This window comes from Pseudarthrobacter phenanthrenivorans (assembly GCF_000813845.1).
GTDB classification, from domain to species: domain Bacteria; phylum Actinomycetota; class Actinomycetes; order Actinomycetales; family Micrococcaceae; genus Arthrobacter; species Arthrobacter phenanthrenivorans_B.
The window spans coordinates 57,672-98,404 of sequence record NZ_JWTB01000033.1; the positions used below are offsets into that span (position 1 = coordinate 57,672).

A 40,733-nucleotide genomic window follows, 5' to 3' on the forward strand; every position below is an offset into this window, starting at 1 on the left:
CAGGACGTCTTCGACGGCGGCGAGGGTGTCGGTATCGAGGTCGTTGGTGGGCTCGTCGAGCATCAGCACGTTGGGCTCCCCCACCAGGAGCCGCAGGAGTTGGAGGCGGCGCCGCTCACCGCCGGAGAGGTCCCGGACCGGAGTCCACTGCTTCTCGTTGGTGAAACCGAGCTGCTCCACCAGCTGCCCGGCGCTGAATTCCTTGCCGCCGACGTTGAAGGAACGCTTTTCCCGCTCGATGACCTCAATCACGCGCAGGTCCGCAACGTCGTCGAGCTCCTTGACCTCCTGGGTGAGGACCGCCGTGACCACTGTCTTGCCCCGCTTCAGCTTGCCGGCGTCGGGGGTGATCTCGCCGTTGAGCAGCTTGAGGAGGGTGGTCTTGCCGGCGCCGTTGACGCCCACCAGGCCCAGGCGCTCCCCCGGGGCGAGGCGCAGGGTGATGTTGTCGAAGAGCTTCCTGCCGTCGTCGCCGCCCCGGAAGTTCAGCGAGACGTGTTCCAGGTCCAGGACGTCCTTGCCCTGGCGCGCCGTTGCCATCCTGCTCAGCGCCATGGAGTCACGCGGCGCCGGAACGTCGGCGATCAGGGCGTTGGCCGCCTCGATGCGGAACTTGGGCTTTGCTGTCCGGGCCGGAGCGCCGCGGCGAAGCCATGCCAGTTCCTTCTTGACAAGCTGCTGGCGTTTGCCTTCCACCACGGACGCCATCCGGTCGCGTTCCGCACGGGCCAGGACGTAGGCCGCGTAGCCGCCTTCGAACGGGTCCACGATCCCGTCGTGAACTTCCCAGGTCTTGGTGCAGACTTCGTCGAGGAACCAGCGGTCGTGGGTGACCACCAGGAACGCGCCCTGGTTTGCCCGCCAGCGCGTCTTCAGGTGCCGGGCAAGCCAGGCCACGCCTTCGACGTCGAGGTGGTTGGTGGGCTCGTCCAGCATGATGACGTCGTGGTCCTCGATGAGCAGCTTGGCGAGGGCCACCCGCCGCTTCTGGCCGCCGGAGAGGGCATGGACGTTGGCGTGCCAGTCGACGTCGGACACCAGGCCGCCCATGATTTCCCGGATCCGCGGGTTGCGTGCCCATTCGTAGTCCGCCTGGTCGCCGACAATCGCCGCACCTACCGTCAGGTCGCCGTCGAGCACGTCGCTTTGGTCCAGGTAGCCCACGTTCACGTCGCCGCGCTTGGTGACGCGGCCGGAGTCGGGGGTGGAGCGCAGCGCGAGGAGCCGCATCAGGGTGGACTTGCCGTCACCGTTGCGGCCCACCATGCCGATCCGGTCCCCTTCCTCCAGTCCCAGGGTGATGCCGTCCAGGACGGTGCGGGTTGCGTAGGAAACCGTGAGGTTCTCGCCGCCAAGAAGGTGTGCCAAGGGGAACTGCTTTCTGCTGCCGGATTGGAGGGTGCTTAGAGGAGGGTGTCGGAGATGATGCGCGCGCCGGGAACGGGCCCCTGGACGGGGAGGGCCGTCAGGCCAAAGCGCTGCAGGTCCTCCGCGAGGGCTTCCGCGGCAATGGAGTCCTCAGCCAGCAAGGCCACCGTGGGCCCGGAGCCGGACACGATTCCCGCCACGGCGCCGTGCGATTCACCGATCCCCAGCGTATCGCGGAGCGCGGGCGACAGTTCAATGGAAGCCCGTTGCAGGTCGTTGACCAGCACCCGGCCCAGGGCGTGGGCGTCACCGCCCCTCAGCGCCGCGAGGATCTGCGGGTCCACGCCGGTGGGTTCATCGGCTTCGGCGCCCGCGGCATCACGCAGCCGGTCCAGCGTCCGGTATACCTCGGGCGTTGAGAGGCCATAGTCGGCGACCACCAGGACCCAGTGCGTCTGTGCCTTGGCAAGGGCGGGCGACAGCTCGTCGCCCAAACCCAGGCCGACGGCGGTGCCGCCCAGGAGCGAGAAGGGGACGTCTGCACCCAGTTCCGCCGCGAGATGCGCCAGCTCCTCGCGCGACAGGCCGCTGTTCCAGAGGGCGTCACAGGCCAGGAGCGTGGCTGCCGCGTCGGCGGATCCGCCGCCCATCCCGCCGGCCACCGGGACACGCTTGGTGATTTCCAGGTGCACGCCGGTGGCATGTTCGGAAACGTCGGCCATGATGGCCGCCGCCTTGTAGGCCAGGTTGTTGCTGTCCAGCGGGATGTCGACCGAATCCAGGTCCAGGGTGCTCTCGGGGCTGAGGCTGATGGTGATGCCCGGGGTGGCGGTGCTGGTGGCTGCCACTTCCTCGTAGAGGGATACGGCGAGGTAGACGCTGGCCACTGAGTGGTAGCCGTCCGGCCGGAGCGGACCCACCGCCAGGGAGACGTTGACCTTGCCGGGGGCCTTGACCCGGACCGTCCTGGCGGCGAACCGGCCTGCTGCGCTCACTGGCGGTTTTCCTTGGCTTCGGCGATCCTGGCGAACGCGGCGATGTCGATGACTTCACCCCGGGCGGTGGGATCGACGCCGGCTGCGAGCAGGCAGCGCTCCGCTTCCGGAGCTCCACCTGCCCAGCCGGCCAGGGCTGCCCGCAGGGTCTTGCGGCGCTGCGCGAATGCGGCGTCCACCACGGCGAACACCTGCTCGCGGGTGGCGGTGGTGGCCGGTGGTTCGCGGCGGGTGAAGGCCACCAGGCCGGAATGGATCTTGGGAGCCGGCCAGAAAACGTTCATGCCGATGACGCCGGCTTTGCGCATCTGGCTGTACCAGGCGGCTTTGACCGACGGCACTCCATAGGTCTTCGACCCGGGGGGTGCGGCGAGCCGGTCGGCCACCTCGTCCTGCACCATCACCAGGCCGTGCTGCAGGCTGGGGAAATGCTGCAGGAGGTGCAGCACCACGGGAACGGCCACGTTGTAGGGGAGGTTGGCAACGAGTGCGGTGGGCTTCACCGGCAGTTCCGTCACCTTCATCGCGTCCGCCTGCACGAGGTGGAAGGCGTCGGCGGCGGCCGGGCGCCATTCCTTCACGGTTTCCGGAAGCTTTGCCGCCAGGATGGGATCGATTTCGACGGCGACGACCGCCGCGGCCGCGTCCAGCAGCCCCAGCGTGAGCGAGCCAAGCCCCGGACCGACCTCGAGCACCGTTTCATCCGGACCGACGCCGGCAGCGGCGACAATCCGGCGGATGGTGTTGCCGTCAATGACAAAATTCTGGCCCAGCGTCTTGGTGGGCCTGACCCCGATTTCCTCTGCCATCCGGCGTATATCGGAAGCACCAAACAAGGGTGCGGGCACGGCGGGGATCGGTTCAGTCACCTAGGTATCCTATCCCGCGCGGCCCCGGGGTCCCGGCCGGTTAACGCACTGTGGCCGGCCCGGGGAAACCCGGGACCGGCCACAGTATTACCGCTGCGTGGATCGTGGAGATTAGCTGCTTGCCGCCCAGCCACAGCCCCACGGGGACAGTCCGCGCTGTGCGTAGACCCGGTTGGCGATATCGATCTGCTGTGCCTTGGTGGCCAGGCTGGCGTTGGGCGCGTAAGCCCCGCCGCCTGCACCAATCCAGGTGCGGATATCGAACTGGAGGCCGCCGTAGTAGCCGTTGCCGCTGTTGATGCTCCAGTTGCCGCTGGACTCGCACTGGGCGATCTTGTCCCACATGGCTTCGTTCATCATGGCCGGAGCTGCCGCGCCGGTATTGGCGCCGGCAGGCGCTGCTGCCGCCTGGGGTGCGGGCTTGGCCTTGGTGCCCACGGTGACCTTCTCGGTGACCGGCTGGACAGCGACGTTCTCCGAGACCAGCGTGCGGGAGGCTTCCCGTCCGTCCACGAGCACCAGCTTGAAGGTGCGCTCGAGCTTTCCGGCAGCGCCTGCCTGGGTGACTTCCTTCTCGCCCTTGAGCATGTCGGCACTCTCGGCCGTGACCGTCTGGAAGGGAACCTCTTCGCTGGTGACGGCGGTCTGGCTGGTGTCCACCCGGGAAACCTTGATGACCATGTTGTTCACCACGTTGGCGTTGGCCGGCTGCGACGTGCGGTCGTTGGCACCGAGGGTCACGCCCGAGTCCTCAAGGACCTTGCCCACGGTGGGGGCGGTGGTGGTGGCCGTGTTCACCTTGCCGTCGGCAACGATGCTGACGGTCTTGGGGGTGGAAATCGAGACGTAGGAACCGGCGGGTGCGAGCGTGGCGTCCTTGGGCGCCGAAACCGACGACGCGCTGGCGACACCAAGTTCGGTGACCAGGTCTTCCACGTCCTGGGCCGTGGTGTTCACGGTCTTCTCGGCACCGTCCAGGCTGACCTTGACTTCCTTGGCCTGGTTGATGTTGATGACGGTGCCGTTCTGGACAGTTGCGTCGAGGGAGGGCGACACGCGGTCGCCGGGCTTCAGTTCCAGGTTGGCACTCTTGACCACCTGTTCAACTGTTCCACCAAAGGACTGCACGGACGACGCTTTGCCGTCCACGTTGAGCGTAATTGTTTTGTTATTGCCCACGAAGGCTACGAGGCCTGCGACCAGGCCGCAAAGCACCAGCAGCTGGGCGCCAACCTTGATAAAGCTGAACTTGCCGTCCGATGTGAAGAACTTGATCACGATTGCCCGTAACTCTCGGTCCATCCGGGCACGGGGAAACGCGCAGAAAAATGCCCGGTACAACCGCGGATACGGCAGTCCGGGCATCGATGCGCCGCCACGCTCCACGCAACGGCATGGCTGGCCGTTGGACAGGCCGGGCCGGCTGCAGTTGGAGCGAAATTACCCGTTGGCCTTCCCCGACCCCGGCTAATAGTTTTCCACTGTAACCGTAGCGTTATAAAGCGACCAACATTTTTGCATACCAAATATGCAATTTGCCTGTTACCGGGAAGCGGTTTTTAGTGCCAGGATCCGTATGCCCGCACCGTATTTTCGGAGATCGTGGTGCAGAGGCCGCCAAGGTCGGAGCCTGTCAATTCTGCCATGGCGCGCACCGTGTACGGGACCATGTAGCTCGCGTTCGGGCGTCCCCGGTGGGGGTGCGGGGTGAGGAACGGGGCGTCCGTTTCCACCATGATGAGCTCCGGGTCCGCCACGGCGAGCGCCGCCCGGAGGTTCGCGGCGTTCCGGAACGTCAGGGTGCCGGCGAAGGACATCCACCAACCCTTTTCGTTGCAGGTCCTTGCCAGTTCGGCGTCACCGGAGAAGCAATGGAACACCACCCTTTCCGGCGCCCCTTCTTCGCGCAGCACCCGCACCACGTCGCTGTGCGCGTCCCGGTCATGGATCTGCAGGGTGAGGTCCAGGCGCTTGGCGATGTCGATATGGCGCCGGAAGGAGTATTCCTGGTGGCGCAGTCCCTCGCCTTCGGTCCGGAAGAAGTCCAGGCCGGTCTCGCCGATGGCCCGGATCCGGGGATGCGTTGCCAGGCGTTCGATCTCGGCAAGCGCGTCCTCAAGTTCGCCCCGGGCCGCATAGTGCGGTGCATCATTGGGGTGGAGCGCCACGGCCCCGAGGAGCCGTCGATCGCGGTCCACCGCCTCCACGGTGAAGCGTGAGGATTCCAGGTCGCAGCCCACCTGCACTGCACCTTGGACGCCCACGGCGGCTGCCGCGTCCAGGGCAGCCGTGATTCCTACCGGTCCGTTGCCTTCCGGAAAGTCCAGGTGGGTGTGGTTGTCCATGACGGGCACGGGCAGGGGCTCCGGAGCGGGCGGGAAATCCTTGCGGCGGCCCGGCTCGGAGCCGGGAGTTCCGTCTTCGGCAGGGAGCCGGTAGGCAGCTGGGATCGACGAATCGCACATCCACCCAGCCTATCGGCCACAGGCAGCCACATATTTGCCGGAACTCTCTGTCAGGCATGGCAGTTGTGTTAGTAGTCTGGAACGAACACACGCGCACGCCCACCGAGGGGCGAAGGCAGGCCTGCTGTCCCGTCCAGGTGAAACCCGGGCTGAAAGGTTGCCGATGGAACCCCACCGACGCATTGCCAACACCGCAGGCGCACCGAACCTCAACCTGGCCGGTGGCGCAGATTCCGTCAGCCACCTGAACGGGCACCGGACGCCGGCCATGGACGCGGCATCCTTCCACGCGGCAGCCCAGCGCATCCTTACCACGGTCAACACCGTGATCGACGGCAAGTCCGATGCTGCCAAGCTTGCGCTGACGGTGCTCCTCGCGCAGGGGCACCTCCTGGTGGAGGACGTGCCCGGCGTCGGTAAAACGCTGTTGGCCAAGACCCTGGCCCGCACCATCGACTGCACCGTCAACCGCATCCAGTTCACCCCCGACCTGCTGCCGTCCGACGTCACCGGGGTATCGATCTACAACCAGGCCTCCAGGCTTTTCGAATTCCGGCCGGGGGCGGTGTTCGCCAACATCGTCATCGGCGACGAAATCAACCGGGCATCGGCCAAGACCCAGTCCGCCCTCCTCGAGTGCATGGAGGAGCACCAGGTCACGGTGGACGGCACGTCCTACAAGCTGGATGAACCATTCATGGTGGTGGCCACCCAGAATCCCATTGAAATGGAGGGAACGTATCCCCTGCCGGAGGCACAACGGGACCGTTTCATGGCCCGTATCTCGATGGGCTACCCGGACAAGGACGCCGAGATCGAGATGCTGGAGACCCATCAGGCCGTCTCGCCGCTGGCAAAGGTCTCGGCCGTGGTCACCGCAGCCGACGTGGCGGCCATGATCACCACCGTCCAGCAGGTCTTTGTCTCCGAAGCCGTCAAGGAGTACACCGTGTCGGTGGGCAGGGCCACCCGGGAAAGTCCGCTGCTGCGGCTGGGCGCGAGCCCCCGCTCCATGCTGCAGCTGCTGCGGGCCGCCAAGGCCACGGCGGCACTGGACGGCCGGGACTTTGTCCTGCCTGATGACGTGGGCGATGTGGCCGAATCCGTCCTGGCACACCGTGTCATCCTGGACCGCAAGGCAGCGGGGTCCGGCGAAACCCCGCACAGCGTCCTGCGGGGCATCCTGTCCCGGCTGCCCGTGCCGCAGGGCCAGCCCGGGCAAGCCGGGCGGGCTGCGGCCGCGGCCGGCAGCAGGAACCGCTAGGCCAACCATGGCCCTGCTGGACAAGCTTCCGCGGCACCTGTTCACCAGGCGCGGCTGGGGCATGCTTGCCGCCGGGGCCTTCGCCCTTGCCGCCGCACAGGTCATGGGGCGCCGGGACCTGCTGACGCTGGCGCTGCTGCTGCTGGTCCTGCCGGTGGTTTCCCTTGCCGGGGTCCGGCTGGTCAAGCCCCGGTTCCGGGTGTACCGGGAATTCGACCCCTCCCCCGTTGAAACGTCGGCTCCTGCCACGGTGCACCTTGCTGTGGCCAGGACGGACCCCGGCAGCGGGCGGGTTGCGATGAAGGAGCGTCTGCCCGCCCAGTTCGGCCAGGCACCGTCCTTCCGGTTCCCATCCCGCTCCGCCTCCGGCGGCACAAGCCGCTACGAGTACCACCTCACGTCCAGGCACCGCGGCCAGTTCCGGATCGGCCCGGTGACGGCCGAGTTCACGGACCCCTTCGGCCTTTCGCTGCACCGCCAGGCAATTGACGACGGCGACGTCCTCACCGTGACGCCTGCCGCCGTCGTCCTTCCTGCCACGGCCCTGGCCGGAGCCCGCGGCAGCGACGGCGTCACCGCCACCCGCGTCCGCGCCAACCCGAGCGATGACGACGTCATGACCCGGGAGTACCGCCACGGAGACCCGATGCGCAGGGTCCACTGGCCCGCCACGGCGAGGCACGGGGAGCTGATGGTCCGGCAGGAGGAATCCGTCACCACTCCGGAGGCAACCCTCATCCTGGACCACCGGTCGGGTGCGTTCGCCGGCGGCCCCGGTACCGCCATGCCGGGCCTGGCCGGCCAGGACGGGCATGCCCGGGCCACCAGCGACACCTTCGAATGGTCCGTTGTTGCCGCCATGTCCATCAGCGCGCACCTCGCCGAACGCAGTTACAGCCTTCGGCTGCTGGACACCGGCGGGGATCCCGCGTTCCTGCATTCGCCTTCTTCCCCCGAACCGTCAGCGGAGGAGTACAGCGGGACGGCGGGCCTGCAGTCCATCGCCGAGAGCCTGGCGGCCATCCACCTTTCCGGTGCGTCCCACCAACACCGCGGCGGCATGGCCCGGGAAGCGACGGCCAGGGATGCCGGGCGGCGCGGGGAGCCGGCAGGCCGCACGTCCGCAGACAGCGAACCGGGGCCCCCGGCTTTCGATGACCGCCTGATGGACAAACTGTCGGCGCACCGGATGCGGGGTCCCATCATCGCGGTCCTGGGCCGCATTACCGCCGAAGAGGCCCTGGCCCTGGCGCCGGCGGCGGCCTATGGCACCAACGCCTTCGCCATGGTGGTGGTGGAACGGCCGGCAGAGTCGCGGGACGTCCTGGCCGTCCTTCACCAGGGCGGCTGGCGGGCTGTGGCGGTGGCACCGCGGACGCCTCCTGCTGCCGCGTGGGTCCAGTTCGACCAGGAGCCCGCCCTGCCGGCGTCCCCCGCCTCCGAGGTCCGGCGCGGTGCGGGGGTGGCGACATGACGATGGCACCGGCCCGGCCTGCCGACGCCGGGCAACACACGCCCCTGCCGCCGGAGCCTGACTCGGGCCGCCTGCGGTGGGGAGCCTACCCGTGGGCCATGGCGGCAGCCATCGCCGTGGCCGTCTGCGGGGCGGCACTGTCCCTGAATGGCGTTCTGCGCGGCTGGAACTGGTACTGGCCGGCGTTGACCACAGTACTGGTGGTGGCGTTCACCCTGGCGGCCCTCCGGTCCGTCCGGGCCCATCCCCTGCTGGTCACGGCGGCCGGATTCCTTGCACTTGGCGGCGTGCTGACGCTCACCTTCTTCCGCAGTTCAAGTTTCCTTTGGGTCTTCCCCACCGGTTCCACTTTCGCAGACCTGGACCGCCTGATCAGGCGGGCAAGTGAAACCGTGCTCGGGGAAACTGCCCCGGTGGCACCCAATGCCGGCATCGTCATGGTGGTCTGCGCCGTGCTTGGCCTGGCCGTCATCCTGGTTGATGCACTGGCGGTTCCCCTTGCCATGCCGGCCGCCGCCGGTACGGGCCTGCTGGCGCTGCTGGTGGTCCCGGCCATGATCAAGCCGCAGAGCGCTGGCGTCCTGAGCTTCGTGGCCACCGCGGGCGGATACCTTCTGATCCTCGCCTGCAGCCAATGGTTTGCCCCCGATGGCAGGCTCCAGGGCGGCTCCGCCCGGAGCCCCGGGCTGCTCCGCCGTGCCGCACTGACCGGTGCGGTGGCCCTGGCTGCCACCCTGGTGCTGCCACTGGCCATCCCCGGCTTTGACCATGGCACCTTCCCGCAGGGATCACGGATCAATCCGTGGGGCACCACCACCGGCCTGAATCCCATGATCACCCTCGGCAACAGCCTCCGCACCCCTGACGGGAGCGGCCGGATCACCTACGCCACCACGTCCCCGGCGCCCCTCTACCTGCGCTCGGTGACGGTGGACAGTTTCGACGGCGACTCATGGGGACCGGATGACCGGGCAGCATCGCGCATGCCCCTGGACGGGCGGATCGATCCGGGCTACGCCGTCCTGACCGACGAGCAGGTGCGGCTGGTCACGGCCATCGACGCCGGATCCTTCACCAGCCCCTACCTGCCTGTCCCCTATGCACCCGAGACAGTGCGTGGACTCGGCGGACAATGGACCTTCGATCCCGCCACGCTGAGCATCAAAGGCACCGACACCACCACCCGGCGGCAGGAGTACACGGTGACCTCGGCGGTGCCCAAACTAACCGCGGCGCTGCTGGCCCAGTCCTCTGCACCCGTGCGGGGCATCCCGGACGTCTTCACCAGGGTCCCGGGCAACGTCCCGGACATCGTCAAAAATACCGCCCAGACCGTGGCCGGGACCGGCACGCCGTACCAAAAGGCCATGGCCATCCAGAAGTACCTGCGTTCTTCCGAGTTCACGTACTCCCTGCAGTCGCCGGTGCAGGGCGGCTACGACGGAAACGGGCTCTCTGTCCTGGCCGACTTCCTGCAGCAAAAGAGCGGCTACTGCATCCATTACGCCTCGGCCATGGCGGTGATGGCCAGGCTGGAGGGAATCCCGAGCAGGATCGCCGTAGGATATGCCCCAGGCAGGCTGACGGGGGCCACCGTCACGGTCTTCGGCCAAGGGGCCCTGCCGGAGTACGAGGCAGATGCCCGTGATGCCCACGCGTGGCCGGAATTGTATTTCCAGGGGCTGGGCTGGGTGCCCTTCGAGCCAACCCCGTCACGGGGTGTGGTCCCGGATTACGCTACCGAGGCATCCGTCCAGTCCGTTCCCGATTCCCTGGGCAACAATGACGGCCTCATCCCCGATGCCGCCCCGGTTCCCAGTGCGTCCCCCAGTGCCACCGCACCGGCAGTTCCCGGTGCCGGCAGCGGCAGCAGCAGCGACGGCGCCCAGTACATGCCCTGGATTCTTGGCGGCGCCGGGGCAGCAGGGCTGGTGCTGCTGGCGGCTGCCCCGCACCTGGCCCGCGCGGGCATCCGGTCGCGCCGGCTGCGCCCGCGGCGTCCGGACCAGTCCGTCCCGCTGGCGTGGAGCGAGTTGAGGGACCTTGGCACGGATTATGGGGTACCGGCCGGAGACAGCGAAACCCCGCGGGCCTACTCGGCCCGGTTCAGGGGCCAGCTGCTCGGCGAGGCCGGAGGCATGGACCGTGAGGCGCATGAAGCCGTTATCACCCTGACCGCGGCCTTCGAGCAGTACAGGTACGGCCGGCCCGCAAACGGGCATACCGCGGGCACCGCACGCCCATCCGGCAGGCCCGGACAGGACTTTGCGCCGGGAATCGCGGCAGTGGAAGCCTCCCTCCAGGCAAATGCCACCCTTCCCCGGCGGTTGGCGGCAGCCTGGCTTCCGCCGTCCGTGACGCGCCGGCTTGGACTGCTGGCCAGGCTTCCGTTCAGCGCGGCCCGCACGGGAATCCGGAAGGCCACGAACATCGCTGCGCGCTTCCGGCCGCGCCCACCGCAACGAAGGCACGACGGCGGCCGCAGGGCGGCAGGGCATTAAACCCACACGTGCCGGCCGGGGAAGCCCGGCCGGCACGTGTGGGTTGCTGTCTGTTTGGAGACCGCCGGTACTAGCCGGCGTAGGGGTCGGCGATGCCGATGTACTGCGTGTAGAGGTATTCCTCGATGCCTTCCAGGCCGCCTTCGCGTCCCAGGCCGGACTGCTTCACGCCGCCGAAGGGAGCGGCAGCGTTGGAGATGACACCGGCGTTCAGGCCGAGCATGCCGGTTTCCAGGCGCTCGCCCATCCGGATGCCGCGGTTGATGTCCTTGGTGAAGACATAGGCCACCAGGCCGTATTCGGTGTTGTTGGCCAGCCGTACGGCGTCGTCCTCGGTGCTGAACGTGATGATCGGGGCAACGGGGCCGAAGATTTCCTCGGAGAGGATGCGGGTCCCCTCCGAGACGCCGGAAAGGATGGTGGGCTGGTAGAAGTAGCCCGGTCCCTCCACGGGGCCGCCGCCAACTACGGCCTTGGCGCCGGATGCCACGGCATCGGACACCAGCTCGTGGACCTTGTCCCGGCTCTTGGCGTCGATCAGGGGGCCCACCTTCGACTCAGGCTCGGTGCCGCGGGCGGTGGTCATTTCCTTCATCTTCGCGGCGAACTTCTCCGCGAACTCGGCGGCGACGGATTCGTGCACGATGAAGCGGTTGGCAGCAGTGCAGGCCTCGCCCATGTTCCGCAGTTTGGCGGCCATGGCGCCGGTGACGGCAGCGTCCAGGTCGGCGTCCTCGAAGACCAGGAACGGGGCATTGCCACCCAGTTCCATCGAGGTGCGCAGCACAGTCTCAGAGGCATCGGCGAGCAAGCGCCGTCCCACCTCGGTGGAACCGGTGAAGGACAACTTACGCAGGCGCGAATCCTTGATCAGCGGCCCTGTGGTGGCACCCGCGGTGGAGGTGGGGATAACGTTGAGGACACCGGCGGGGAGCCCGGCCTCCTGCATGACGGCAGCAAACAGCTGGGACGTCAGGGGCGTCAGGTTTGCCGACTTCAGCACCATGGTGCAGCCCGCTGCGACGGCGGGGGCGATCTTGCGGGTAGCCATCGCCAGCGGGAAGTTCCACGGGGTGATCAGCAGGCAAGGGCCCACCGGCTTCTTGGTCACCAGGAGGCGGGACTTGCCGTCCGGGGAGACGGAGTAGCGGCCGAAGGCCCGCACGGCTTCCTCGGAGAACCAGCGCAGGAACTCGGCACCGTAGGTCACTTCTCCGCGGGCCTCGGCCAGCGGCTTGCCCATTTCCAGGGTCATCAGCAGGGCGAAGTCCTCGGCCCGTTCAGTCACCAGGTCGAAGGCCCGGCGCAGGATCTCGCCGCGTTCCCGCGGCGGAACCTTTGCCCAGGATTCCTGGGCCGCTGCGGCGGCGTCCAGGGCCGCGGCACCATCCTCCGGGCCGGCGTCGGCAATGCTCAGCAGCACCTTCCCGGTGGCGGGATCCTCGACGTCGAACGTCTTGCCTGAAGCGGCCTCCCGCCACTCACCATTGATCAGCAGTCCGGTGGGAACAGAGGCCAAAAGCCTGGTTTCACGTTCGGCGGTTACGGCCGGCTGTGCAGTGACAGTCACAATGACTCCCTCGTCAGTAGGGTTGTGGCAGCCCGTTGCCGCGGCCGGAGTGACCGGGATCATGGGGCTGATTAACAGCCAGACTACTGCCGGGCACTCCCCCGGTCTACGCCCGCACGCACTGCGGAATCACCGCTTTGCTGTGCAGCTGCACAGGGCTGGAATGCGGTGCGGCAACCCGCTAACGGGCGGCCAGGACCGCAGAGTACAGCTCCCGCTTGCTCACCCGGGCATCCTCCGCGACGGCGGCGACGGCTTCCTTCAACCGGATGCCCTGTGCCACCAGCTCATTGACTGCCGCCACGTGGTCCTCCGGGGTGCCGGGAGCCTGCTCGGGGGCACCCCCGGCCACCACGGCGATCTCGCCGCGCACCTCCGTGCCCTCCGCCCACTGCAGGAGTTCGTCCACGGTGCCGCGGATGACTTCCTCGTAGGTCTTGGTCAGTTCCCGGCATACGGCGATGGGGCGGTCCGGTCCGAATTTCTCCCGGAGGGCCCGCAGCATGGCCTCCAGCCGGTGCGGCGCCTCGAAGAACACCATGGTGCGGCGCTCCCCCGCCAGGTCCGCCAGCCGGGAAGCCCGCTCACCGGCCTTGCGGGGCAGGAACCCCTCGAAGCAGAACCGGTCCGTGGGCAGGCCGGAAAGCGCGAGTGCCGTCAGGACCGCGGAGGGACCGGGAACCGCCGTGACGGGAAGGCCCGCCGCGATGGCGCCTTCAACGAGCCGGAAGCCGGGGTCGGACACCGCCGGCATCCCGGCATCGGTCACCATGAGGAGGGTGCTGCCCGCCCGCACCTGGTCCAGGAGTTCCGCAGTCCTGGTGGCCTCGTTGTGCTCGTGGTAGCTGATGACGCGCCCTGTAACGGCAACTCCGAGGCTTTGGACCAGGCGGTGGAGGCGGCGGGTGTCCTCCGCGGCAACGATGTCGGCTGTGCCGAGCAGTTCCACCAGCCGGGCGGAGGCGTCACCGGTGTTGCCGATGGGTGTGGCGGCCAGGACGATCCTCCCCGCGGTCGACGGGCCGGCTTCGGAAAGGGTGCTGGGGTTCGGATCCACCTCCCAAGCCTACTGCGGCCTGGTCTTCCAGCCGCAAAAGGTAGCATGGGGCTCGTGACGCAGACCTCGACGCGGCCCGCGCGGCCCTGGATCAGCCGGCCGGATGAGGCCTTCACGTTCGAGGCCCTGCGTGCACGGCTCATCGGTCCCGGCCCCGCCTGGCGGGACTATCCGCCGTCGCTTCGGCTCTGGTTCATCCTGGTCCCCGTCCTGACGGCAGTGGCCGGGGGTCTCCTGCGGTTCATCCGCCTCGAGGTGCCGCACAAGCTCGTATTCGACGAGACGTACTACGTCAAGGATGCCTATTCGTACCTGATCAGCGGCTATGAACGCAGTTGGCCGGACAAAGCCAATGATGCCTTCAATGCCGGCAATCCCGACGTCCTGCTGGCCACTCCCGAATACGTGGTCCACCCGCCGGTGGGCAAATGGATGATCGCGGCGGGCATGTGGCTTTTCGGGCCCGAAAATCCATTTGGCTGGCGCTTCGCGGCGGCGCTCACCGGTACCCTTACCGTTCTCCTGGTCGCGCTGATCGCCCTGAAACTGTTCCGTTCCCTGCCGCTGGCCGGCGCCGCCGGCCTGCTTCTGGCCATCGACGGCCACCACCTGGTGATGTCCCGGACATCGCTGCTGGACATCTTCCTCACGTTCTGGATCCTTGCCGCCTTCGGCGCACTCCTGATGGACCGCGACGACGGGCGGCGGCGGCTGGCCGCCCGCTTGGCGCACGCCGCGGCGGCCAACGGCGGGCAACCGCCGGCCGGCGCGCTGCTGGCCGGCCCGTGGTTGGGCCTGCGGTGGTGGCGGGTGGCTGCGGGCGTCTGCCTGGGCCTGGCCGTGGGAACCAAATGGTCCGGCCTGTTCTTCCTCGCCGCATTCGGCCTCCTCACCGTGCTGTGGGACCTCAACGCGCGCCGGGTGGCAGGGATCCAGGGCTGGATCAGCGGCGGCATTATCCGCGACGGCATCCCCGCGTTCCTCAGCATGGTCCCGGTGGCGGGGATGGTCTATTCCGCCACCTGGACCGGCTGGTTCCTGTCGGACGACGCCTACTACCGCCATTGGGCCGAGAGCAACCCCTCCGCGGAATGGGGATGGCTTCCCGATTCCGTCCGGTCCCTGGCCCACTACCACCTGGAAGCGTACAAGTTCCACCAGGGCCTCAGTTCGGAGCACCCCTACCAGGCCAGCGCATGGAGCTGGCTGGTGATGGGCCGGCCCACGTCGTTCTTCTACGAATCCCCGCAGCAGGGCACCCCGGGCTGTGCAGTGGAAAAGTGCACCTCGGCCATCCTGTCCGTGGGGAACCCGCTGATATGGTGGGCGGCCGCCATTGCGCTGGTGGTCCTGCTGTTCTGGTGGGTGGGACGACGGGACTGGCGTGCCGGGGCGGTGCTGGCGGGCGTCGCCGCCGGCTACCTGCCGTGGTTCATGTACCCGGAACGGACCATGTTCTACTTCTACGCGGTATCTTTCGAGCCGTTCCTGGTGCTGGCCCTGGTGTATTGCCTGGGGCTGGTCCTGGGCAGGGCCGGCGACCCGCCCTGGCGCCGGCGCTCGGGACTGTACCTGGTGGTCCTGTTCCTGGCCGCGGCCGCCCTTTTGTCGGCGTTTTTCTACCCGATCTGGACCGCCGAAGTGATCCCCTACGTCGACTGGAAAGTCCGGATGTGGATGCCGTCCTGGATCTAGGGCAGGATGGCAACAGATACCTGAAGGAGCCGCTGCCGCGGCGTGGCAGCGGAAACGGAGACCTGTTGTGAGAGAAGCGAGCACGGAACTGCTGGTGGAGCTGGACGCCAACAGCAACGTGACTGACCTGCTGCTGGAGCAGCACGCCGCCAACCCAACCCGCGCCCTGTACCGGCGGAAGGGACCCAACGGCTGGGTGGACGTGCCCGTGCAAAAATTCCTCCAGGACGTCAGCGCGCTTGCCAAGGGGCTCATCGCCGGCGGCCTGGAGCCCGGTGACACCGTGGCCGTTATGTCCCCCACCTCCTACGAGTGGACCCTGGTGGACTTCGCCATCTGGTTCGCCGGCGGCGTCACGGTACCCATCTACGAAACGTCCTCCCCCAGCCAGGTGGAGTGGATCCTCCTGGACGCTGGAGTGCGCCGCGTCTTCGCCGGCGACCGGGCAACAGTGCAGCTGGTCACCAACGTCGTGGCCGGCTCCGCCGAGCTCAGCGACCGCCTGGTCAACGTGGTGCGGATGGATTACGACGGCGAGGCCCCGGACCTTGCCAGCCTCGCCGCTGCGGGCGCCGGGGTCAGCGACGCGGAGTTGGAGCGCCAGCGCAGCCGCGCCGGCCTGGCCGACCTCGCCTCGCTTGTCTACACCTCCGGCACCACGGGCAAGCCGAAGGGCTGTGAGATCACCCATGGGAACTTTGCCCTGGTGGCCAAGAACATCGTGGCGTTCCTGCCCGAGATACTGCAGGAGGGTCCGTCCCGCACCTTGATGTTCCTGCCCCTTGCCCACGTGCTGGCCCGGGCTGTCCAGGTGGTGTGCATGGCCGCCGGTGCAACGCTCGGCCATACGCCCGGGGCCGCCCAGCTGCTCGAGGACCTGGGGACGTTCCGGCCCACGTTCCTGCTGGTGGTGCCGCGCATCTTTGAGAAAGTCAGGGCAACCGCGGCGCACAAGGCAGCTGTGGCAGGCAAGGGCAGGCTCTTCGAGGCTGCAGCAGCAGCCGCCATCGACTACTCGCGGGAACAGGACCGGCAAAGCCGCGGAGAAGGCCCGGGCCCGGGGCTGTTCAGCCGGATGCGGCATGGAGTCTATGACCGGTTGGTCTATCCGCGGCTGCGCCAGGCGCTCGGCGGCGAGGTTGGGTACACCGTTTCCGGGGCCAGTCCCCTTGCCTCCGAGGACGCGCATTTCTTCCGCGGCGCCGGCATTCCCGTCCTCGAGGGTTACGGGCTGACCGAAACGACGGCGCCGTGCACGGCCAACACACCGTCACGCACCAAAGTGGGAACGGTGGGCATACCTGTCCCGGGCACCACCATCCGGGTCGCGGAGGACGGCGAAATCCTGGTCAAGGGAATCGGCGTCTTCAGGGGCTACCACCGTAACCCTGCAGCGCAGGCGGAGGCCTTCGTGGACGGCTTCTTCCGGACGGGCGACCTGGGCGAGCTGGACAAGGACGGCTTCCTGACGGTCACGGGCCGGAAGAAGGACCTCCTGGTGACCGCCGGCGGCAAGAACGTGGCACCGGGGCCACTGGAGGAGAAAATCCGCGCCCACCAGCTGGTGGCCCACGCCGTGGTGGTGGGCGACGGCAAGCCCTTCGTGTCAGCGCTGCTGACCCTGGATCCGGAAGGCGTGGCCAACTGGCGCTCGGAGCGCGGCCTGCCGCCGGTCCCACTTAGTGACGCGATGGACGACCCCCAGGTGCTGGCGGCGCTGCAGGAGGCCGTGGACCTGGCCAACCAGACGGTGTCCAAGGCCGAGTCGATCCGGAGTTTCAAGCTCCTGGACGCGGAGTTCACCGTGGAGTCCGGTCACCTGACGCCTTCCCTGAAACTGAAGCGGTCCGACGTCGTAAAGGAGTTCCAGGCGGAGATCGCCGAACTTTACGGCTGATCCACGGCGTCGGCCCTGGCGGGCTTCACCTCAGGCGCGACACCGCGACGGCGGCGTGTGGGCCAGGTAAAGACCAGCGTCACGATGGAGGCCAGGAGAACCAACCCGGCGATGGCGATGCCGGCATCCATCCAGAACTGGCTGGGGAACAGCCTGATCAACGTGTCGTCCAGGCTGAAGGTCCATGACCCTTCGGCAAAGAAGACCCGGTGGAATTCGGTGAAGAACTGCTGCCAGCCCAGCGCGGCGAGGGTGCCAAGGCCCAGGATCAGGACCAGCATGATGATGGAACCGGCGAAAAGGCCGCGCCGGACGCCGCCGGGGCTGCGCTTGCGCAGGTACAGGATGGCGATCAGTGCAAGGAGGAGCAGAAGCGTCCCGGCACTAAACGTGGACAGGATGACCGCCTTGACGTCCGCCATGTGGCTGACTTCGCCGTCCTTGAACAGTTTCTCGCCTCCGCGGTGCACCAGGTCGCCGAGGTAGCGGGGGCCGGCCCAGTTGCTGAGGTAGTCCACGGCGTAGGAGCCGTAGGTCATCCTGTCGTCGGTGCTGAAGCCGTAGCCGTCACCAGGGAAGCCCGGGCGGTTGTACTCGACCCAGAGGAACAGCGGGCTGGTCACGGCCCGGACGGCCAGGACCAGGAGGATCACGGGGTACATGATGGCCAGCAGGACCTGCATGACGCGCGGCGCCGCCGGTTTGGCGTTCGCGGCGCTTTCCCGCTGGGCGTTGCGGCGCGCCACTTCCTCCTCGGGCGGGCGGACATGCAGCGCAGATGTGGGAAGGGATTCCTTGAAGACCGGTGAACCGGCACCGCCCGGAAGCCCGGTGGAAGCGGCGGCAGACGGAGAGCCGGCTGCAGGACGGCCCGCGGTGGAGGATGCGGGACTTTCGACGCCGGAGGATCCGATGGCGGCTTCCGCCGCCTTCCGGCCGGCCCGGCTTTCCGGCTGCACGGCGTTGCCGGCTTCCGCCTCAGCTGCGGGGGCACCCTTCGCGTCGCCGTCAGTTCCGGCCGTGGCTGGCGCAGTTTCTTCGGCGTCAGCCGGGACGCCGTTCCCCGCAGGACCGCTCCGGAGCCGCTTCCCATCGGCGGCTTTTTCCGTGCCTGGGCTATCCCCGCCGGCGGGCGTCAGCCAGGAGAACGCGGGCTCGTCGGAATCCCCGGATGTGTCCAGGAACGGCTCCGGCTGCGGCGCGGCGCTTTTGGCGCGGGCCGGTGTTTCGTCATTCACAGCAGCGTCACTTCCGTTGGGTTCCACACCGGTCCCAGTGCCGGCGCGATTCATTCTCCTGTCGAGCCTACCGTCCGGGACTTGCACCGGGCGAGGAACCACCCCGGCTGGATTACAACGATTCAGGCAGCGATTTCCGTGTAGCCTGCATCTTCGCGGCGAAGGTCCCCGCGTTCACCGGCGAGGAAGGCACGCCTGCCGAGGAAGAGGACGTACAGCCAATATGCGGCAAGCACAGCCGCGCCGATTCCGATCCTGGCCCAGGCAGGAAGCGGGCTGGGAGTGACGAAGCCTTCCACCAGGCCGGAGACAAACAGCACCAGGACCAGCCCGAGGGCCACGGTGATCAATGACCGGCCTTCCTCCGCCACCGCGCGGCCCCTGGTCCGGGGGCCCGGCGCCACCATGGCCCAGAAGATCCGCAGGCCGGCGGCACAGGCCACAAAGACGGCCGTCAGTTCCATCAGGCCGTGCGGCAGGATGTAGCTGTAGAACACGTCCGACTTTCCGGCTGACGCGAATATCCCGGCGGCGACGCCCACGCCCTGGGCATTGCTGAAGAGGATCATGGGGACCCAGACCCCGGTGATCCCCAAAGCCACCGCCTGGGCGCAGATCCAGGCGTTGTTGGTCCACACGGCACCGGCAAAGGACGCGGCCGGATTTTCCGAGTAGTAGTTGATGAAATCCTGGTCGACGTACTGGGCGGCGGCGGCCTCGGAGGCCACCGCACGCAGCGCCTCGGGGGACGTTCCGATCCAGGCCGCGTACGCTGCAGCAATGATCACGAAGGCTGTTCCGCAGGCAACGGTAAGCCAGGCCAGGCGGTACAGCGCGGCCGGCAGTGCCGCCACAAAGAACCTCGCCAGGTCGGCCATGGCGTTCGAACGCGCGCCGGTGAAACGGGTCCTGGCCAGTGCCAGCGTTGCTGACAGGGAGGCGGACAGCCCGCTTTCGGGAGCCATGGAACGGACCAGGGACAGGTGGCCGGAGGTTGACTGGTAGAGCGCCAGCAATTCGTCGGCCTCGGCGCCGCTGAGCCTGCCCTTACCGGCGAGTTCCTGCAGCCGCGCCCATTTGTCCGCGTTGACGGCGGCAAAGGCATCCATGTCCACGGCTACAGCCTAACGCCCGGCAGTAGACTTTGACCGAACACCATCCGTCCATCCACACACAGCAGCTCCGAAGGGCAGGGACGCAGTGTGAGCCCGATCATCACCGGCGAGGCCGTAGTCCTGGAGCTCCGGCCCGCGAGCTTTGCCGCGCGGGCCCTTGGCCTTGCCATCGACGTCGTCGTCCACGTGGTGCTGCTGATCCTGCTCATGGTTGGCCTGTCCGCCGCCGGCGCGGGTCTGGATCCCGCCGCCGCCCGCGCCCTGGGACTGGCTGCCGCGGTCTTCAGCCTGGTTGTCGTGCCGGTTGCCGTGGAAACAGTGAGCCGGGGCCGCTCCCTGGGGAAGCTGGCCACGGGCCTGAGGGTGGTCCGCGACGACGGCGGTGCCATCCGGTTCCGGCACGCCGTGATCCGCGGGCTGACCGGATTCCTGGAGATCTACCTGACGTTCGGCGGCCTTGCCTTTGCCGTGGCGCTCTTCAATGACAAGTCGAGGCGGCTCGGGGACCTCCTCGCCGGCACGTATTCGGTGCGCAGCCGGGTGCCGGCCGAGGAGGCCGTCCGCGTGTTCGTCCCGCCCCATCTGCAGGCATGGGCGGCAACGGCGGACATCGGCCGTATCCCCGACGCCACCGCCCGCAGGGCGGCGCAGTTCATCCGCCAGGCAGGCAGGATGGTTCCTTTTTCCCGGGCCGGCATGGCGCAATCCATTGCAGCCGAGCTGTCCGCCCACGTGGCCCCGGCCCCGCCGCCGGGGACCGGGTCCGATGACTTCCTGGCCGCCGTCGTCGCTGAGCGGAGGAACCGGGAGTATGCCAGGTTGTCGCAGTTACGCCGGCGGAACACGGAAACGGGGCGCCGTCTCCAGCGCCTGCCGTTCAGCGACTGAATCAGTTGTCGTACTCACTCCAGGGAATGTTCCAGTCGCCGAACCCGTCAGTGTTCGCCGCGTAGTCGCCCTCGGTGTTGATGATCTGGACCACGTCACCGGTTCCCATATTGTCGAACACCCACGCCGCGCCGTCGGGCAGGAATCCGATGCAGCCGTGGGAGACGTTGGCGTTTCCGATGTACGGAAACGCGGACTCCAGGGCCTGGTGGATGTAGGCGCCGCTGAGGGTGAGGCGGATGGTGTATTCGACGTCGGCTTCACCGTAGTAGGCGGGGTCATCGGGCTTCAGCCCGATGCTCGCCGCCCTGAAGTGGTCAAAACGGTTCTTCTCCATCAGCACCGCGTATCCCTTGGCGGAGGGGAAGCGCTTGTCGCCCATGCTGACGGGCAGCGTCTTGACCGGCTGGTCATTGACGCTCAGGGTGAATGTGTGGGCCGTGGCGTCAGCGATGGCCACCTTCTTGTCTCCGATGGAGACATTGACTTTCTTGTTGAAATTGGCGATCTGGCCGTTGCCCAAATCGACGCCGAAGAGCTGCATGTCCATGGTCACGGTGGAGTTCGCTGCCCAGAAGTTTTCCGGGCGGTACCGGACCATGGTGTCGCTGTACCAGTGGAACGCCCCCGTCTGTCCGGCCGTGGTGGTGATCTTGATGGCCTTTTCGACGGCGGCCCGGTTGGTGACCGGTTCGCTGAAGATGATCTGGAGCGGCTGCCCAACACCCACTTTCATGCCGTTAAGCGGGTACACGGCGGCGTCGGCCTCGTGCGAGCTGGACACGGTGTTGAAGGACTGGGTGGTGCTGGTCTCGCGTCCTGCGGAATCCTTGACCACGTATGTGTAGCTGTACTCGGTATTGAAGTCCAGGGGGGCGGTGGCAGACCACGCCGTCCCGCTGGGATCGATACTGCCGTCGACGGTTTTGCCGGCGGTGCTGGCCAGGGTGACGCGCTGGATGGTTCCGTTGGCCACCTTGAGTGAAACGGGAGCGGCAGGATTGACCTGTTTGGCACCGTTGGCCGGGGCCGCGTCCAGGGCCACCGGCGGCACCACGGGCAAGGCGATGCCCGGTGAGGTCCGCAGTGCGGAGCCTGCCTCCGATTCAAGCGGTCCGCCGGCAAGGCCAGGAGCGACGGCGGCGAAAACCCCGCCCACGGCCGCCAGGACACACACGGCGGCGACGGCGAGGATTTTCGTGGCAGTCCCCCGGCGGCGGGGCTTTACATCAGGCTCCATGATTTCGATCCTACGTGCAGGACGTAACAGCCCGGGCGCTGAACTGCGCCCGGGCCCTTACGGCTCAGTAACGATAGTGCTCAGGCTTGTACGGGCCCGCAGCGTCGATGTCCAGGTACTCTGCCTGTTCCTTGGTCAGTTCCGTGAGCTCCACGCCCAGGGCGTCCAGGTGCAGCCGCGCCACCTTCTCATCCAGGACCTTGGGCAGCACATAGACCTGGTTCCCGTACTCGTTCTGGTCCCGCTTCGTCCACAGTTCGATCTGCGCGATGGTCTGGTTGGCGAACGAGTTGCTCATGACGAACGACGGATGCCCGGTCGCGTTGCCCAGGTTCAGCAGCCGGCCCTCGGAGAGAACGATGATGGAGCGCTCCGTGCCGGTGCCTTCATCAAAGACCCATTCGTGGACCTGGGGCTTGATTTCGACCTTCTTGACACCGGGGATGCGGGCGAGGCCGGCGATGTCGATCTCGTTGTCGAAGTGGCCGATGTTGCCCACGATGGCCTTGTTCTTCATGCCGGCCATGTGTTCGGCCAGGATGACGTCCTTGTTGCCGGTGGTGGTGATGAAGATGTCGCCCTGGGCCAGGACTGATTCCAGCTTGGCCACCTGATAGCCGTCCATGGCGGCCTGCAGTGCGCAGATGGGATCGATCTCGGTGACGATGACGCGCGAACCCTGGCCGCGCAGCGCTTCCGCCGCCCCCTTGCCCACGTCGCCGTAGCCGCAGACGACCGCGACCTTGCCGCCCATGAGGACGTCCGTGGCACGGTTGATGCCGTCCGGCAGGGAGTGGCGGATGCCGTACTTGTTGTCGAACTTGCTCTTGGTTACGGAGTCGTTGACGTTGATGGCGGGGAAGAGCAGCTTGCCCTGGTCGGCCAGCTGGTACAGGCGGTGCACGCCGGTGGTGGTTTCCTCGCTGACGCCCTTGATCGTGGCCGCGGTCCGGGTCCACTTCTGCGGGTCGGCGGCGAGGGAACGGCGAAGCACCTCGAGGAAGATGCCGTATTCCTCGGAATCCTCAGGGTCGGCTGAGGGAACGTTGCCCACGGCCTCGAATTCGACACCCTTGTGGACCAGCATGGTGGCGTCGCCGCCGTCGTCGAGGATCATGTTGGGGCCAAGCTCAGGGTTGGTGTCGGCACCGGGCCAGGTGAGGATCTGCTCGGCGGTCCACCAGTATTCCTCAAGGGTCTCACCCTTCCAGGCGAAGACCGGGACGCCCTGGGGATCCTCAACGGTGCCCTTGCCCACAACAACGGCCGCCGCGGCTTCGTCCTGGGTGGAGAAAATGTTGCAGGAGGCCCAGCGGACCTCTGCGCCAAGGGCGGTGAGCGTCTCAATCAACACCGCGGTCTGCACCGTCATGTGCAGCGAACCGGCGATCCGGGCGCCCTTGAGCGGCTGGCTGGCACCGAACTCCTCACGGAGGGACATCAGGCCGGGCATCTCGTGCTCCGCCAGCCGGATCTGGTGCCGGCCGGCTTCCGCCAGGGAGATATCGGCGATCTTGTACTCAAAAGTCATGGGTGGTCCTTTGCTTGGTCCGGGTCCTGGTCCAGTCCCCGTTCGGCTCTTCTTGTGCGGGCGGATGCGGGTGGGCTACTGCTGGGCCACGGCGGGATCGTGCTGGTCCGAACCTGCCGAGAGTGCTGCAGCGAGCAGCTCCGGGGGCAGCAGCAGGGGAATCCCGTCCTCGATGGCGTAGCGGTTCCTGGCCCCCGTCTCCCCGGCTGCGGTGGCCACGAGTTCGTCCCCCTCCTGGACCAGGGGCGAGCCGGTCACGGGGCATCGCAGGACGGACAGCAGCTCGGGACTGATCTTTGGCATTTGTTCATGCTCCCTGGCGGGCGCGCTCGCGCCGGTGGCGGAAAAGATGTGCAGCATCCAGCCTACCGCCAGATGGGGGTCAGGAAGGTTCGCGCAGGACCCGCAGGTGGCCCCTGCGAACCCCCTCGCTGCCCGCCGGCGCCTCAAGGGCAGAATGGTGGGCGCGCTGGGCGGGTGGCTGGGCCTCGGGCGGAAGCGCGGCGGCGTCGCGGACCGCGTTCGCCAGTGCCAGCAGGTCATCGGGTCCGGGCTGCTGGGGTGTGGAGGGCATGGCCAGGCGCAGGACCTCCCAGCCCCGGGGGACGGTCAGCGAATCAGCGTGCTGCTCACAGAGGTCGTAGCAGTGCGGTTCCGCGTAGGTGGCCAACGGACCCAGGACTGCGGTGGAGTCTGCGTAGACGTACGTCAGGGTGGCCACCGCCGGCTGGCGGCAGGCAGACCTTGAACACTGACGGATAGCTCCCACGACATCACAGACTACCCCTTCCACGCTCAAAAGCCGCGCATTGCGGTGCTGGCCGACGCGCCCCCGCCGCTGCGGCGATGTATCGCCTAAACGCGCCACCGGGTTTACAGTCAATGTATGCAGTCATCGAACCATGAATCAGATTTTTCGGTCCGGTTGGCTGACCCGGATGCCCCCACGGGCCCGGGTGTGGAGACTGCCGGGAGAAGCTTCTTCAGGCGGCGCCGGAACCGTCATGGACGTGGGCTCAGGGGCGAGGTAATGCTGCCCACCCACCCCGGATTCCGCAGCCGCGCCGACCGCTTCGACGATATGGTGCTGGACTCCGCCCAGCGGCTGCACGATATCTGGGGCAAGACGCTCGACGGCGTCCGGTTCGGCGTCGACGAAATCCCCCCGGACCTCGAACAGCTGGCTGCCAACGCCTCGGCCGCACCCATGGGCGCCTACACCCCCGCTGCCGGTGGTGAGGGTCCGATGATTACGGTGTACCGGCGGGTGGTGGAACAGGCCTGCTCCAGCGTCGAAGAGCTCCAGGACCTGGTCCACGACGTCGTGGTCGAACATACCGCGGAAATGCTGGGCGTGGCACCTGAGACGCTGGACCCGGTCTACCGCCGCCGTTACTGACGCGGGCGTACCGTGGGCGGGGTCGCGGGACTTCGGCTGGGCTAGGAGCCCAGGCTGACCGGAACGGTCTCCTGGCCCGCAGCAGCCGGCAGGAAGCCCAAGGCTGAGACGTCGTTGCGGCCATCCTGCCCCAGCAGCACCGCCCCGTAGGCCGCGTCACCGGAGGCCGACACCACGTACCCCACAACGTCGGCCCCATCGGCCTGTTCCGGGACGGCAATGGAAGCGGTTGTCCCGCCGGCAATGTCGGCGGTGGCGTTGGCACGCACCTTCCCGTCGGCGGTGATGGGGGCGTAGGTGATGGTGGCCCTGGCGTCCAGCGCCCCGAACACCAGTTGCCGGAGGCCGCCCTTCGGCACCGGGATGACGTGCTGGCTCCCGAGCCGGACCGCGGATGCGGCCCATGCCACGTCCAACGCCTGTCCCGGCTGCAGCCCACGGCCCATGCGCGTGGCGGCGACGATGGAGACGTCGGACGAGGCCTCGACGGTGTACTGGCCCGCGGGCACGCCGGCCAGCGGCACCTCGGTGGTCGATCCGGCTTTCGCGGTGATCACGCCGCCGGATGGAAGCGCATGCTGGCCGTCGCGTCCGTACAGTTTGATCTCCACCACGGCGTCGGCTGCACCGGGAACCGTCAGCTCCAGGGCAGGCCCGGCGTCCTTGTACCCGGCCTGGGCCGTCAGGGCAGCAACCGCGGCGGGGTCCTGGATGTCCACGCCGGTCATGACCTGGCGGAGGGCAGGCGCAGTGCCTGGGCTGATGAAGTCCACGCCCCCGGGTGTGAGCCCGCGCAGTACGCTTTGCTGGATGGTGGCCGCGACCGGACCGCCCGCGCTGCGGACATGAACGCTGAGCTGTGCCTCGTTGGGTGCCAGGCCTGCGAGGACCACGCTGCGCGTGGTGCCGGGGGCAACGAGGAGTCCACGGCTGCCGGGCGCCTGGATCTGGCCGCCTGAACCGAACAGTTCAAGGCTCACGGTTGCCGGGGTGCTGGAGGCGTTGGTGAGGGCCAGCACGGAGGTGCGGCCAACCACGGTGCTGGCACCGGCCAGCCACTGGTCGTTCAAGGGTTGCGAGCAGGACGCAGCGGCGCTGCCCTGGAGGTCGCCGTCGGTCGCGGTGTATTTCATGGCACCTGCTGCCGACGCGTTCTGGTTGGCCACGGCGTCGGCGCGAAGGACGTTAACCTGGTCCACCGTGCGGTCGGCCACCACCCCGGCAAGGAGTTCCTGGGGAGTGCCGGCAGCAGGCGTTGGGCCGGGAGCTTTGGCAATGTCGACGGCGGCCGTTCCGTCGAGGCGTGCGAGCCGGCTTCCGGGCAGCACACCTCCGGCACTGAGCACAGCCGCGCTGACCCTGGTTGCTGCCGTTGCGGACTCGGGGCGGAACTGGGCGTCGGTGCCGGCGTCGGTGCCTTCCAGCAGCCGGGCCGGACCGGGGCACACGCCCACGCTGGCCCCGGCGGGAACGGCGGCCTGGGCCGCCGGCACGGCCCGGCTGGAGCCGGGCCCGGGCACGGCAGTCCCTGCGGCCACTACCGCTCCCGCTGCCGCGAAGATCAGGACGCCGGCTGCCACTCCGGCCACGGAGGCAGCACGGGTGTTGCCGCCCGGCAGGCGGGTGGAACCCCCGCTGGACGGTTTCCTTCCCCTGCCTTTCCTGGAGTCAGGGCCCGGCTTTTCAGCCGGGCCCTGGTTTGCACCCGTTGATTCCGCAGCGGCCGCACTTTGGGCAGCGGCCGGTGGGGTGTGCTCATGCATGCTGGTGTTCCTTACGCAGGGAGCCCTCGTCACGGGAAAGGCCGGTCCGCGGCCGCTGGGCCGGCATGGGGATGGCGAGGATGACGGTCAGGCCTATCACCGTGATCTGGGCGGCAGCCGCCCAGAATGTCCAGGGGTTTTCGTAGCGGACGGTCAGCTGGCCGGCAGAGGCCGGAAGCGTAAAGGCCTGGGACCAGCCGGACGTCGTGGCGGTCAGCTTTCGGCCGTCAAGCCACGCGCTCCACCCGGGGTCGGCACGCTCGGCAAGGACCACCAGCCTGCCCTCCGGGCCTGCAGGGACAGCGGCGTCGACGTCGACCGTTCCGGAGGCGACCAGATTCGTGGCGGCACCGCGGGGATCCACGATGCGCACACGGTGGGCGACCTCCGCTGCCTGGAGCACGGCCTGGTTCAGCGGGCTGATACGCCACAGCCACCCGACATCGGTTTGCCCCACGGCTACGAGGCCGGGCACGGCGTCCATCCTGCTGGCGGTCAGTTGGGCGGCGGTGTCCGCCGAGCGCAGCACCACGAATCCGACACCCAGCTGTTCGAGGTCTGCCCGGGGGTCAACGCCCTGGCCCGCAACCATGGTGGCGACGACGCGCCGGACAGCTGCAGTGACGTCGTCGTCCTCACGCACCTCCTCCGCGCCCGGCGTACCTATGATGTTCCGCGCGGAGGCGATGGCCGAGAGGCTGTCCAGCGTTGTACCGGAACCACGCATCAGTGACGCGTTGTAGGTACCGTCATCGCCGGTGCTGAGCAGAAGGGTCCGGGTCTGTTCAGGCCCGGTCCCGCGGTCGATGGCTGTCGCGGGGAGGGAGCGCCCCGCGGTGGCTTCCACCAGCCGCGGAGTACCCAAGGCTCCCCCGGGTGCGTCAGGTGCCGAACCGGGAGCGGCGGAGGCTTCCCGGACAGCCGTGCCGGTGGGATTTGCCGCAGCTGCGGGACGAAGCAGGTTTTGCGCTGACCACGCAGCCATTCCAGCCAGTGGCCCGGCCAGCAGCAGCACCAGGCCCAGCGCAACGGCTGCGCGGGCGGCTGTCCTGGGTTTGGTTCCGTTCGCCGTTGGCCGTTGGGCTGCGGCGAGCAGTTGTTCACACCCAAGGAGTGCCGCGGAAAGGAGCGCAAAGGAAGCGGCGGAAACCGCGGGGCCGGTGAAAGGCGTCACCATCACGCCCGCGTTCAGGCCGGTGGCCACGTGGCCGGCCAGCCAACTGGCGGCCAGGGCGAGTACGGCAGCAAGCCAAAACCAGCTCGCGGTCCGTGACCGGCGGCCCGGGCTGAAGAGCCCGACAATGGCGAGGAACAGCATTGGCACGGCGATGAGCAGTGCCAGCAACAGGCCCCAGGGGACGGAGCCGTCTGCGAACAGGGCGAGCCCGCGGAGGCGCCGTGCGGGGTCGAAGGCAAGCGGCTGGCCCAGGAGCTGCTGCCAGAGCGGGGCCGCGTCAAAGGCGAGGGGCAGTCCGGGATCGGCCAGGAGGGCGCGTGGCCGGTCCAGGGTGGACAAGGCGAAGGGAATGAACAAGGCTGCACTGGGCAACAGCGCCCACCACACTGTCCGGCCGCGCCGGCCCAGCAGGATGCCACAGAGCACGATCACCACGGTAGCCGGGACCAGCAGGGATGGTGCCGCTGCCGTGGTGACCGCCAGCGCCAAGCCGGCGGCCGCTGCAGCCGTCCATGAGGGCACGCCGTTGATGCCCGCTTTGGCCGGGGGCTGTTCGCCGGGCCGGAGCTCAGGAGCGGATGCGGCGTTGAAGCGGCCATGGCCGACGGCCGATCCGGTTGCCCGCAGCAGGCCCAGGACGACCAGCGGCAGCATGATGTGCGCGATCAGCGCGCCCGCCCGTCCCTGGTTGAGGGCAGCCTGGAGCGCCGGTGCGGCAGCCCACGTCACGGCGGCGACGAAGCGGAGGCGGCGGCGTACCGTCACTCCGCCGGCTGCGAACCAGGCTGTGAGTCCGGCCAGCGGGGCGCCAAGGAGCAGCAGCCACGCCATGGCTGGGTTGGCGTCGCCTGCCCCCAACACGCCGATGATCCAGATGACATAGTCAAAGGGGTCGCCGTGGCCGGGAAGGCCTGCACCCAGGCTGACCCACCAGCTGGACGCGTTGTGCCAGATGTCCCCCAGGCCGGCGGAGACGGGAATCAGGGCTCCCCCGGTTACGGCGGCAGCACGGAACAGTCCTGTCAGGGCAAGGAGCGATGCCACCGAGGCGATGATGACGGCGGCCAGTGCGCCGTTGCCCACCCAGCCGCGCTTACTCGTGGCGAGGGCGGCAAAATCGTCTGCGGCATCACCGGTGGGCTGGTGCGCCAGCGGGTCCTGCACCAGGTGGTCGGCCGCGGAGCCGTCCGATCCCAACGCCTCCATCAAGGACCTGCGATGGCTCCACACTTCCCGGCGAGGCGTCTGGAGTTTGCGGATGACTGAGCGCCGGATGCGCCGTGTACGCTTTGCGGCCCGCCGTGCCTTCGCAACGGCGCCCGGCCGGCCCAGGGCCGCGCAGGTGGCGAGGAGCTGGGAGATGCCATGGCCGGGATCCTTGACCACGATGCTCAGGACCAGCTTGAAAATGCTTCCCAGCAAGGCACCGACCGCGTGTACGGGCACCATCCACAGCGGGCTGTGCTTCAGGCGCAGGTGGACCTGGGCCTTGCGTGCAGCGGAGGGATTTCCGAGCGCCTGCGGGCGGTGCGCAACGTGGAACATCCGGGCTGCCGGAACCACCACGACGCGGTGGCCGGCGAGGCGGTTGCGCCAGCAAAAATCAACGTCGTCGCCGCTGCCCGGCAGGGCTGGGTCGAAACCGCCCAGCCCCTCCCAGACGTCGCGGCGCACCAGCATGCCTGCGGAGTTCACGGCAAAGGTGTCGGTGCGGCCGTCGTACTGGCCCTGGTCCATTTCGTCGGCGTCGATGAGCGTGAGGCGCTCGGCCCACCTGCTGGTGGAAAGGCCTACGTCCAGCAGCCGCCGCGGCGAATGCCAATCCAGTTGCTTGCAGCCGGCAACAGTGACGGACGGGGCACGTTCCACCGCCCCGAGCAGTTCAGCGAGTGCTTCCGGCGCTGGTGCAGCGTCATCGTGCAGGAGCCAGATCCATTCGGTCCTGCCTTCCTCCGTGTTTCCGTTGAACGGGGACAGCGATGCCAGCGCAGCAGAGACGGCGGAACCCATGCCGCCTTTGCCCCGGGGATGGCTGACGACCCCTTCCTCACCCAGGGCCTGGGTGAGGACGCCGTAGGAGTCGTCGGCGGATCCGGTGTCCACGCCGATGGCGCGGTCGACCGGCCGGGTCTGGGCCGCCAGGGCTGAAAGGGTTCTGGGCAGATAGGCACTGCCGTTGTGGGCGACCACAACGGCAGTGACATGGACATCCTGAAGAATTAGATTGCTCGCTTCCTTAGCCGCCGGCGCTCACGCTCGGACAGGCCTCCCCAGATGCCAAACCGCTCGTCATTGGCCAGCGCGTACTCCAGGCACTGCGACCTGACGTTGCAGGCGCCGCACACCTTTTTGGCATCGCGGGTGGAGCCGCCCTTTTCGGGGAAGAAGGCTTCCGGATCGGTCTGTGCGCACAGAGCGTCAGTCTGCCAGCCCAGCTCACCTTCGTCGTCGAAGTCCTGCTGCAGCGGCAACCCAATCCACACCGGCTGGGGGGTCCCGGCTGCGGCGAGCTCCATTGGAGGATCAAGATCGTCTTCGGGTTCCGCGCCGCCGTCAAGGAGCGCTTCGTGCGCTGCAAGGAACGCCGTGGCCTGGTCCTCCAGGACGCTGGCGGAATTCCTGTTATACCGCTCTGCAGCATCAGGATCGGCGGGATCCACGTACCAATCACTTGGCACCCCCCGCGCACGGTACTTTGCCGTTGCCTGGCCGGCTACGACGGCATCTTCCTGGATACGCTCTGCTTGCCCCACGGCGACCCTCCTGATGTTTCAGCCACTGCCTGGATACGTGGACACTCGGTTGTGTGCCGGTATTTACGCAATTGCTTTAGATACCTAATTACACGTGTGTAACTAGGGTGAGTCAAGCCGTTGCCGGGATAATAGACAGTCGCAGCGAAGAAATTTGCGCACGCCACGCCCGGGATTTTGGCCCGGCCCGCTTGCGCCGGTGCCTCAACACCGCCTTTCGGGAAGGAATGGGCGGACAGATGTCCGTACTGGCGCGAAAAATACCCGCCCGGGGCGCAAATAGCAAGCACGCTTAGCAAAGCCAGTGATTAACATCACATTGGCGCTGTTGGTCGGATGCGTGACGCGGAGGCGGATGACCCCGGGTTTCCCGAGTGGCAGGATGAAGCCATGACGACTATCCCCGTAATCGACCTCATGGGCAGCCTGCGATCCGGCAATTCCACTGCGCCGCGACTGACGTGGTACGGACCGGACGGGGAACGGGTGGAACTGTCCGGCCGGGTGTTGGACAACTGGGTGGCGAAAACCAGCAACCTGCTCCAGGACGAACTGGACGCCGAGCCCGGCATGCGGCTGCGGCTGGCGCTGCCGGCCCATTGGAAAGCCATGGTCTGGGCGCTGGCCGGGTGGCAGTTGGGACTGGAGGCTGTCCTCGACGGCGGCCCGGCGGACTTCCTTGCCACGGACGACCCGGCCGGGGCAAGGGAGCAGTACGACGCCGTCGTTGCGGTAGCGCTTCCCGCCCTCGCCATGCGCTGGCCAGGGGACCTTCCCGGCGGGTGCCTGGACTACGCCGCTGAGGTGCGCTCCCACGGGGACGTCTTCATGGCGCATTCGGACCCCGATCCGTCGGCGGCCGCCGTCCACACCGGTGACGGGCGCACAATCCTCCACCGGGAGCTGATCACGGATTTTGCCCAGCCGCACAGTGAAGGCACCAGGCTGCATGTACCCGCCGCTGACGGCCTGGAATCGGCCCTGGCCAATGCCCTGGGAGCGTGGCAGCAGGGCGGGTCGGTGGTGCTGACGCACCCGGACGTGGCACTCACGGACAAGCTCCTGGCGGCCGAGCGCATCCACGGCGGGTAGCCCGGGACAAACGGACCGCGCTCCGCGGCGGAATGCCTCCAGAATGGTGCGGCGAGCCACGCCTTGCCGGTTGCCGGGCGGCGAGCCCCGTCTTGCCGGTGGAAGGCCCGGGCAGGCGGTGTCCTAGGCCTTGGGGCCGCCCTCGGCGGGCGCGGAAGCCGGGCGTTCGGCTGCCTGTGCGTGTTCCTTGTGGGGATGCGCTTCGAGGATCTCGTGGTCGTGGGAGAACTCCGGCTCCTGGTCCAGTTCCTGGTTGAACACCAGGAAGCGGTACGCGAAGAAGCGGACGACGGTGGCCACCAGGATGCCGGCGACCCCGGCGAGGAACAGCAGGTTCTTGTCGTCGATACCCAGCCCGTATTTGGCCAGCGCCGTGAACCCGGTGGAAATGCCGATGCCAATGCCGTTGATGATGACGAACATGACAAACTCGCGGAGCACGTTGGCCTGGCGCCGGTGGCGGAAGGTCCAGAAACGGTTCGCAATCCACGAGAAGACGGTGGCTACCGTGGCACCGACGAACCGGGCCTTCGCCTCGCTGTCGGACATGGGGCCGTGCATCAGGTAATAGGTCAGGCCGTTGTCGATGACGAACGCCACACCGCCAACCGCACCAAACTTGGCCACCTCGCGCCAAAAGAGTGAGGCGAGCCCCCGGATACGATCTGCAAGTGCGCTAAACATGACCCTCCATGGCCGTCCGAACTGTGGGCCACTCGGCCAAGGGTCCATTTTAGCCCCCAAAGCTTGGAGTATGCCCCGGACAGCAGGTGGCCAATGCCACCTCCAAGGGAAATCCCCCGCGCCCGCCGGGCCATAAAAGCGGGATCGCGCCCGTCTTCGGTAGGCTGGCAGATGTGACTTTTCCAGTGATAGGCGTGGTTGGCGGCGGCCAGCTCGCGCGAATGATGGCCCCTGCCGCTACAGCACTTGGCTTTGAACTCCGTGTCCTCGCCGAGGGTGAGGACGTCTCAGCGGTCTCAGCGGTGCCCGCCACGCCGGTGGGTGACTATAAGGACCTCCAGACGCTCCTGGACTTTTCCCAGGGGCTGGACGTGATGACGTTCGACCATGAGCATGTGCCGACCTCCCATTTGCGTGCCCTCCAGGAGGCCGGGGTCAATGTGCAGCCAGGTCCCGATGCCCTGGTACACGCCCAGGACAAACTGGTCATGCGTGCCGCCATCGACCGCCTGGAACTCCCGAACCCCGCCTGGGCGTCCGTGGCGGACGTGGACGCGCTGGTCCGGTTCGGCGAGGAAACCGGCTGGCCTGTGGTCTTGAAGACCCCCCGCGGCGGATACGACGGCAAGGGTGTCAGGATCGTGGCCTCGCCGGAGGAAGCCGCCGAGGCCGCTGACTGGTTCGCCGCCATGAGTCCCCTCCTTGCCGAGGCGAAGGTCGAATTCACCCGTGAACTCTCCGCGCTCGTGGCGCGGACCCCCGACGGCGAGGCCCGGGCCTGGCCGGTCGTGCACACCATCCAGGTGGATGGTGTCTGCGACGAGGTGATTGCGCCGGCACTCGACATCCCGCTGGAGGTCGCCGCCGCCGCGGAGGACGCCGCCTTGCGCATCGCGGCCGAACTGGACGTAACCGGCGTCCTGGCCGTTGAACTCTTCGAAACTCCGGGCACCGGAGCAGGGTTCCTCATCAATGAACTGGCCATGCGGCCGCACAACACGGGCCACTGGACCCAGGACGGCTCCATCACCAGCCAGTTCGAGCAGCACCTCCGCGCTGTCCTGAACCTGCCCCTGGGCGCCACCGACGCACTGGCACCGGTAACGGTCATGAAGAACTTCCTGGGCGGCGGAAACCAGGACCTCTACTCCGCCTACCCCATGGCGCTGGCGGCCGAACCGGCTGCCAAAGTCCACTGCTACGGCAAATCCGTCCGGCCCGGACGTAAGATCGGCCATGTCAACCTGGTGGGCGCATCCACCGCGGAAGTTGAGTCGGTCCGCCGCCGCGCCGCCGCCGTGGCGGGAATCATCCGCGACGGCCGGGTCGGCACCGAAGAAGCATCCGTAATCTTTGAGGAGAACGCATGAGCGCCGAAGCCACCCCAGCCGCCGGTTCCGGCGCCGGCCCCCTGGTGGGGCTGGTCATGGGTTCAGATTCGGACTGGCCTGTCATGGAGGCCGCGGCTGACGCCCTTGCCGAGTTTGGTGTCCCCTTCGAAGCGGATGTGGTCTCTGCCCACCGGATGCCCACCGAGATGATCCGGTACGGCCAGACCGCCCATGAACGCGGCCTCCGCGTCATCATCGCCGGCGCCGGCGGCGCTGCCCACCTTCCCGGCATGCTCGCCAGTGTCACACCGCTGCCCGTGATCGGGGTTCCCGTCCCCTTGAAGACCCTGGACGGGATGGATTCCCTGCTGTCCATCGTCCAGATGCCGGCGGGCGTCCCCGTGGCGACGGTCTCGATTGCGGGCGCCCGCAACGCAGGTCTCCTGGCCGTGCGGATGCTCGCGTCCGGAACGGACGAACTGGCTGCGTCCCTCCGCCGGGACCTCCTGGATTTCGCCGCCGACCTTAACGCCGTCGCCTCCCGCAAGGGCGCAAACCTGCGGCAGAAAGTCAGTGAAGTCTTCCCCGGCGGCTCCAGCGCACTTCGGGGCAGCCGTTAGGGCGGCGGACATGGCCAGCAGCAGCAGCGTCCTGAACACCGGCTCCGGTCCGTCCATGACGGACCCGGTCCGTTATCCGGTCAGCGCTTCCTCCGCGGTCCGCACCAAGCGGGCGTTCGTCCTGGTCCTCCTGACGCTGCTGGTGCCCGGCAGCGCGCAATTGGTGGCAGGCGACCGGAAACTGGGACGTGCGGCACTCCGCGTCACACTGTGCGCGTGGGCCGTCCTCCTCCTGGCCGGGGTTCTCCTGCTGGTCGACCGAAGCCTGGCCATCAGCATCATTACCAACCCGGTCACGTCCCTGGTCCTGGTGGTCCTGCTGGCTGCCCTGGCCCTCGGTTGGGCCTTCCTGTTCCTCAATACCCTCCGGCTCATCCGCCCCGTGCTGCTGGCGCCAAAGGCCCGGCCCGGCGTCGGAATTGCCCTGGTGCTGGCTCTGGTCCTGGGCAGCGGCTCCGTGGGCTATTCGGCCTATCTGCTCAACGTGGGCCGCAACGCCATCGGCAGCATCTTCGGTTCGGGCCCTGCCTTGAAACCCGTCGACGGGCGTTACAACTTCCTGATGATGGGCGGCGACGCCGGCGATGACCGTACCGGCCGCCGCCCTGACAGCCTCTCGGTCCTGAGCGTGGACGCCGAGACCGGGCAGACGGCCATTATTTCCGTCCCCCGGAACTTCCAGAATGCCCAGTTCAGCGAGAACTCGCCCATGCGCGCCCTCTACCCCGACGGCTACAACTGCGGCGACGAATGCCTGATCAATGCGATCAACACCGAGGTCACCAACGAGCACGCCGACCTCTACCCGGGCGTGGACGATCCCGGCGCCCAGGCCACGATGGAAGCCGTTTCCGGGACCCTGGGCATGCAGATCCAGGCTTATGTGCTGGTTGACATGCAGGGCTTCTCAACGCTGATCGACGCGATGGGAGGCATCCGGATCAAGGCCGGCGGCTGGGTCCCCATGAGCGGCTATTTCGATGAAGCCACCAAGACCCACGGCATGCCCCTGGGCTGGATCCCCGCCGGTGACCAGACGCTCAACGGCGCCCAGGCCCTCTGGTACGGGCGGTCCCGCGAGTATGTGGACGACTACTCACGCATCCAGCGCCAGCAGTGCGTCCAGCAGGCCATGCTGAAGCAGCTTGACCCGGCCACCCTGCTGTCGAAGTTCGAGGACATCGCCAACGCCGGCACCAAAGTGGTGGAGTCCAACATTTCCTCGGCCCAGCTCGGCAGCTTCCTTGACCTGGCGATCAAGGCGCGGGGCAAGGACGTCAAGCGGCTCACCATCGGGCCGCCGGACTTTGACCCGTCGTTCTCCACCAACCCCGATTTCGACCAGATCCACGACAAAGTGGACCAGCTCCTGGCCTCGGCGTCCGCCAAGGGCTCCCAGTCGGCCGGCGTATCCGACGATGTGATGGCCGTACCGGCCGCCGGCACCGGACACATCCAGGCGGCAGCGGCCCTGCCTGCCACGCTGCCCGGAACGGTCACGGCAGCCAAGCAACCGTCGCCGTCGGACTTCACGCCCGTGACCACCACGCCTGACGGCGAGCCGATCACCGAAGAGATGCTCACCCAGCTCAAGCTTGCCGGCGATGAAGAGGCCATCCGCCAGCTCGTGGCCACCAACGGACAGTGCGCCCCGCTCTAGCAGCCGGCCGCTATCCGTCGGCGCCCACCCACCTGCGCCCATCCATCAAGGAACGGAAGAGTTTTGTACGAGATTGACAACGTCCTTCGGGACTATGCCTGGGGTTCGACGACGGCGATCGCCTCGCTGCTGGGGCGCGACGAGTCGGGGCATCCGGAAGCCGAGCTCTGGATTGGCGCCCACCCCGACTCGCCGTCGGTGGCGCACCTGCCGGAGGATGGGAGCAGGCAGCCGCTGGACGCCCTGATTTCCTCCGACCCGGAGCACTTCCTGGGCGCGGAGTCCGTGGCCGCCTTCGGGCCCCGGCTGCCGTTCCTTGCCAAGATCCTTGCGGCCGCACAGCCTCTTTCGCTCCAGGTCCACCCAAGCCTGGAACAGGCACGCGAGGGTTTTGCCCGGGAAGACCAGGCCGGCGTGGACCCGCACTCCCCCAGCCGGAACTACAAGGACGACAACCACAAGCCTGAGATGATCTTCGCGCTCACGCCCTTCGAGGCGCTGTGCGGATTCAGGCCGGCGGCAGAAACCCGGACCATCCTGGAGCACGTCGCGCACGCCTTCCCCGAAGACGGGCAGCCGCGGCTGGTCCAGGCACTCCTTGAGGACTTGGCCGCCGAGGATGAAGGGGCCGGACTCCGCCGGGCCTTCGAGCGCCTGATCACGGGCGGCCAGGGCGTGGCAGAGGAAACGGCACTGGTGGTGGCAGCCCTGCTGAAGACACCGCTGGAGCCCTACCAGGCCGAGCTGGGCACGGCCATCAGTCTCAACGAGAAGTACCCCGGCGATCCCGGCGTCCTGATTTCCCTGCTGTTGAACCGCATTTCATTGAAGCCCGGTGAAGCCGTTTATCTTCCTGCCGGCAACGTGCACGCCTACCTGCACGGGCTGGGCGTTGAGGTCATGGCGTCATCGGACAACGTGCTGCGCGGCGGCCTGACACCCAAGCATGTGGATGTCCCGGAACTGCTGCGCACCATCGACTTCCATCCCGTGGCCGTTCCCATGCTGGCCGCCGATACGACAGGAATGGACCAGGAACTCTTCCGTCCGCCGTTCCGTGAGTTCCAGCTGCAGCGCATCGAGCTTGGTCCCGATGCCGGACCGGTTCCGCTCGCCCAGGCCGGAGCGGCGGTGGTCATCGTCGTAGCCGGAGACGTGTACCTGGACTCCCCCAAGGGCGACCTGGCACTGTCCCGGGGCGGCAGTGCCTTCATCCCGGCCGCCGAAGCTCCCGTCAACGTCCACCGGGCGGCCGGCAGCACGGAACCGGCGCTGGCCTTCGCCGTCACCACGGGCCTCTAACGCAACCACAAGAAGAAGGGCGACGGCGGCACTTCCCGGAGTGCCGCCGTCGCCCTTGCGTGTTGAGCCCGGTCAGTTTGCCGGACGCAGTTTCCGGACCAGTGGGCGCACCCGCCCGGCAGCGCCCTTCAGCAGCTGGCGTGCCTGCTGGAGACCCCGGCGGGCCAGCGGCATGGCCTTGGCGTACGCGGGGTAGAACGGCGAGAGCGGCTTCTCCCATGTGCCCAGCAGCATGTCCTCGTGCTTGGCGAACTGCTTCTTGAAATCGGAGATGCCATCGTTGAGCAGGCCGTTGAAGTCGTACCGGCTGCAGCCGTCCTCGCGCATGGACGTCAGTGCGGCCCATTTCACGCCGTAGTTCACGCGCTGCTTTTGCCCCTCGGCGGACACCCCGCCGTACAGCTCGAACGCCGTGGTTCCGCTGCGCGACAGCCAGGTGAACGCCAGCAGCTGCTCGCCGTCGAACGCCCCAATGATCGGGGAGGCGTCACCGAGGTTCCGGAAAATGTCCCGGTAATACTGGTCCTCGTGGATACCAAAGCCCGCCCGCTCCGCCGTCTGGCGGTAGATGGCCAGCACCTGTTCCAGTTCGGATTCGTTCTTGACCTTCCGGAATTCCACGTCGCTGCGCATGGCCTTGCGGATGTTCGCCCGCGTGGACTTGGACATTTCCGCCATCAGTTCGTCATCGGACCGGGTCAGGTCAAGGATGAGGGTGCGCGGGATGAGTACGGTGTTGGTGGATTCCCGGAAGCCCGCTGCGGCGACGGCGCCGGCATAGGGGGAATTCCGGTCCCAGTCCGGTTCGATGCTGAGGGCCACGCCCCGGTGGCGGAGGGCCGCGTGCTCAGCGAGCCGGTTGAGCACTTCCTGCGTATTCTCCACGGCGCACATGGGACCACGCGGAATGTAGACCAGGGCGCGGAAAGGAGCGGGAAGCTTCCGGACCAGCAGCTGGGCAGCACCGATGGTCCGGTCCCCGGCCTTCACCAGGACCCTGTCCACCGACCAGCCGTGCATTGCCTTGGTTTCGCCCCAGCCCCAGAGCTGTTGCGGATGCCCCTGGAACTTGTCGACGTTTTCGTCCCAAAGGGCTCGGTCAGTGCAGGGAACAACGGCAGGAATCATGGCTTAAACCCTATACCAACGCATTAACGCCGAAGCCCCGGGAACGCGCTCGGCGCTCCCGGGGCTTCAGTGCCAGCCACTGGGGGCAGGTCAGCTCTTGCGGGCGTAACCTTCCCACTTGTCGGCGCGGTGCTCGCCGTCAACGAAACGGATGGTGCCCGACTTGGAGCGCATCACGATGGACTGGGTGAGCACCTTGTCCTTGGAGTAGCGCACGCCCTTGAGGAGGTCGCCGTCGGTGATGCCGGTGGCGGCGAAGTAGCAGTTGTCGCTGGAGACCAGGTCGTTGGTGGAAAGCACCCGCTCGAGGTCGTGGCCGGCGTCGAGGGCCTTCTGCTTCTCCTCGTCGCTGGTGGGCCAGAGGCGGCCCTGGATGACGCCGCCCAGGGACTTGATGGCGCAGGCCGCCACGATGCCTTCCGGGGTGCCGCCGATGCCCATGAGGGCGTCCACACCGGTGCCCGAGCGGGCGGCGGCGATGGCGCCGGCAACGTCGCCGTCCATGATGAACTTGGTGCGCGCGCCGGCTTCACGGATCTCCTCCACCAGCGGGCGGTGGCGGTCACGGTCGAGGATCATCACATTGAGCTGGTTGACCTTGACGCCCTTGGCCTTGGCAATCAGGTGCAGGTTCTGCTTGACCGGCAGGCGCAGGTCAACCATGTCCGCGGCCTCCGGGCCGGTCACCAGCTTTTCCATGTAGAACACGGCAGAGGGATCGAACATGGAGCCGCGCTCGGCAACGGCCAGGACGGCCAGGGCGTTGTTGATGCCCAGGGCGGTCAACCGGGTTCCGTCGATGGGGTCGACGGCCACGTCCACCTCGGGGCCGGTGCCGTCGCCAACGCGCTCACCGTTGAACAGCATGGGGGCTTCGTCCTTTTCGCCTTCGCCGATCACCACGACGCCGTTGAAGTGGACGGTCTGCAGGAAAGAACGCATGGCGTCGACGGCGGCGCCGTCCGCAGTGTTCTTGTCGCCGAAGCCCACCCAGTGGCCACCGGCGATGGCCGCGGCCTCCGTGACGCGGACAAGCTCGAGGGCGAGGTTGCGGTCCGGCTCGTCGTGGCCCACCGCAAGGGACGGTGAAATCGTGGAGTACTTCTGGGTCATGGACGCTGGTGACACGTGAACCTCTTCTTCGAGTGGCGATCATTGAACCCGCCTGCCGGTGCAGCAGAACGGTGATTCCTCTGCTACCGATCATAGTCGCGGCGCCGCGCCGGCGGCGGCCCGTGACGCGGCCCCGCAATGTACCCCGCCGGCGTACGGGCGTCCCCGCCAGGGCCCGAATGGAAGTGAGGCTCCGGGATGGGCGACTATAGAGGGGTGAATGACATGCAGGAAGCCACCAGTCCAAGCTCCGGCCAGGCCAAGCCCGAAGGGCGCACCGGCGCTAGCGGCAGCAGTGCGGACGCCCCGGTTAAGCCCGTCATTCCGGCGGCCGCCGCCAAGCGCGCCAACGCCTCGGTGATCGGCATGATCATTGCCCTGGTGCTCAGCATTGCGGCGTTCCTGCCCGTCGTGCTCATGAATCCGCAGCCCAAGACCGAGGGGTACCGGCCGGACATCGACGTTGCATCGGTGGCCAGGAACGCGGCGGATGTGGCCGGATTCACACCCGTCGCGCCGGACACCGGCAACGCCTTCCGCGCCAACTATGCCCGCTGGGAGGCAGGCACCGGCAACGGCGTCCCCACCTGGGAGGTCGGCTACCTCACCCCCAAGACATCCTTCATCGCCCTGGTGCAGACCAGGAGCGCCAACCCCACCTGGCTCCTCCAGCAGACGAAGAACGCCCCTGTCACCGGGTCCCGGAATGCCGGCGGCCAGGAATGGGAACTGCGGGACACCGGCAAGGGTGAAAAGTCGATGGTGCTGAACTACCGCGGCAGCACCGTCATCCTCTCCGGCGCGGCACAACTGGACGAATTCGCGGCACTCGCTGCCGCCGTCGTCAGCTCCCTCGACAGCAACCCGGCCGTCACAGTTTCACCCTCGGCGGCCCCCACGCCGTAAGGTGGGGCCGTGACGACTAACCTGACCCCTGCACTGGCCTGGCGCCGCCTGCGCGAAGGCAACGAACGTTTCGTAAACGGCGAGTCCTCCCATCCGAACCAGAATGCTTCGCGCCGCTCATCACTGGTGGAGACGCAGAGCCCCTTCGCGGTGATCTTCGGCTGCTCCGACTCCCGGCTCGCCGCGGAAATCATCTTCGACGTCGGCCTGGGCGACGTCTTCGTGGTCCGCACCGCCGGCCAGGTGATCGATGACGCCGTCCTGGGTTCCCTTGAATACAGCGTCGGTGTGCTGAACGTGCCGCTGATCGTCATTCTTGGGCACGACAGCTGCGGCGCCGTGACTGCCACCAAGGACGCCGTGGAGACCGGCGAAATGCCGGCGGGCTTCATCCGCGACCTCGTGGAACGCATCACGCCCTCCGTCCTGACGTCCCTGCGCAATGACCAGCCCGAGGTCAATGACATGGTGGTGGAGCACGTCAAGCAGACGTCGCAGCGCCTCGCCGACAGCTCGCGTGTGATTTCCGACGCAATCGAGGGCGGCCGCACCGCCGTCGTCGGCCTTTCCTACCGGCTGGCAGAAGGCCGCGCGGACTTGGTTTACGGAATCGGAGAGCTCTAGCAGCCGGGCGCCGG

At 67.7% G+C, this 40,733-nt stretch carries 33 protein-coding genes (1 of these 33 only partly in view); 14 read left to right on the forward strand and 19 right to left on the reverse strand.

The features are described from left to right. From RM50_RS16640 to RM50_RS16660, 5 genes are all read right to left on the reverse strand, one after another. Positions 1-1,368, reverse strand: partial view of an ABC-F family ATP-binding cassette domain-containing protein gene (locus RM50_RS16640; protein WP_043454924.1) — the 5' portion only. The gene continues 465 nt to the left of window position 1, outside the view; only the first 1,368 of its 1,833 coding nucleotides appear in the window; its start codon is at positions 1,366-1,368; its stop codon lies beyond the left edge, outside the window. A 35-nt stretch (positions 1,369-1,403) separates the two neighbouring features. Further along, positions 1,404-2,363 (reverse strand): 4-(cytidine 5'-diphospho)-2-C-methyl-D-erythritol kinase, encoded by a 960-nt coding sequence (locus RM50_RS16645; protein WP_043454925.1) that lies wholly within the window; start codon positions 2,361-2,363, stop codon positions 1,404-1,406. Beyond that, entirely contained in the window at positions 2,360-3,232 is an 873-nt protein-coding gene (gene rsmA, locus RM50_RS16650) for a 16S rRNA (adenine(1518)-N(6)/adenine(1519)-N(6))-dimethyltransferase RsmA (protein WP_043454927.1), read from the reverse strand. Before rsmA ends, RM50_RS16645 begins: the two co-directional genes overlap by 4 nt. A gap of 111 nt (positions 3,233-3,343) precedes the next feature. Beyond that, positions 3,344-4,510 (reverse strand): resuscitation-promoting factor, encoded by a 1,167-nt coding sequence (locus tag RM50_RS16655; RefSeq protein ID WP_043454929.1) that lies wholly within the window; start codon positions 4,508-4,510, stop codon positions 3,344-3,346. Between the two features lie 281 nt (positions 4,511-4,791). Further along, complete coding sequence (locus RM50_RS16660) at positions 4,792-5,697, reverse strand: TatD family hydrolase (protein ID WP_043454931.1); 906 nt, start codon at positions 5,695-5,697, stop codon at positions 4,792-4,794. Positions 5,698-5,860: 163 nt separating this feature from the next. Between RM50_RS16660 and RM50_RS16665 the strand changes: the two genes are divergently transcribed. Genes RM50_RS16665 through RM50_RS16675 form a run of 3 tightly spaced genes read left to right on the forward strand, consistent with a single transcriptional unit; the run spans position 5,861 to position 10,936 of the window. Then, positions 5,861-6,961 (forward strand): AAA family ATPase, encoded by a 1,101-nt coding sequence (locus RM50_RS16665; RefSeq protein ID WP_043454932.1) that lies wholly within the window; start codon positions 5,861-5,863, stop codon positions 6,959-6,961. A 7-nt stretch (positions 6,962-6,968) separates the two neighbouring features. Beyond that, entirely contained in the window at positions 6,969-8,435 is a 1,467-nt protein-coding gene (locus RM50_RS16670; protein WP_043454933.1) for a DUF58 domain-containing protein, read from the forward strand. Continuing rightward, on the forward strand, positions 8,432-10,936 hold the full coding sequence (locus RM50_RS16675; protein ID WP_052260312.1) for a DUF3488 and transglutaminase-like domain-containing protein: 2,505 nt from the start codon (positions 8,432-8,434) through the stop codon (positions 10,934-10,936). Before RM50_RS16670 ends, RM50_RS16675 begins: the two co-directional genes overlap by 4 nt. 70 nt (positions 10,937-11,006) lie before the next feature. Here the strand turns inward: RM50_RS16675 and RM50_RS16680 are convergent, their stop codons facing one another. After that, positions 11,007-12,506, reverse strand: a complete 1,500-nt coding sequence (locus RM50_RS16680; RefSeq protein WP_043454935.1) for an NAD-dependent succinate-semialdehyde dehydrogenase — start codon at positions 12,504-12,506, stop codon at positions 11,007-11,009. A 181-nt stretch (positions 12,507-12,687) separates the two neighbouring features. Further along, the gene (gene rsmI, locus RM50_RS16685) at positions 12,688-13,563 is read right to left on the reverse strand and encodes a 16S rRNA (cytidine(1402)-2'-O)-methyltransferase (RefSeq protein ID WP_043454936.1); all 876 of its coding nucleotides are present in this window, start codon (positions 13,561-13,563) and stop codon (positions 12,688-12,690) included. Positions 13,564-13,608: 45 nt separating this feature from the next. Between rsmI and RM50_RS16690 the strand changes: the two genes are divergently transcribed. Together RM50_RS16690 and RM50_RS16695 are read left to right on the forward strand one after the other, a co-directional pair. After that, complete coding sequence (locus RM50_RS16690; protein WP_052260314.1) at positions 13,609-15,258, forward strand: dolichyl-phosphate-mannose--protein mannosyltransferase; 1,650 nt, start codon at positions 13,609-13,611, stop codon at positions 15,256-15,258. 67 nt (positions 15,259-15,325) lie between these two features. Continuing rightward, entirely contained in the window at positions 15,326-17,155 is a 1,830-nt protein-coding gene (locus RM50_RS16695) for an AMP-dependent synthetase/ligase (protein WP_043454938.1), read from the forward strand. On the opposite strand, the gene RM50_RS16700 is transcribed toward RM50_RS16695, so the two are convergent. Both RM50_RS16700 and RM50_RS16705 read right to left on the reverse strand, forming a co-directional pair. Beyond that, the gene (locus RM50_RS16700; RefSeq protein ID WP_043454973.1) at positions 17,146-18,393 is read right to left on the reverse strand and encodes a TIGR01906 family membrane protein; all 1,248 of its coding nucleotides are present in this window, start codon (positions 18,391-18,393) and stop codon (positions 17,146-17,148) included. The two genes, RM50_RS16695 and RM50_RS16700, sit on opposite strands and share 10 nt — an antisense overlap. A 122-nt stretch (positions 18,394-18,515) precedes the next feature. Then, positions 18,516-19,508 carry a stage II sporulation protein M gene (locus RM50_RS16705; protein ID WP_205622290.1) on the reverse strand — a complete coding sequence of 331 codons (993 nt, stop codon included), beginning with the start codon at positions 19,506-19,508 and terminating at the stop codon, positions 18,516-18,518. A gap of 87 nt (positions 19,509-19,595) precedes the next feature. Here RM50_RS16705 and RM50_RS16710 point away from each other — a divergent pair, with 87 nt between their 5' ends. Beyond that, entirely contained in the window at positions 19,596-20,396 is an 801-nt protein-coding gene (locus RM50_RS16710) for an RDD family protein (protein WP_043454939.1), read from the forward strand. 1 nt (position 20,397) lies between these two features. Here RM50_RS16710 and RM50_RS16715 read toward each other — a convergent pair whose 3' ends face one another. From RM50_RS16715 to RM50_RS16730, 4 genes are all read right to left on the reverse strand, one after another. Further along, a complete protein-coding gene (locus tag RM50_RS16715) occupies positions 20,398-21,636 on the reverse strand; it encodes a L,D-transpeptidase (protein WP_043454940.1) in 1,239 nt (412 codons plus the stop codon). Between the two features lie 64 nt (positions 21,637-21,700). Beyond that, the gene (gene ahcY / locus RM50_RS16720; RefSeq protein ID WP_043454941.1) at positions 21,701-23,167 is read right to left on the reverse strand and encodes an adenosylhomocysteinase; all 1,467 of its coding nucleotides are present in this window, start codon (positions 23,165-23,167) and stop codon (positions 21,701-21,703) included. A gap of 75 nt (positions 23,168-23,242) precedes the next feature. Beyond that, positions 23,243-23,470 (reverse strand): Trm112 family protein, encoded by a 228-nt coding sequence (locus tag RM50_RS16725; protein WP_043454978.1) that lies wholly within the window; start codon positions 23,468-23,470, stop codon positions 23,243-23,245. Between the two features lie 79 nt (positions 23,471-23,549). Next, positions 23,550-23,936 (reverse strand): DUF3499 domain-containing protein, encoded by a 387-nt coding sequence (locus RM50_RS16730; RefSeq protein ID WP_043454943.1) that lies wholly within the window; start codon positions 23,934-23,936, stop codon positions 23,550-23,552. 117 nt (positions 23,937-24,053) lie between these two features. Between RM50_RS16730 and RM50_RS16735 the strand changes: the two genes are divergently transcribed. Further along, positions 24,054-24,566 carry a metallopeptidase family protein gene (locus RM50_RS16735; RefSeq protein WP_043454944.1) on the forward strand — a complete coding sequence of 171 codons (513 nt, stop codon included), beginning with the start codon at positions 24,054-24,056 and terminating at the stop codon, positions 24,564-24,566. 41 nt (positions 24,567-24,607) lie between these two features. On the opposite strand, the gene RM50_RS16740 is transcribed toward RM50_RS16735, so the two are convergent. From RM50_RS16740 to RM50_RS20485, 3 genes are read right to left on the reverse strand one after another with little or no spacing between them, the layout of a single operon-like run. Continuing rightward, complete coding sequence (locus RM50_RS16740) at positions 24,608-26,329, reverse strand: DUF5719 family protein (protein WP_043454946.1); 1,722 nt, start codon at positions 26,327-26,329, stop codon at positions 24,608-24,610. Beyond that, complete coding sequence (locus RM50_RS16745) at positions 26,322-29,696, reverse strand: glycosyltransferase family 2 protein (protein ID WP_043454948.1); 3,375 nt, start codon at positions 29,694-29,696, stop codon at positions 26,322-26,324. Before RM50_RS16745 ends, RM50_RS16740 begins: the two co-directional genes overlap by 8 nt. A gap of 29 nt (positions 29,697-29,725) precedes the next feature. Then, positions 29,726-30,259 carry a WhiB family transcriptional regulator gene (locus RM50_RS20485; RefSeq protein ID WP_082007118.1) on the reverse strand — a complete coding sequence of 178 codons (534 nt, stop codon included), beginning with the start codon at positions 30,257-30,259 and terminating at the stop codon, positions 29,726-29,728. A gap of 390 nt (positions 30,260-30,649) precedes the next feature. Here RM50_RS20485 and RM50_RS16755 point away from each other — a divergent pair, with 390 nt between their 5' ends. Beyond that, positions 30,650-31,351 (forward strand): TIGR03089 family protein, encoded by a 702-nt coding sequence (locus RM50_RS16755; protein WP_043454979.1) that lies wholly within the window; start codon positions 30,650-30,652, stop codon positions 31,349-31,351. Between the two features lie 123 nt (positions 31,352-31,474). Here RM50_RS16755 and RM50_RS16760 read toward each other — a convergent pair whose 3' ends face one another. Then, a complete protein-coding gene (locus RM50_RS16760) occupies positions 31,475-32,035 on the reverse strand; it encodes a GtrA family protein (RefSeq protein ID WP_043454949.1) in 561 nt (186 codons plus the stop codon). A gap of 173 nt (positions 32,036-32,208) precedes the next feature. On the opposite strand from RM50_RS16760, the gene RM50_RS16765 reads away from it, so the two are divergent. The 4 genes from RM50_RS16765 (at position 32,209) to manA (ending at position 36,948) form a co-directional block, all read left to right on the forward strand. After that, positions 32,209-33,405 carry a 5-(carboxyamino)imidazole ribonucleotide synthase gene (locus tag RM50_RS16765; protein ID WP_082007119.1) on the forward strand — a complete coding sequence of 399 codons (1,197 nt, stop codon included), beginning with the start codon at positions 32,209-32,211 and terminating at the stop codon, positions 33,403-33,405. After that, positions 33,402-33,986, forward strand: coding sequence for a 5-(carboxyamino)imidazole ribonucleotide mutase (gene purE / locus RM50_RS16770; RefSeq protein ID WP_043454952.1), 585 nt, complete (start codon positions 33,402-33,404; stop codon positions 33,984-33,986). Before RM50_RS16765 ends, purE begins: the two co-directional genes overlap by 4 nt. 10 nt (positions 33,987-33,996) lie before the next feature. Beyond that, entirely contained in the window at positions 33,997-35,646 is a 1,650-nt protein-coding gene (locus RM50_RS16775) for an LCP family protein (protein ID WP_043454954.1), read from the forward strand. Positions 35,647-35,709: 63 nt separating this feature from the next. Further along, positions 35,710-36,948: a mannose-6-phosphate isomerase, class I gene (manA, locus tag RM50_RS16780; RefSeq protein ID WP_043454956.1), complete on the forward strand. Its 1,239-nt coding sequence runs from the start codon at positions 35,710-35,712 to the stop codon at positions 36,946-36,948. Between the two features lie 72 nt (positions 36,949-37,020). Here manA and RM50_RS16785 read toward each other — a convergent pair whose 3' ends face one another. Further along, positions 37,021-38,076 carry a lipid II:glycine glycyltransferase FemX gene (locus RM50_RS16785; protein ID WP_043454958.1) on the reverse strand — a complete coding sequence of 352 codons (1,056 nt, stop codon included), beginning with the start codon at positions 38,074-38,076 and terminating at the stop codon, positions 37,021-37,023. Between the two features lie 90 nt (positions 38,077-38,166). Continuing rightward, on the reverse strand, positions 38,167-39,189 hold the full coding sequence (gene glpX / locus RM50_RS16790) for a class II fructose-bisphosphatase (RefSeq protein ID WP_205622291.1): 1,023 nt from the start codon (positions 39,187-39,189) through the stop codon (positions 38,167-38,169). A gap of 225 nt (positions 39,190-39,414) precedes the next feature. Between glpX and RM50_RS16795 the strand changes: the two genes are divergently transcribed. Both RM50_RS16795 and RM50_RS16800 read left to right on the forward strand, forming a co-directional pair. Further along, positions 39,415-40,095, forward strand: a complete 681-nt coding sequence (locus tag RM50_RS16795) for a DUF4245 domain-containing protein (protein ID WP_240471982.1) — start codon at positions 39,415-39,417, stop codon at positions 40,093-40,095. 9 nt (positions 40,096-40,104) lie between these two features. Continuing rightward, the gene (locus tag RM50_RS16800) at positions 40,105-40,719 is read left to right on the forward strand and encodes a carbonic anhydrase (protein WP_043454963.1); all 615 of its coding nucleotides are present in this window, start codon (positions 40,105-40,107) and stop codon (positions 40,717-40,719) included. The last annotated feature ends 14 nt before the right edge of the window (positions 40,720-40,733 follow it).

Coding starts and splice junctions, on each gene's coding strand:
- RM50_RS16660 (WP_043454931.1), bottom strand. CDS start 5,697: ATGTGCGATTCGTCGATCCCAGCTGCCTACCGGCTCCCTGCCGAAGAC.
- RM50_RS16665 (WP_043454932.1), top strand. CDS start 5,861: ATGGAACCCCACCGACGCATTGCCAACACCGCAGGCGCACCGAACCTC.
- RM50_RS16670 (WP_043454933.1), top strand. CDS start 6,969: ATGGCCCTGCTGGACAAGCTTCCGCGGCACCTGTTCACCAGGCGCGGC.
- RM50_RS16675 (WP_052260312.1), top strand. CDS start 8,432: ATGACGATGGCACCGGCCCGGCCTGCCGACGCCGGGCAACACACGCCC.
- RM50_RS16690 (WP_052260314.1), top strand. CDS start 13,609: ATGGGGCTCGTGACGCAGACCTCGACGCGGCCCGCGCGGCCCTGGATC.
- RM50_RS16715 (WP_043454940.1), bottom strand. CDS start 21,636: ATGGAGCCTGATGTAAAGCCCCGCCGCCGGGGGACTGCCACGAAAATC.
- ahcY (WP_043454941.1), bottom strand. CDS start 23,167: ATGACTTTTGAGTACAAGATCGCCGATATCTCCCTGGCGGAAGCCGGC.
- RM50_RS16725 (WP_043454978.1), bottom strand. CDS start 23,470: ATGCCAAAGATCAGTCCCGAGCTGCTGTCCGTCCTGCGATGCCCCGTG.
- RM50_RS16735 (WP_043454944.1), top strand. CDS start 24,054: ATGCAGTCATCGAACCATGAATCAGATTTTTCGGTCCGGTTGGCTGAC.
- RM50_RS16740 (WP_043454946.1), bottom strand. CDS start 26,329: ATGCATGAGCACACCCCACCGGCCGCTGCCCAAAGTGCGGCCGCTGCG.
- RM50_RS16755 (WP_043454979.1), top strand. CDS start 30,650: ATGACGACTATCCCCGTAATCGACCTCATGGGCAGCCTGCGATCCGGC.
- RM50_RS16760 (WP_043454949.1), bottom strand. CDS start 32,035: ATGTTTAGCGCACTTGCAGATCGTATCCGGGGGCTCGCCTCACTCTTT.
- purE (WP_043454952.1), top strand. CDS start 33,402: ATGAGCGCCGAAGCCACCCCAGCCGCCGGTTCCGGCGCCGGCCCCCTG.
- RM50_RS16775 (WP_043454954.1), top strand. CDS start 33,997: ATGGCCAGCAGCAGCAGCGTCCTGAACACCGGCTCCGGTCCGTCCATG.
- RM50_RS16785 (WP_043454958.1), bottom strand. CDS start 38,076: ATGATTCCTGCCGTTGTTCCCTGCACTGACCGAGCCCTTTGGGACGAA.
- glpX (WP_205622291.1), bottom strand. CDS start 39,189: ATGACCCAGAAGTACTCCACGATTTCACCGTCCCTTGCGGTGGGCCAC.
- RM50_RS16795 (WP_240471982.1), top strand. CDS start 39,415: ATGCAGGAAGCCACCAGTCCAAGCTCCGGCCAGGCCAAGCCCGAAGGG.